General features: G+C 67.8%; 47 protein-coding genes and 2 pseudogenes (1 of these 49 running past the window's edge). 23 read left to right on the top strand and 26 right to left on the bottom strand.

Annotation, left to right across the window (positions count from 1 at the left end):
- A protein-coding gene (locus ABZ194_RS01700; RefSeq protein ID WP_355590758.1) for a hypothetical protein crosses the window boundary here: on the top strand, positions 1-248 show its final stretch. Its footprint begins 352 nt before the window's first position; 248 of the gene's 600 nt are visible here — the last part of the coding sequence; its start codon lies beyond the left edge, outside the window; it ends in the stop codon at positions 246-248.
- Here ABZ194_RS01700 and ABZ194_RS01695 read toward each other — a convergent pair.
- The 5 genes from ABZ194_RS01695 to ABZ194_RS01675 all read right to left on the bottom strand — a co-directional run bounded on the left by ABZ194_RS01695 (position 226) and on the right by ABZ194_RS01675 (position 6,077).
- Positions 226-1,590, bottom strand: a complete 1,365-nt coding sequence (locus ABZ194_RS01695; protein ID WP_355590755.1) for a polysaccharide biosynthesis tyrosine autokinase — start codon at positions 1,588-1,590, stop codon at positions 226-228. The two genes, ABZ194_RS01700 and ABZ194_RS01695, sit on opposite strands and share 23 nt — an antisense overlap.
- A gap of 10 nt (positions 1,591-1,600) precedes the next feature.
- On the bottom strand, positions 1,601-2,683 hold the full coding sequence (locus ABZ194_RS01690) for an MraY family glycosyltransferase (protein WP_355590752.1): 1,083 nt from the start codon (positions 2,681-2,683) through the stop codon (positions 1,601-1,603).
- The gene (locus tag ABZ194_RS01685) at positions 2,680-3,633 is read right to left on the bottom strand and encodes an NAD-dependent epimerase/dehydratase family protein (RefSeq protein WP_355590749.1); all 954 of its coding nucleotides are present in this window, start codon (positions 3,631-3,633) and stop codon (positions 2,680-2,682) included. Before ABZ194_RS01685 ends, ABZ194_RS01690 begins: the two co-directional genes overlap by 4 nt.
- A gap of 150 nt (positions 3,634-3,783) precedes the next feature.
- Positions 3,784-4,785 carry a GDP-mannose 4,6-dehydratase gene (locus ABZ194_RS01680; protein WP_355590746.1) on the bottom strand — a complete coding sequence of 334 codons (1,002 nt, stop codon included), beginning with the start codon at positions 4,783-4,785 and terminating at the stop codon, positions 3,784-3,786.
- Between the two features lie 137 nt (positions 4,786-4,922).
- Positions 4,923-6,077 carry a glycosyltransferase gene (locus ABZ194_RS01675; RefSeq protein ID WP_355590743.1) on the bottom strand — a complete coding sequence of 385 codons (1,155 nt, stop codon included), beginning with the start codon at positions 6,075-6,077 and terminating at the stop codon, positions 4,923-4,925.
- A gap of 713 nt (positions 6,078-6,790) precedes the next feature.
- On the opposite strand from ABZ194_RS01675, the gene ABZ194_RS01670 reads away from it, so the two are divergent.
- The gene (locus ABZ194_RS01670; protein ID WP_355590740.1) at positions 6,791-8,083 is read left to right on the top strand and encodes a hypothetical protein; all 1,293 of its coding nucleotides are present in this window, start codon (positions 6,791-6,793) and stop codon (positions 8,081-8,083) included.
- A gap of 227 nt (positions 8,084-8,310) precedes the next feature.
- On the opposite strand, the gene ABZ194_RS01665 is transcribed toward ABZ194_RS01670, so the two are convergent.
- From ABZ194_RS01665 to ABZ194_RS01655, 3 genes are read right to left on the bottom strand one after another with little or no spacing between them, the layout of a single operon-like run.
- On the bottom strand, positions 8,311-9,621 hold the full coding sequence (locus ABZ194_RS01665; protein WP_355590737.1) for a hypothetical protein: 1,311 nt from the start codon (positions 9,619-9,621) through the stop codon (positions 8,311-8,313).
- Positions 9,622-9,633: 12 nt separating this feature from the next.
- Positions 9,634-10,722 carry a glycosyltransferase gene (locus tag ABZ194_RS01660; protein ID WP_355590734.1) on the bottom strand — a complete coding sequence of 363 codons (1,089 nt, stop codon included), beginning with the start codon at positions 10,720-10,722 and terminating at the stop codon, positions 9,634-9,636.
- Positions 10,719-11,837 (bottom strand): glycosyltransferase family 4 protein, encoded by a 1,119-nt coding sequence (locus ABZ194_RS01655; protein ID WP_355590731.1) that lies wholly within the window; start codon positions 11,835-11,837, stop codon positions 10,719-10,721. Before ABZ194_RS01655 ends, ABZ194_RS01660 begins: the two co-directional genes overlap by 4 nt.
- Positions 11,838-12,640: 803 nt before the next feature.
- On the opposite strand from ABZ194_RS01655, the gene ABZ194_RS01650 reads away from it, so the two are divergent.
- Positions 12,641-14,827 carry a hypothetical protein gene (locus ABZ194_RS01650; RefSeq protein ID WP_355590728.1) on the top strand — a complete coding sequence of 729 codons (2,187 nt, stop codon included), beginning with the start codon at positions 12,641-12,643 and terminating at the stop codon, positions 14,825-14,827.
- Positions 14,828-14,982: 155 nt separating this feature from the next.
- Here the strand turns inward: ABZ194_RS01650 and ABZ194_RS01645 are convergent, their stop codons facing one another.
- Positions 14,983-18,087 (bottom strand): DUF4082 domain-containing protein, encoded by a 3,105-nt coding sequence (locus ABZ194_RS01645; protein ID WP_355590725.1) that lies wholly within the window; start codon positions 18,085-18,087, stop codon positions 14,983-14,985.
- Positions 18,088-19,114: 1,027 nt separating this feature from the next.
- On the opposite strand from ABZ194_RS01645, the gene rffA reads away from it, so the two are divergent.
- Both rffA and ABZ194_RS01635 read left to right on the top strand, forming a co-directional pair.
- Positions 19,115-20,269, top strand: a complete 1,155-nt coding sequence (gene rffA / locus ABZ194_RS01640) for a dTDP-4-amino-4,6-dideoxygalactose transaminase (protein WP_355590722.1) — start codon at positions 19,115-19,117, stop codon at positions 20,267-20,269.
- Positions 20,269-20,967 (top strand): annotated as a pseudogene (locus tag ABZ194_RS01635) (GNAT family N-acetyltransferase); the annotation flags it as partial. The gene rffA and the pseudogene ABZ194_RS01635, both read left to right, overlap by 1 nt.
- Positions 20,968-21,030: 63 nt before the next feature.
- Here the strand turns inward: ABZ194_RS01635 and ABZ194_RS01630 are convergent.
- Positions 21,031-22,026, bottom strand: coding sequence for a glycosyltransferase family 2 protein (locus ABZ194_RS01630; RefSeq protein ID WP_355590719.1), 996 nt, complete (start codon positions 22,024-22,026; stop codon positions 21,031-21,033).
- A gap of 91 nt (positions 22,027-22,117) precedes the next feature.
- Here ABZ194_RS01630 and ABZ194_RS01625 point away from each other — a divergent pair, with 91 nt between their 5' ends.
- A complete protein-coding gene (locus ABZ194_RS01625; protein WP_355590716.1) occupies positions 22,118-22,582 on the top strand; it encodes a GtrA family protein in 465 nt (154 codons plus the stop codon).
- 133 nt (positions 22,583-22,715) lie between these two features.
- Positions 22,716-23,783 (top strand): glucose-1-phosphate thymidylyltransferase, encoded by a 1,068-nt coding sequence (locus tag ABZ194_RS01620; protein WP_355590713.1) that lies wholly within the window; start codon positions 22,716-22,718, stop codon positions 23,781-23,783.
- Positions 23,784-23,886: 103 nt separating this feature from the next.
- Here the strand turns inward: ABZ194_RS01620 and ABZ194_RS01615 are convergent, their stop codons facing one another.
- Positions 23,887-24,873, bottom strand: coding sequence for an ice-binding family protein (locus tag ABZ194_RS01615; protein ID WP_355590710.1), 987 nt, complete (start codon positions 24,871-24,873; stop codon positions 23,887-23,889).
- A gap of 268 nt (positions 24,874-25,141) precedes the next feature.
- The gene (locus tag ABZ194_RS01610) at positions 25,142-27,316 is read right to left on the bottom strand and encodes a DUF4082 domain-containing protein (protein ID WP_355590707.1); all 2,175 of its coding nucleotides are present in this window, start codon (positions 27,314-27,316) and stop codon (positions 25,142-25,144) included.
- A gap of 628 nt (positions 27,317-27,944) precedes the next feature.
- Here ABZ194_RS01610 and ABZ194_RS01605 point away from each other — a divergent pair.
- On the top strand, positions 27,945-29,204 hold the full coding sequence (locus tag ABZ194_RS01605; RefSeq protein ID WP_355590703.1) for a nucleotide sugar dehydrogenase: 1,260 nt from the start codon (positions 27,945-27,947) through the stop codon (positions 29,202-29,204).
- 76 nt (positions 29,205-29,280) lie between these two features.
- Here the strand turns inward: ABZ194_RS01605 and ABZ194_RS01600 are convergent, their stop codons facing one another.
- The gene (locus ABZ194_RS01600) at positions 29,281-29,511 is read right to left on the bottom strand and encodes a DUF397 domain-containing protein (RefSeq protein WP_355590700.1); all 231 of its coding nucleotides are present in this window, start codon (positions 29,509-29,511) and stop codon (positions 29,281-29,283) included.
- Between the two features lie 22 nt (positions 29,512-29,533).
- Positions 29,534-30,400, bottom strand: a complete 867-nt coding sequence (locus tag ABZ194_RS01595; protein WP_355590697.1) for a helix-turn-helix transcriptional regulator — start codon at positions 30,398-30,400, stop codon at positions 29,534-29,536.
- A gap of 207 nt (positions 30,401-30,607) precedes the next feature.
- On the opposite strand from ABZ194_RS01595, the gene ABZ194_RS01590 reads away from it, so the two are divergent.
- From ABZ194_RS01590 to ABZ194_RS01580, 3 genes are all read left to right on the top strand, one after another.
- On the top strand, positions 30,608-30,961 hold the full coding sequence (locus tag ABZ194_RS01590; RefSeq protein WP_355590694.1) for an ATP-binding protein: 354 nt from the start codon (positions 30,608-30,610) through the stop codon (positions 30,959-30,961).
- Positions 30,962-31,097: 136 nt separating this feature from the next.
- On the top strand, positions 31,098-32,921 hold the full coding sequence (locus ABZ194_RS01585; protein WP_355590691.1) for a M14 family zinc carboxypeptidase: 1,824 nt from the start codon (positions 31,098-31,100) through the stop codon (positions 32,919-32,921).
- Between the two features lie 233 nt (positions 32,922-33,154).
- Positions 33,155-33,667, top strand: a complete 513-nt coding sequence (locus ABZ194_RS01580; protein WP_355590688.1) for a hypothetical protein — start codon at positions 33,155-33,157, stop codon at positions 33,665-33,667.
- Between the two features lie 308 nt (positions 33,668-33,975).
- On the opposite strand, the gene ABZ194_RS01575 is transcribed toward ABZ194_RS01580, so the two are convergent.
- The 5 genes and pseudogenes from ABZ194_RS01575 to ABZ194_RS01555 all read right to left on the bottom strand — a co-directional run bounded on the left by ABZ194_RS01575 (position 33,976) and on the right by ABZ194_RS01555 (position 38,279).
- Positions 33,976-34,494, bottom strand: coding sequence for an aldehyde dehydrogenase family protein (locus tag ABZ194_RS01575; protein WP_355590685.1), 519 nt, complete (start codon positions 34,492-34,494; stop codon positions 33,976-33,978).
- Between the two features lie 76 nt (positions 34,495-34,570).
- Positions 34,571-34,972 (bottom strand): annotated as a pseudogene (locus ABZ194_RS01570) (aldehyde dehydrogenase family protein); the annotation flags it as partial.
- A gap of 243 nt (positions 34,973-35,215) precedes the next feature.
- A complete protein-coding gene (locus ABZ194_RS01565) occupies positions 35,216-36,025 on the bottom strand; it encodes a carbohydrate ABC transporter permease (RefSeq protein WP_355590682.1) in 810 nt (269 codons plus the stop codon).
- A complete protein-coding gene (locus ABZ194_RS01560) occupies positions 36,022-36,873 on the bottom strand; it encodes a sugar ABC transporter permease (RefSeq protein WP_355590678.1) in 852 nt (283 codons plus the stop codon). The genes ABZ194_RS01565 and ABZ194_RS01560 overlap by 4 nt, the downstream gene beginning before the upstream one ends.
- Positions 36,874-36,965: 92 nt before the next feature.
- The gene (locus ABZ194_RS01555) at positions 36,966-38,279 is read right to left on the bottom strand and encodes a sugar ABC transporter substrate-binding protein (protein ID WP_355590675.1); all 1,314 of its coding nucleotides are present in this window, start codon (positions 38,277-38,279) and stop codon (positions 36,966-36,968) included.
- Between the two features lie 134 nt (positions 38,280-38,413).
- Here ABZ194_RS01555 and ABZ194_RS01550 point away from each other — a divergent pair, with 134 nt between their 5' ends.
- From ABZ194_RS01550 to ABZ194_RS01520, 7 genes are all read left to right on the top strand, one after another.
- Positions 38,414-39,829: an SWIM zinc finger family protein gene (locus tag ABZ194_RS01550; protein WP_355590672.1), complete on the top strand. Its 1,416-nt coding sequence runs from the start codon at positions 38,414-38,416 to the stop codon at positions 39,827-39,829.
- Positions 39,826-41,247, top strand: coding sequence for a DUF5691 domain-containing protein (locus ABZ194_RS01545; RefSeq protein WP_355590669.1), 1,422 nt, complete (start codon positions 39,826-39,828; stop codon positions 41,245-41,247). Before ABZ194_RS01550 ends, ABZ194_RS01545 begins: the two co-directional genes overlap by 4 nt.
- On the top strand, positions 41,244-42,311 hold the full coding sequence (locus ABZ194_RS01540) for an AAA family ATPase (protein ID WP_355590666.1): 1,068 nt from the start codon (positions 41,244-41,246) through the stop codon (positions 42,309-42,311). The genes ABZ194_RS01545 and ABZ194_RS01540 overlap by 4 nt, the downstream gene beginning before the upstream one ends.
- A gap of 144 nt (positions 42,312-42,455) precedes the next feature.
- Entirely contained in the window at positions 42,456-44,957 is a 2,502-nt protein-coding gene (locus tag ABZ194_RS01535; protein WP_355590663.1) for a DUF5682 family protein, read from the top strand.
- The gene (locus ABZ194_RS01530) at positions 44,954-46,105 is read left to right on the top strand and encodes a VWA domain-containing protein (RefSeq protein ID WP_355590660.1); all 1,152 of its coding nucleotides are present in this window, start codon (positions 44,954-44,956) and stop codon (positions 46,103-46,105) included. Before ABZ194_RS01535 ends, ABZ194_RS01530 begins: the two co-directional genes overlap by 4 nt.
- A gap of 184 nt (positions 46,106-46,289) precedes the next feature.
- The gene (locus tag ABZ194_RS01525) at positions 46,290-47,591 is read left to right on the top strand and encodes an MFS transporter (RefSeq protein ID WP_355590657.1); all 1,302 of its coding nucleotides are present in this window, start codon (positions 46,290-46,292) and stop codon (positions 47,589-47,591) included.
- A 108-nt stretch (positions 47,592-47,699) separates the two neighbouring features.
- Positions 47,700-48,704, top strand: coding sequence for an enolase C-terminal domain-like protein (locus ABZ194_RS01520; RefSeq protein WP_355590654.1), 1,005 nt, complete (start codon positions 47,700-47,702; stop codon positions 48,702-48,704).
- 60 nt (positions 48,705-48,764) lie between these two features.
- Here ABZ194_RS01520 and ABZ194_RS01515 read toward each other — a convergent pair whose 3' ends face one another.
- The 3 genes from ABZ194_RS01515 to ABZ194_RS01505 all read right to left on the bottom strand — a co-directional run bounded on the left by ABZ194_RS01515 (position 48,765) and on the right by ABZ194_RS01505 (position 50,032).
- Positions 48,765-48,956: a phospholipase D-like domain-containing protein gene (locus ABZ194_RS01515; protein ID WP_355591459.1), complete on the bottom strand. Its 192-nt coding sequence runs from the start codon at positions 48,954-48,956 to the stop codon at positions 48,765-48,767.
- A gap of 289 nt (positions 48,957-49,245) precedes the next feature.
- Complete coding sequence (locus tag ABZ194_RS01510) at positions 49,246-49,539, bottom strand: hypothetical protein (RefSeq protein ID WP_355590651.1); 294 nt, start codon at positions 49,537-49,539, stop codon at positions 49,246-49,248.
- 94 nt (positions 49,540-49,633) lie between these two features.
- Positions 49,634-50,032, bottom strand: a complete 399-nt coding sequence (locus tag ABZ194_RS01505) for a helix-turn-helix domain-containing protein (RefSeq protein WP_355590648.1) — start codon at positions 50,030-50,032, stop codon at positions 49,634-49,636.
- A gap of 168 nt (positions 50,033-50,200) precedes the next feature.
- Here ABZ194_RS01505 and ABZ194_RS01500 point away from each other — a divergent pair, with 168 nt between their 5' ends.
- The gene (locus ABZ194_RS01500) at positions 50,201-50,509 is read left to right on the top strand and encodes a hypothetical protein (RefSeq protein ID WP_355590645.1); all 309 of its coding nucleotides are present in this window, start codon (positions 50,201-50,203) and stop codon (positions 50,507-50,509) included.
- Positions 50,510-50,537: 28 nt separating this feature from the next.
- Positions 50,538-52,547 carry a hypothetical protein gene (locus tag ABZ194_RS01495; protein WP_355590642.1) on the top strand — a complete coding sequence of 670 codons (2,010 nt, stop codon included), beginning with the start codon at positions 50,538-50,540 and terminating at the stop codon, positions 52,545-52,547.
- Between the two features lie 12 nt (positions 52,548-52,559).
- Here the strand turns inward: ABZ194_RS01495 and ABZ194_RS01490 are convergent, their stop codons facing one another.
- The 3 genes from ABZ194_RS01490 to ABZ194_RS01480 form a co-directional block, all read right to left on the bottom strand.
- Positions 52,560-53,039: a hypothetical protein gene (locus ABZ194_RS01490; protein WP_355590639.1), complete on the bottom strand. Its 480-nt coding sequence runs from the start codon at positions 53,037-53,039 to the stop codon at positions 52,560-52,562.
- Positions 53,040-53,128: 89 nt separating this feature from the next.
- Complete coding sequence (locus ABZ194_RS01485; protein ID WP_355590636.1) at positions 53,129-53,590, bottom strand: ATP-binding protein; 462 nt, start codon at positions 53,588-53,590, stop codon at positions 53,129-53,131.
- On the bottom strand, positions 53,587-53,871 hold the full coding sequence (locus tag ABZ194_RS01480) for a hypothetical protein (RefSeq protein WP_355590633.1): 285 nt from the start codon (positions 53,869-53,871) through the stop codon (positions 53,587-53,589). The genes ABZ194_RS01485 and ABZ194_RS01480 overlap by 4 nt, the downstream gene beginning before the upstream one ends.
- Positions 53,872-54,162: 291 nt before the next feature.
- Here ABZ194_RS01480 and ABZ194_RS01475 point away from each other — a divergent pair, with 291 nt between their 5' ends.
- Complete coding sequence (locus ABZ194_RS01475; protein ID WP_355590630.1) at positions 54,163-54,990, top strand: helix-turn-helix transcriptional regulator; 828 nt, start codon at positions 54,163-54,165, stop codon at positions 54,988-54,990.
- A complete protein-coding gene (locus tag ABZ194_RS01470) occupies positions 54,981-55,181 on the top strand; it encodes a DUF397 domain-containing protein (RefSeq protein WP_355590627.1) in 201 nt (66 codons plus the stop codon). The genes ABZ194_RS01475 and ABZ194_RS01470 overlap by 10 nt, the downstream gene beginning before the upstream one ends.
- A gap of 248 nt (positions 55,182-55,429) precedes the next feature.
- Here the strand turns inward: ABZ194_RS01470 and ABZ194_RS01465 are convergent, their stop codons facing one another.
- Entirely contained in the window at positions 55,430-57,013 is a 1,584-nt protein-coding gene (locus ABZ194_RS01465; RefSeq protein WP_355590624.1) for an LCP family protein, read from the bottom strand.
- A 433-nt stretch (positions 57,014-57,446) separates the two neighbouring features.
- Here ABZ194_RS01465 and ABZ194_RS01460 point away from each other — a divergent pair.
- On the top strand, positions 57,447-57,671 hold a 225-nt coding region (locus tag ABZ194_RS01460), incomplete at its 3' end, for a hypothetical protein (RefSeq protein WP_355590621.1).

Below are 57,671 nucleotides of genomic sequence, written 5' to 3'. Positions count from 1 at the left end.
TCGCCGAGTTCGGCGCGCTGGCCCGCGCGGTACCGGCCGAGAGGATCGCCGGCCACCGGGATCCGGTACGGCGGGCCCGCGCCCTGGTGGCCGAGGCGCGGGCGCTGCGCGGGCTGGTCCGGGTGGATCGGCCCGACATCCCGGACCCCTACCGGCGTTCCCGCTGGGCCTACCGGGCGGCGGGACGGGGGATCGCCAGGTCGCTCGCCGTCCCGCTCCGGTTGCTCACGCAGTCGTCAACGTCTTGACCTGGGGCTCGTAGCCGTAGCCGTAGCCGTAGCCGCGGTACTGGTCGCTCCTGGCCGGGGTGAAGTTCAGCACGCTGCCCACCACACGGGCGTTGATCGACGACAGCATCTCCACGGCACGGGTGACGTGCTCCTGCCGGGTCCTGCCGTACCGCGCGACCAGCAGCGTGCCGTCACAGACCGCCGCGAGCGTCGCGGCGTCGGTGACGGGCAGCAGCGGCGGCGCGTCGACGATCACCATGTCGTACGCCTCGGTGAGCCGGGCGAGCAGCTGCCGCATCCCCTGCGAGCCGAGCAGTTCGCTCGGGTTCGGCGGGATACGGCCACTGGGCAGGATCGACAGGTTCGGTTCGCTCCACGTCTGGATGACGTCCGGCAGTTGCGCCTTGTCGATCAGTACGTCGGTCAGGCCGACCGCCCCCTCGATCCCGAGATAGCGCGGGATGCTCGGCCGGCGGAGGTCTCCGTCCACCAGGATCACCCGCCACCCGGCCTGCGCGAGCGTGATCGCCAGATTGGCCGAGGTGGACGACTTGCCCTCGCCCGGCAGGCAGCTGGTGACCACCAGCGACTTCGGCTGCCGATCGACCCCGATGAACTGCAGGTTGGTGCGGAGCGAGCGGAACGCCTCCGACCTGGAGGAGCGGCCCTGGTCCCGGACGATGAGGGGGTGGTGCCGCGCGTCCCGCTCGTAACCGATCACGCCGAGGATCGAGCTCTTCGACACGCGCTGCAGCGTCTCACTCGTCTTGATGGTCGTGTCCAGGCGGTCGCGGAGGACGGTTGAGCCGACGGCGACGAACAGTGCGATGGTGACGGCGAGCACGAGATTGACCAGCGGTCTCGGACTGATCGGTGTCGTGGGAACATCCGCCTGATCCACCATCGTGACCTTGACGGTGGGACGGCTGTTCGGAGTGGGCCGCTCGATCTCGTCGATCAGCCGGGAAAACGCCTCTCCCAGGGCATTGACCATTCGCGCGGCGCGTGCCGGGTCGGTGTCGGCGACCGTGGCGCGGAGGAGCACGGTGGAGGGGATGGCTTCCACCGTGATGTTCGCCTGGAGGCGCTGGACGTCTTCACCTGTGGTGATCTGACTGACCACTCGACGACTGGACAGCAGGTTGGCATAGGACTGCACCCTCTGCTGTGACAGCATCCCTGCCTGGTACGCGGTGGAAAGGCTGCCTTCCTTGTCGTGACCGGAGACCAGCATGGAGATCGTGGCGACGTACTTGGGCGACGTGTTCGCGGTTATCACGAGTGCCGCGGTTACGGCGAGGACCAGCGACAGGAGGATGAACAGCCAGTTTCTGCGCATGAGCCGTGTGTAGTAGAGCAAGTCCACCGGGTTAGTGCCTTCCTTCGGATGAGGCCATGGCCACGCTTTTCGCGCGGCGTACGCGGTGTGCGCGGTGTGCGCGAGGTGAGGGATACCGGCTGGGAGCCTTCAGCAGGAGTGTCACAAGCGCGATACCGGTACAGAGAAGTCCCGCGAGCGAGACGAGCCTGGGTACCCAGCCGAGCAGGACGTGCATTCCGAGCAGGCTCGTCGCCGTGGTGGCGCCGCACATGAGGAGTGCGATCTGGCGGGGGGTGAAGCCGGCCGCGACACACCGATGCGCCAGGTGATCGGGGCTCGCGATCAGCCAGGGGCGGCCGGCTCGCTGGCGGGCGATGATCGCCAGACAGGTGTCGAGCGTCGGGATGAAGGTGAACAGCAGGAGCCCCGGAAGGGCCGTGGCCGGTCCTGTCTTGCCGAATACCGTCACCGCGCACGCCGACAGGGTGAATCCGATGAACAGCGAGCCCGCGTCGCCCATGAAGATTCGGGCGGGGCTCCAGTTGTGTGCGACGAAGCCAAGGCATCCGAGGGCGATGGAGAGCAGGAGCAGGGCGATGGTGGGCTGCCCTGTGACGAGTGCGGCGACGGACAGTATGCCCGCGCTCGCGGTGCCGATGGATCCGAGGACGCCGTCGGTGTTGTCGATCATGTTGAACGAGTTGGTGACGAACACGATCCAGACCAGTGCGGCCGCCGCGTCGATCCAGTTCCCGAAGAACTCGATGCGCACTCCGGTGGCCACGACCATGGCCGCGGCGACGCTTTCGAGCATGAGCCGCCAGACGGGCCTCAGCGGCCGGCAGTCGTCGATCGCTCCGAGCAGGGCGACGAGTACGGCGCTCGCCATGATCGTGACGATCTGGAGGTCCCAGTCCCGGACCAGCATTCCGATCGGGAGAAGCGTTCCCACGACGATGGCGATGCCCCCGAGATAGGGTGTCGGGCGACGATGTGGCCTGCTCGCCCCAGGCCGGTCGACGATCCCGAGCCATACGGCGAACCGTCGTGTGAGCTCGGTGAGCATGGCCACGAGAACGAATGCCGCCGCGCCGGTGGACACGGCGATCGCGAGCAATTCCCCGGAGATCACTGCGATCGCCCGCTGCCTGCGACCATCGGCTGTTCGAACCAGCTCACCGTGCGCTGGAGCCCGACGTCCAGCGAAACCGGGGCGATGTCGGGGAAAAGCCGGCGCAGCCTCTCGCAGGATGCTCGCGAGTCACGGATATCGCCTTTGCGGGGCGGTGCGTGGCGAACTTCAAGAGGCCGGTCCATCACTTGGCCGAGCTCTCGGGCCAACTCCAGCAGCGACACCTGGACGCCGTGGGCGACGTTGACGGGGGTGTCGCTCGTCACTTCGCGCATGACGGCATCGATCAGCACCGAGACCACCGTCTCGGCGAATGTGAAATCCCTGGTCTGCAGGCCGTCGCCGTAGATGCGCAGAGGGTCGCCTCTGAGGGCGGCGTCGATGAAGGCGGGGATGACCGCGGCGTAGGCGTGGTCGGCGGGCTGGAACGGCCCGTATACGTTGAAGAAGCGCAGGGCCAGAGTGCGCATGTTGAAACTGGCCGCGTAGGACAGGGTGTACGCCTCGGCGGCGAGCTTACCGGCGCCGTATGGACTCACCGGCCGGGTGGGGAGTCCCTCGTGTTTCGGGTTCTCGGCGCTGTCCCCGTAGACGGAACAGGATGAGGCGGTGACGGCGTACGCGCCGACGGCGCGGCACGCCTCCAACACCCGCAGGGTGCCGGAGGCGTTCACGTCGTGGGATCCCTCGGGGTCGTCCACCGACATGGCCACGGACGGGCGGGCGGCCAGGTGCACGGCCGCGTCGGCGCCCCTCATGACCTCGCCCAGCAGAGAGCGATCCAGAATGCTGCCCTGGACGAAGTCGACCCTGGTGTCCCGCAGGTTCGCCAGGGAACCGGAGCTCAGATCGTCCAGAACGAGAATGTGGGAGACCTCAGGGAGTCGGGAGAGCTCTTTGCATAGGTTCGCGCCGATAAACCCCGCCCCGCCGGTCACAACGATCTTCACAGTTGGTCATCCCTTGGTAGTTTGGCAATTACGTACATGATCAGCACGCGCCATGGACATCGCCGTCGAGCCGGGTGGGCCGGCCGGGGGGCGCAGCTCGGTGCGCATACCCCTGGGCGCCCCCAGGCGTGAGATGCCCGGCGGCCTCCATCACGTGTGCACCGGGTTCTCCGCCGGCGCCATCTCTCGCCGGGCATGGGCGATGGTCTCCATGAGGATGTCGTCAAGCGTTCGTCTGGGTTCCCACCCGGTGAGCATGCGGAGCTTCGTGGTGTCGGGAACCCTGCGCGCCATGTCCTCGAAGCCCGCCACATAAGCCTCGCTATACGGAATGAGGTTGATTCCAGCGGTGGATCCGGTGAGTTCGACGATCGATTTGGCGAGCTCCAGGATGCTCACCTCATCGGCGGAGCCGATGTTGAAGGTATGGCCGATCGCCGTTTCGTGGTCGAGAAGCCGGAGCAACGCGTCGACGACGTCCGCGACGTGGGCGAAGCACCGGGTCTGGGTGCCGTCGCCGAATACCGTCAGGGGGGCATCACAGAGGGCTTGCTGCACAAGGCGCGGAATGACCATGCCGTAGGCCGGGCTCTGCCGTGGGCCGACGGTGTTGAACAGTCTGACGATGATCGTGGGCAGACCGCGTTCCTTGTGGTAGGCGTTGGCGAGGATCTCGTCGACGGCTTTCGCGGTGCTGTAGGCCCATCTCACCACGGCGGGGCTGCCGAGGACGCGGTCGGCATCCTCTCCCAGCGGGCCTGAGGAGTTCTTGCCGTAGATCTCGCTCGTGCTGGTGATCAGGATCTTCTTCCGGTACCGATGCGCTGCCTCGATGACGATCTCCGAGCCGCGGATGTTGGTCGTCAGACAACGCAGCGGCTGCTCGACGATCAGCTTGACGCCGACCGCGGCCGCGAGATGGACGACCACGTCGCACTGGTGGACCAACTCGTCGACCATCAGCTCGTCCAGGACCGACCCGTGTATGAAACGGAGGTCGGGGTGGGGGCGGAGGTTGGCAAGCCGCCCGGTCGACAGGTTGTCCAGAATCACAACGGAGTCACCGCGGGCTAGCAGCGCGTCGGTCAGGTACGACCCGATGAATCCGCTGCCACCCGTTATCAGGTAGTTGGTCTTAGATGTTCCGCTCACGTGCTTTCCCTGTTGGATGTGTAGGGTTGATCGATCAGCTGTGGGCTCGTGCCGTGGTCGTTGGGATCATGGCCTTCTCGAATGACGCCACCGTCATGTGAGAGAGGTTCGTACCGGCCGGCAGGGTTTCCACCTCCTCATTTCCCCTTCAATCGCTCCGCGGTGCGGCGATCCCAGTGCTCCTCGCATAGCGATCGATAAAGAGCTTCGGTGTCCGCGACGAAGCGTTCCGCCCCAAATGAGGAGAGCGTCCACTTGCGAGCTGACTCGCCCATCTCACCGGCGAGCACCGGGTTGGACAGCAGCCGCACCGTCTGCTCCGCCAGTTCGCCGATGTCACACGCGGCCAGCAGACCGGTGTCCCCGTGTCTGACAACCTCCGCGACGCTTCCCACCCGTGTGGAGACGGCCGGTCTTCCGGCCATTCCCGCTTCGATGAGCGTGAGGGGTGTGCCTTCGTTGTCGGAGGTCAGCAGGACCACGTCGGCAGCGGAATAGACCGTCTCCACGTCCTTTCTCCAGCCGAGCAGGTGAAAGGCGTGCTGGAAAGGCTCGATACTCCGTCTGACCTCCTCGTGAAGTTCGCCGCCCCCGCAGATGACGAAGCGGCAGTCGGGAACCCGTTGGAGCACCGCGTCAGCCGTGGCGACGAATCGATCCAGCCGTTTCACGTGAGTGAGGCGGCCCACGAACGCGACGACGGGCGCGTCCGGCGGAAGCCCCAGGCAGGATCGGGCGGCCTCACGATCGGGAACGGGGGCGAGCTGAATGCCGGGTGGGATCACAACGTACTGTTCGGGACGGCCGATCCCTGCTTTCAGTAGATCGTCGCGGACCTGGAAACCCACTGTTTCGAGCCGGTCGGACATGGAGGCGAGAAATCTTTCCGCCTGAACGTAAAAGTATCGCTTGGGTCCGGAGAAATATCCATACAAAAGGTGGCCGTGAAATGTATGTACCTGGGCTGAACCTACACCGGACAAGCGGGCGGCCAATCGGCCCAGGGCACCGGCCTTCGCCGTCCGGGTATGGACGATATGCGGGCGGAAGGCGCGCATGGATGTGATCAGGTGGGTGAGCGCGCGGTAATCGTCGGTGGGCCTGATCGACCTGCCCAGACCTGGGACCCGATGAACCGGTACGGTGGCGCTTCGCAGCCGCAGAAGGTCGCTTTCGTCCACATCGACGTAGCCGGTGTAAACACGATGGTCGAACTCCTCCGGGTTTCGTAGCTGGTGTAACTCGATGACGTGTCTGGCCGCGCCACCGCTCATCCTGGCGATGATCTCCATGACACGAATCCGACTGTCTCGCATCACGTGCTCCTCAACGATGGGTCTGAGACATGTCGGAGAAGCTAGCTCGGAAATCAACCTGTTCGGCGTTGCCATAGGGGTGGTGGTGAAATGTTTCCCTACCTCCTACCTGTACGTGATCTAGGCGCGATAGGTCGGAGGGCTGGATCGGCGAGATGTCGAGGATTGTTCTACAGGACGATTTGGGATCGGTAAGTGCTTCCGTCGTCGGCTCTGGCGATGCCGGCGCGGCCTACCCGACTGTCGATGGTGAGCGGGGACCGGGCGGCGATGCCGTTCTACGTCTTTTGTTCGTGATAGGCGTGTGTTGTCGCCTGCGTCCGGCACGTCACCGTGTGTGCTCCGGCGCCATGCGGTGCCGAAACGGGCGGGAGCCATTGGTTTTTCGAGAACGTTTACCCCTGTGTCGTGCTTGTTTATGGGTCTTGGTTGCCTGTCAGGTGTATTTTTTCTGAGGCGAAGGCGGGAGCTTTCGATCGTCATGGTGCCGATTTCGCCGCATATCCACTCGCTGGAGCAGTATGAAGGGAGGTTTGTGACAGAACCAAATAAAGAAGGTGAAAAGTTAAGTCGGTAAGGGATGGAAACCCTTGAAGCCGACATTGTGGCGCCATATCAGCGGTGTCGCCGAGCGGGTGCCTGGGCCGCTGAGCCTCCGGAGCATGAATAGAAGCCCTCCACGGCCCGGCATGTCTGCAGAAGGCGGCTTTGAGGCGGACTGGAGATGGTTTTGCGTGGAATATATTATTGTTGCTGCCGCCGCAGTCATGCTCGTCTTTATTGTTCATGTGAGTTTCAACGCGGACGTGGCGCGGCGAGTGCTGCCCGTGCTGCTCCTGGCTTTCATCACCCGGCTGGCCGTCCACGTCATGCTTATGCGAAACGGAGGAACCTGGTACGGCGGTGACAATCTCACCTACGAATCCATATCAATGGAGATAGTCGAAGAATGGAAACGGGAGGGGGTTCACTTCGTCGCTCTTGGGCAGGCCGGATCTCTGAAATCCGTGGCCGTGCCATGTAATCTGTTCGCGATCGTTATCTACCTGTGCGGCGGGAAGGCCGCATTGGCCTGCACGGCCGTTGTCGCGCTCCTGGCCTGTGGGTTGTGCGTTCTGATGTACAGATTCGCTCGGCTTCTTGATGTCGACGAGCGTTCGGCGTTTCGTCTGCTTATCATATCGGCATTCACTCCGGCGTTCCTGGTGCACACCTCGGACACGTTCAAGGACGGTTTCAACGCATTCCTTGTCATAGCCTGTCTTGGCCTTGCGTGTTCAAATATGAAACGCTTTGACATGCGTAAACTGTTTGTCCTCGGACCTCTTCTCTGGGCGCTGTGGCATGTCCGTCCGTACATGGTTTTTATGTGCGCTCCGTCGCTTATTCTCAGCGTTTTGGGTTCCAGGCGATCCCCATCCCTTCGTGTCATGGCAACCCTTTCCATGGTGCTGGTTCCTGTTCTCATCCTTCTCGGAGTGGCAGCCGAAGAGGGCCCCTTCGGGGCGATGAGGGAACAGTTGGAGTACGGACAGTCGGATGATCTCCGTCGTGCCGTCGCCAGCGAGGACTCTGGGGTGGTATTCGAAGACGGCGGCAGCCCGTGGGGCGCGCTCGGACCCAAACTCCTCTACACGCTCCTGTCCCCCTTCCCCTGGGCGGAGGGGACAATGATGTTGCAGTTCGGAAAGATCGAAGTGGTTATCTGGTACTACCTTCTTTACAGTGCCGTGCGTGGGGCTCGCAGGCTATGGCGTTATGACCGCAGCATGTTCTGGATTCTCCTTCTCTTCATCGTTCCCAGCATGGTCGCCTATGCCACCACCATGGCGAACATCGGCCTGATCTTTCGCCAGCGTATGCCGATCGTCATGGTTACGAGTCTGCTTTCCGCGGTGGCCTGGACCAGGGTGCCGCCGAAGAAAGAACAGGCCCCGGACTCGCTGTCGAACGAGCGGGCCGGCGACTACGTAAAGACCTGACCGCGCGGTCCCGGGCGGACGCGACGGCACTGCAAGATGATTCTCGACAGCCGCATTCCAGGGTGAGGCACACCATGGCGGGAAGGTGCGGGAACAGGTTCTCCGGTCTGCCGAGGACAGGACGGGTTCTGCGGGCGGCGAGCGGATTCACCGGAGAACCCGATCGCAACGGCGGAGGTGGTGGATCCGGTTCGCATGCCCTGGCCGGAACGTCGGCCCCCTGACATCTATCTGTCGCCGTGAACGATTCGCCGTAGCAATGTGATCCACACGATCACACCGAGAACGGCGATGGCCAGTGCTCCACTCGCGAAGGAGAGCGAGATCTCGAAGGCGTTCGAGGCGGTCCAGGCGGCGGCGAACAGCGCACCCAGCAGGAGAATCCCTTCCGCTGAGAGGTAGGCGAGTCGCCAGGTCGGCCTGCCGACGGCGAGGGGAAGCACGTTCGCCCAGCACACGAGTCCCTTTACGCATTCGGCGGCCAGGATCACCATGGCCACCGTCCCGATCTCGGCATACTGGTGCCCGTACATCATGCTCAGGATGTCGTTGGCGATTGGGAGCGTCACCGTCAGGCAAGCCGCCCCGACGACCGCGAGCAGCAGGGTCGCCCGGATGAGGTCTCTCTTGATGAGCATCCTGCCGTCTTCCGCCACAGCTGCCTGTGCCAGCCGGGGATAGAGCATCGCGGCAACCGGGATGACCAGGTTCGCATAGAGACGACCAGGGGCCGTTGCGATCTTCAGGATGGTCACCAGGCTTGGACCTCCGAGAAAGGCCGCGACCGTCAGGATTCCCGAGTCGGAGATCCCCGCGACTGAAGTCCCGACGGACGCTTTCAGGGAGAAGGCGACCAGGCCCGAAGGGAGCCGGATTCGTGTCGCGGCCGGCCCGAACTCCGCGAACACCGCCGGCTTCGCCCGCATGTACAGCACCATGGTCATCACCAGCGTGCCCAGTGCCTGGCCGGCCAGGTAGGCCAGGGGACCGCCGGCGAACAGTCCGCCCAATGCCAGCCCGAACGACACGATCGCGCAGCTCACGCGGAGCAGGCCGAGACTGTGAAGCCGGTCCGTCAGCGCGAAGGCCGCGCTCGTCGTCCCGTGCGAGGCCATGACCCCGCGGGTGACGATCGCCAGGGAGAGCATGAGCGCGAATTCGTCCGTGGCGAAACCGAGCAGGCGTACGGTCGTTGTCATCAGGAGACCGATGCAGGTCGCGGCCACGCCAATCGCCACGTCCCAGTGGAGCAGGCGGATGAACAGCGCGGATCCCTGGCCGCTCCGCCGGTGTTCGATCGGAACGAATCGCTGGACCGCATCCTCCGCACGCGGGTCACACAGCAGGAACCAGATGCTCGCAAGGGACTGAGCGAAGATGATCTGTCCGGACTTTTCGGCTCCCGCCGACCGGACCAGAGCGATGAGGGTGAGCGAGGGGAGGATCGCCTCGGCCAAGCTCGCGGTGGTCAGCGATGCGAATGTGCGTAGATGGCGCCCGCTGGGTGGGCGCATCCGTGGAAGCACACGTTCGAGCACGCTTGTCATGATTTATGGGCAGACTTCGTCGTACAGTCGGTCGAACCATTCCGCTGCCACGCTGATGTCGACGCGGTCGGCGCTGTCCCGTGCGCCCTCGCGAAGGCGTGCTTGAACCCCGCTCTGCATCGCCCGCAACATGCCCTCGGCGAGCGAGCCGGGATCCCCGGGTGTGGTGAGTATGCCGTTCCGCTCGGATTCCACCAGGTCGGGCACTCCGCCGACTGCGGTGGACACGACCGGAACGCCTGCGGCGAGGGCCTCCATGACGACAACGGGGAGACCTTCGTAGGAGGAGCTGAGCACGAGTAGATCGGAAGAGGCGATCAGACGAGCGGCGTCGGGCACATGGCCGAGCAGGCGTACGTTGTCCAGCCGCAGAGCGGCGACGCGGCGAGCCACTCGCTCTTGGAGAGGACCGGACCCCGCCAGCAGGAACACCGTACGGGGGGCCAGCCGGGAAACCCGTGCTGCGGCCTCGGTGAGCAGATCGTGGTTCTTCTCCGGGCGAAAGTTACCGACGTGCACGATGAGGAAGGCATCGTGGGGAACGTTCCACTGCTGCCTCGTCTGTTGCGACTCCGCGGCCCAGCGTCGCTGCCGCGTGACGCTGACACCGTGAATCCGGGTGACCAGGCTGCGGGCGCCCCAACTCGTGACAGCCTGGGCCACCTGCGGGGAGACGGCCACGGTCCGGGTGTCCAGCCATCCCGTCGCACGGTCAAGCAACATCGTCGGCAGGCGGTAGCGCACGCTGTGGACCGTTGAGACCAGGACGGGGCGAGGTCTCCACAGACGGGACATCGGCCTCAGCAGGGATGCGGGAATGGGCGAATGGATGTTGAGCACGTCGGGTCTCAGCAGCCTGACTCTGTGCACAAGGTGTGCGGATCGGAGGTGGCGGGGGGACGAGGTAAGGTCGACGACGTCTATACCGGCCGAGCGCAGCCGTTCGGAGAGCTCCGGGGAGGACGCCTGCTGGCATATGACAGTGTGGCGCTTGCCGGTAGGGGGAGTGGCGAGCAGCCGTTCGACGAGTAGGACCTCCGCACCTCCCACATCCAGAGATTTGATCACCTCGCAGATGTGCGGGCCTCTCATGACATCTCCGCGAGGAGACGAGATGCCCTACCGATCATGAATGTCTCGTACCACTCCTCGATGCGGGCGGCCACCAGTGGCCAGTCGAGGCTTGACACGGCCTCCTGGCCGCGTTCGATCATGTGAAGGCGGGACCTTTCATCTTCGAGCACCGATCGCAGATGCGCTACCAACTCCTCCGATGACCCGCTGCGAAAGACACGACAGGCGCCGCGGTCCTCGATGATCGGGTCAAGTGAGGCGTCGGAGGAGACCACGACGGGGGTCCCCAGTGCGAGGGCCTCCAGAGCGGCGGTGGGAATGCCCTCCCCAATGGTGGGAAACCGTGCGGAGGCGAGCACGAAAATCTGGGCCCGGCTCACCAGAGAGTAGACATGGTCGCTGGAGATTTGCCCGGTGAACTGGATTCCGGAGCCGGGGCCGGCGAGCTGCTGGAGATGAGCGCGCTCGGCGCCTTCACCTACGATGACAAGGCGTGCGTCGGGGCGGACGATGCGCAGCTCACGGAAGGCCCTGATCGTCAGAGCGTGGTTCTTCACCTTCTCCAGTGAGCCGACGCTGACGATCAACCCTGGTTCGACGGAACCTTGGTTGCGGAAACCGGCCAGATGGGTGAGGTCCAAGCCGCTGGACATCGTGCGGATCCGCTGGGCCGGTATCCCAACACGGAGCAGGTCGTCCGTTGGCCGGGTGCCGATCGCGATGAAGCCGTTCACATGGCGGAAGGCCCACGGCATGATCAGCCGATGGCGTGACGTGAGCGCCCCGTGGACGGTGACGACAACAGGGATCCCGAGCCGCCGCGCGGCGGGACCGAGAGCGAGCGCCTCTCGGTGATCGCCGTGCACGTTGATAACATCGATACGGCCCGCGTGAGTAAGCGCGCGCGCACACTCCATGGCGAAGGCGGTCACATCGGACTTTCTGGAGATCGCCTGACTTGCTCGGGTCGGCGTCAGCGACAGTGTTTCCGCGCCGTCCGGTATCCGGCCTTGGCGATGGGAGATCAAGACCCGGTGGCCGCGGAGAAGCTGCTCATGGGTGAGGCGCTCGACATAGCGCTCCTTCCCACCCCGTTCAGGAGGTAGCCGGTATCCAATGTGGAGAATCCTCATGTCATCCTCTTTCGGAATAAATCTCTGGTTGCACCGCGCCTGATCGAGGTGGCGAAGCCTCCATCGCCATTGTGGCCACAGGGCTGGGAAAGGGCTCGGCGAACCCCGCCGGCACGAGGGCCGAGGTGTTCACTCGATCGTCCCAGCCGAGGTCACGTATGTCCCCCAAGAATGGAGGTGGCAGTGGCACCGGCCTGTGAATCGTACTGGTGAACGATCGGTCGAGCCGTCATTTACCTGAGTCCGGGAGTTTCGGGCATTGGAGTAGGTAAAAGGGGAGAGGTTGAATTGACCCGGTTCGTTATCGTTCCTCCTGGCGACGAAAAGGATCGGCAGGGAAGTTTTCGGAGGCTTACCCAAGACGGTGATTCCTCTAATGCTGCGTTTCTTAAACAGGTAGACAAAACGACTTCCCCGAAGGCGGCGCTGTGAACATGGGTGCCACCTATGGTCTTTTTGGGGTACTGTCGCGGTGAATGCCGTCGTCGGTCGCCTATTCGATCGCGAGACAAGTCGAAATCGCGACAAGATCCCGCGAGTCGCGATGTCATTATCGGCCATAATATTGGCAAGGAAACAATCAACAGGCTGCGTTCAAGCCGGCCTGAGGCCCGCACGTTATCAAGCTTATGCGCATGGACATAAGCTCGCCCGCGCAGGGTTCTGCGCCGATCCCACTCGAACCTGTGGGAACCGTTCCACCAGGCGGGTCCCCGCACGGAGGGACGCGGCGTCAAGGATTGCGGTGTCTGTCACTGTCAAGGTGGTTGCCGGCCTCGTTCGTGGTTTCGTTCACCGTGGCAGTGCTGAGCTTCTTCGGGGTTTCCGGCTCGGACATAAGCTTTTTCGGCGTTTATATCGTGCTGTGCCTGGCACTTCCTGGTCTGCTGCTCATCCGGGCGCTGTACGGCGGTAGCCGTACGCTGGCAGAGGAGATCGCTCTCGGTGCGGCGCTCGGCTATGCCCTGGAGGTGTTCACCTACATCGCCGCCCGCGCCATCGGGTTGCCGCTGCTGGTGCTGGCATGGCCGGTCGGCACGTATGTGCTCTTCCTCACCGTCCCACGACTACGGAGGCATTGGAGAGGCGGATCCCACAGGACGGATAAGGCGCCTGCCTGGTGGTCGTGGTCTCTTGCGCTGATCGTGATGTATCTGGTCGCCCTGGGGGCGGTTACTTTCTTCCGGAGTAACGCCCTCGTCTGGCCGTCACTCGGGACGGCCAATATCGACATGCCGTATCACCTGGCTCTGATCGGTGAGTTGAAAAATCATATGCCGCCCAGGCTGCCCATGGTCGCCGGCGAATCCCTCTTCTATCACTGGTTCATTTACGCTCATTTCGCGGCGGCGAGCTGGGTGACCGGAGTGGAACCGCTGGTGTTGCTCTTCCGTCTGGCGACTCTGCCTATGCTGGCCGCGCTTGTTGTTCTTCTGGGAATGATCGGCCGACGTATCACCGGTTCATGGGCCGGGGCACTGACGGCCATTGCGGGCACGGTCTTCATGACCGCTCCGAACCTCTACCTGGGGGTGAACATCGGGATGTTCACGTGGAGAGGTTTTCAGTCCTGGACCGGGCCCAGCCTGACTTTCGGAGCCATGCTCTTCGCCCCGGCCGTTCTTCTCTTCGTCGATCTTCTTGAGCGGCGGCGTGACGCCGGGAGATGGCTGCTGCTGGGAGTATTCCTCGTGGCGGTCATGGGGGCCAAGGCCACCTGTCTACTCCTGTTCGGTGGGGGGCTCGTGGCCGTTGTCACGGTCGAGGCGGTCACGCGGCGTCGACCACCATGGCCTGCGCTCGTCGCACTCGGGATGACGACGGCGTGCTTCTTCTACGCCCAGCTGGTGCTGTTCGGCAGCGCACGGCAGGCGATGGTAATCGATCCTCTGTCCCTGATGCGCCGAACCTGGGAAGGACTGACCGGCTCTGCCGTTACGGTCGAGCCGCCGTTGGCCTCACTGCTTGGCATCACGGTGTTGTACGTGATCTGTCTGGCCGTCACATGGGGCGGAGGTCTGGGGCTGCTGTGCAAGCCGCGGCTGCTCATACGACCCCCGGTCGTTCTCCTGCTCGGTATGGGCGCGGCGTGTTTCGCCGCGGTGCTTCTGCTGGACCATCCTCACCTGGCTCAGCTCTATTTCTTCGCGGTGGCCTACCCCTATCTGATGATTGTCGCGGCCTATGGAATCGTCGTCATCGTGCGGCGGGCACAGATATCGCCGAGGGCGATGGCGGGCGCGGTCGGCGCAGGGATGACGGCCGCCTATCTGATCCGCATGTTCTGCGGTGTCAGGGCTCCGCTGAGTCCCGGCCAGCAGGACTCAATCCTGTACTGTCCCTATGCCGTCCTCGTGGTCGCCGTTCTCGTGGTGACCGTCACCTTGCTTGTGACCAGGCGCGGCAGCCTTCGAGCTTGGGCTTTTGTGATCGTCATGTTCACCGCCGCCGGGCCGCCCGCCGCCTGGTGTACGCGCATCCTGTCGGCCACGGACGACGCACCGAAAATCGCCGTTGGCAGAGAGGACCAGCCGGTGGCGGCCCAGGCGATCCCGCGGGGGATCGTTGAGGCCGCACGGTGGTTGCGCGCTCACTCGAATCCGAAGGACCTGGTCGCTACGAACGGACATTGCCGCTGGGGGTATGAGAGCCCGTGCGACAGCCGTCAGTTCTGGGTGGCCGCGCTGTCCGAACGACGCGTGCTGGTTGAAGGGTGGACGTATACGTCCACAAACATGAGCCATTGGCGTCCGGGGCAGTTGCCGGAGCGCTTGCCGTTCTGGGACGAGGAAAGAATTCGACTGAATGACGCGGCCTTCCACGCGCCCTTGTCATCCGTGATCCGCGCTTTAAGGGAGCGCTACGGAGTGCGCTGGCTCTTCGCCGACGAAAGCCGCGCAACATTCGATTCGAAGATCGGGGATTACGCTGAGCTTCAATTCCGCTCAGGTGATTACGCGATCTACCGCGTGCCGGACAGTCCGGTGTGATGTAGGCCCGCATGGTTCTCCAGGCGGGACGCGCTGGACGATCCGGTACGGAGACTGCGCCGCCCACCGGATACCCGGCGCTTCCCGAGGGCCCGGCTTCCGTACGGGAGCCGGGCTCCCTCCGCGCCCGGAGGCTGATCCCCCGGGCGCGGTCCTCAGAGGTAGTCAAGCGCCACGTCGACCCAGTAGTTGGTGGACTGGAAGGTGCCGGTGGGGAAGGTGTCCGACGCGCCGTAGGCGTAGACGCCGTTGCCCCCGCTCGTCCCGTCGGCGAGTGCGGTGAGCGGTCCCCTCACGTGCGATGAGACGAAGTACGGTCTTGACAGAGAGTAGAAGCCCGAGGTGGTGTGGTAGGAGACGACGTAGACGGTGCCGGCGGTGATCTGGACGGGGGTGGAGAAGTTCACCTGCTGCCAGCCGGATGGGGTCTCGTCGACGAACGTCGCCGTGGCGAGGAGTTGCCCGTCGGCGGTCCAGAGGCTTCCGGCGTGGGTGCCGGTGTTCAGCGCGCCCTTGTAGAACCGGACGCCCCTGACGACGCCGGTCGTGCTTGAGGTGAACTTCACCCCTAGCGTGATCGCCTGGGAGTCGTTGTTGGAGTCGATCTCCGGTGAGCTCAGGGAGGTCCACAGGGTGTTCGACGGCGCGAACACCACGTCGACCCAGTAGTTGGTGGACTGGAAGGTGCCGGTGGGGAAGGTGTCCGACGCGCCGTAGGCGTAGACGCCGTTGCCCCCGCTCGTCCCGTCGGCGAGTGCGGTGAGCGGCCCGTTCGTCAGCGGTGCGGTGAAGTACGGTCTCGACACCGAGTAGAAGCCCGAGGTGGTGTGGTAGGAGACGACGTAGACGGTGCCGGCGGTGACGGGCACGGAGGTGGAGAAGTCCACCTGCTGCCAGCCGGAGACGGTCTCGCCGGTGAAGGTCGCCGTGGCGAGGAGTTGCCCGTCGGCGGTCCAGAGGCTTCCGGCGTGGGTGCCGGTGTTCAGCGCGCCCTTGTAGAACCGGACGCCTCTGATCGTGCCGGTCGTGCTCGCCGTGAACTTCGTCCCCAGGGTGACCGCCTGGGCATCGTCGTGGGACTCCTCGTCCGGGACCGCGGTGTTGTCCCAGAGGCTGTTCTCCAGAACGAACACCAGATCGACCCAGTAGTTGGTGGACTGGAAGGTGCCGGTGGGGAAGGTGTTCGACGCGCCGTAGGCGTAGACGCCGTTGCCCCCGCTCGCCGCGTCGGCGAGTGCGGTGAGCGGCCCGTTCGTCAGCGGTGCGGTGAAGTACGGTCTCGACACCGAGTAGAAGCCCGAGGTGGTGTGGTAGGAGGCGATGTAGACGGTGCCGGCGGTGATCTGGACGGGGGTTGGGAAGTTCACCTGCTGCCAGCCGGAGGCGGTCTCGTTGGCGAACGTCGCCGTGGCGAGGAGTTGCCCGTCGGCGGTCCAGAGGTCGCCGACGTGGGTGCCCGTGTTGAGCTCCCCCTTGTAGAACCTGATCCCCGTGACGAAACCCGAGTTCGCGGCCTGGAACTTCACCCCGCCCTCGACCGGGGCGGAATCGTTGTGTGAGGCCTCGGCGGGTAGGGCGGTCGGCGACCAGAGGGTGCAGGGGCATCCCACGGTGACGTTCACGGTCGTGGTCGCCGGGGCCGTCTGAAGGTTGCCGATGTCGTCGACCGCCCTGACCGTGATCGTCACCGGTCCGGTGGTGGTCGGTGTCCAGACGAACTGCCAGGTGGCGCGGCCGGTCGCCGAGGACCAGGTGGTGCCGCCGTCGAGTGACACCTCGACGCTTCCCACGACGCCGCCCCCGGTGTCGGCCGCCGTTCCCTGGATCGCCACCTCCGCTCCGGTCGGCACGGACGCCCCGTTCACCGGGGCGGTGATGGCCGACGTGGGGGGAGTGGTGTCCGTCGACGCGGTCGCCGGCACCAGGCCCTCCTGAAGGGTGACCGGCTGGGTGTTCATGTCGGCGAAGAGGTTGACCGTCGCCTGCTGCATCCGGACGTCCGTCGGCGAGCCGGACCGATCGTGGTTGGCGTCGAGCCCCCACGCCCACTGGGTGGTGCCCGCGCCGAAGACGAGAGCTCCACTCGCCTCCTTGTACAGCGTCAGGTTGTGAACCGCGACCGCGTTGCCGTAGGTGCTGCCGAAGTCCAGCAGATAGGACGAAACGCTCAGCGGTGTTTTGGAGAACCTCACCAGCCCCGACGGCGTGACGGCGTTGTCGGGGGCCTCGTCCCATTCGTAGCCGAGCGTTCCCGCGGGGAAGGTGGCCGTCTGACCGGCGGGCAGGGTCGCGATGGAGGTGTTGCGCCACAGCCGCATGTCGCCGTACTCGGCGGGGACGGTTATCGCGTCGTTGACGACGCCGTTGACGCTGAACAACGTCCCCATCAGGCCGTTCTCCGGTCTGCCGCCGTCCGACGGCGGGGAGAAACGCGGGTCGCGCCATGTCCCGGTCCACTGGGTGTTCGGGTCGATCTTGGCGTTGGCCAGCGTCTCCTTGTAGCAGACGAGCGTCCGGTACGGTGTGCCGGTTCCGTCGATGCTGTTCTCCCACCGGGTCTTCCAGAAGCTCTGGTTTCCGGAGAAGAAGGCGAGGTTGACGCCGCCGTTCCCGGCGTTCGTCACGTTGGTCCGCATCTCGTCCGACCAGTACTCGTCATGACCGGAGGAGATGAAGATCTTGTGTTCGAGCAGTTCCGCCGCCCGCGTCACGGTGTCGACGTTGGTGGTGTAGCTCACGTCGTATCCGTTGGCCTCGATCCACCTGACCATCGGGTACTCGGAGTCGAAGAACCAGCTCTCCACCGAGCCGTTACAGCAAGTGCTGCCGCGGGTGGTGAACGGGCGGTTGTAACTGACCTTGTAGGCCCGCCCCGGCGGAGCGCTGCTCAGATACAGGCTGGTCCCGCCGTAGGTGTTGTAGGCCTGCCAGGTGGCGTCGGAGGTCTGGAGGAGGATGTCCGCGCCGCGCTCGTCGTCCCGGACCACGAATATCATCTGGCTGGCGCCGCTGGTCCCGTCCTGCCGGATGAGGTTCGCGATGTAGACCCCCGAGACGGCGTCGGCGGGCACCGCCCAGGAGGCGGAGACCGCCCAGTTGCCGCAGTCGACCATCTGGGAGGCCGCGTCGTTCACGCAGGCCGGCTGCGTCTGGGGCAGGGAGGCCGAGGGGTTGACGGTCGTTATCTTCCGCGCCCCCATTCCAGCGTAATATCCGATGCGGTAGATGTCGATCCGGTAGCTGGTCGCCGCGGTGTTCACCTTGAACTGTATGGTTTCGCCGTGGTTGACGCTTATTTTGGTGGCATATCCCTGAATGTTGCTGCTGCCCGCTCCCGGGATGTTCCATTCGCTGGAGGGATTACCGGGGAGGCTGTTCTCCAGGCAGATCACGGAAGTCGGCGGGCAGGCGGCGCGGAATGCCCGGTTACCGGGGGCCGTGGCCTTTCTCGCTCTGCCTTGGCTATTTTCAGTGGGTTTTTCCCCGACGGGCCGTTCTGCTCCGGGTTTTTCCCCATCCGGTTGTTCCTCACCCGGTGAGCCGGTCTCCACGGAGGTGGTGTTCTCCCCGCCGGACGCCGGGTGGCCGGATGCCGGACCGGCGGGAGGTGGGGCGGTGGGAGGTGGGGCGGGCGGCGCCGTCTCCTGGGCGGCGTCCGCCGCCGGGGCCGGGCCGGTCTCCGCGGGACGGGCGTCTCGCGGGGACCGTACTTCCTCCGGGAGGGGGGTATCCGCTGTCACCTGCGGGGCGCCCTCCTGCGCGGGCGGGGCTTCCGGGCCATCGGTGCTCCCCGCCCGCGCATCGCTCTGGCCGATGCGCGGGACGGGGGCCAGCCCCCAGGCGGCCCCCGGGGTGACGGCCGTGACGGCCGTGCAGACCCCAAGGGCGAGTACCGCGATCGGGAACATCCGCCGTCGCATGAGACCTCTCCTCGTTGTGCGTCGCGTGCAGCCTCTGATCGCGACCTCGCGGCGGAGCCCCCGGCGGCCGGGGAGAGGCAGGGGCGGGCGAAAGGCGGCGATGTCCGAGTTCCGGGCAATATTATCGAGGGAGAAGGGGGTTTCCTCGCGGGACGAGCGCCGGTTCCGATCTTATGTCAGAAGATCATTTGTGGCGGGGGCAATGCCCTTCCGTAGCTTTTACGGGAACGGCGGGCTGCCATTTCTGACAATCCCCTTTTTTGTGGAGTGCTGGATGGATCGGCATTATGTAAGGCTTACGTAATGGTTCGCCAGGAAATGAGAGTGTAATGCGTGTCGGCCGATCAGGCCGGTGTTCACTGCGACCGTGAGCGAAACCGATCTGAAGAGCATCCCATTCAATCGAACGCATATCTCGGACAACGAGCTCGACTACCTGGCGCAGGCCGTACGCCAGGGGTTCACCTGTGGGGACGGGCCGTTCACCCGGCGGGCCGCCGGGCTGCTGAGGGAGATGACCGGCGCCGGTGAGGCGCTGCTGACCACCTCCTGCACCCACGCGCTGGAGATGTCGGCGATCCTGCTCGGCCTGCGGCCCGGCGACGAGGTGATCATGCCGTCGTTCACCTTCGTGTCGGCCGCCAACGCCTACGTCCTGCGCGGGGCGGTGCCCGTGTTCGTCGACTGCAGGCCGGACACCCTGAACCTGGACGAGCAACTGGTCGAGGCCGCGATCACCGACCGCACCCGGGCCGTCGTGGTCATGCACTACGCGGGGGTCGCGTGCGCCATGGACGCCCTCGGCGAGCTCTGCCGGCGGTACGGCCTGGCCCTCATCGAGGACAACGCCCACGGCCTGGGCGGCTCCTACCGGGAACGGCCCCTCGGATCGTTCGGCCGGATGGCCGTCCAGAGCTTCCACGCGACCAAGAACGCGCAGTGCGGCGAGGGCGGCGCGCTCCTGCTGAACGACGCCGACCTGGTGGCCCGCGCCGAGATCGTCAGGGAGAAGGGCACCGACCGCAGCCGGTTCTTCCGCGGCCAGGTCGACAGGTACCGGTGGGTCGACGTGGGGTCGAGCTACCTGCCGTCCGACGTCCTCGCCGCTCAGCTGACCGCGCAGCTGGAGTCGTTCGGCGGGATCCAGCTCCGGCGGCACGCCGTGTGGCGCGACTACCACGAGGGGCTGGCGGACTGGGCCGCGGAGAACGGGGTGGCCCAGCCGATGGTCCCGGACGGCTGCGCCCATCCGGCACACCTGTACTACCTGCTCCTTCCCGACCTGGAGACCCGGCAGGCGTTCATCGGCCACCTCGCGGGGCGAGGGGTGCAGGCGACGTTCCACTACCAGCCGCTGCACACCGCGCCCGCCGGTCTGCGCCACGGGCGGGTCGCCCCCGGCGGGTGCCCGGTGACCGAGGAGGTCACCGACCGCCTGGTACGGCTGCCGCTCTTCGCCGACCTGGGCGAGTCCGGGACGGCCCAGGTGATCGACGCCGTCCTGACCTGCCGGATGCGCTGATGGGCTGGGACGACGTGATGGAGGAGCGGGCCGTACAGGCCGTGGAGTCCCCCCTGGAGTCCGCCCGGTTCGGCCGCTCCGTGGAGCGGCTCACCGTCTCCGCGGCGGCGGTGACCCCGTTCGGCGTGGTCCGCGAGGCCGTGCTGGGGTCGGCCGCCGACGTCATCGTGCTGCGATATCCGGCCGAGTACGTCGGCTGGTTCGCGGAACTGACCGGGCTCGGCCGGGCCGCCGTGTTCGCCGACTCCCTGGTGTACTGGCGGCTGCGCGCCGGCCGGGGGCGGGCGCCCGGACCGTCGCCGGATCCGTGGACGGCGGAGCCGGTCGGTCCCGAGGTGGCGCGCCGGCCGGTGTCCGTCATCTTCGCCGGGTACGGCAACCACTACCTGGCCAACCCCCTGTTCGACGCCGCCGGCGCGCTGGCGGGCTACCGGGAGTGGGCGCTGAGGTCCGCCGCCGAGGGCGGCTGCCTGGCCCTGCGGGATCACGGCTCCGGGGACGTCCTCGGGCTGGCCACGCTGGAGGAGACCGCCGGCCGTACGGAGATCCTGCTGGCCGGGGTGGTCCCCGAGGCGCGCGGGCGCGGCGTCTACGCTCACCTGCTGAAGGCCGTCGAGGACCGCGCGTCGGCGCGGGGCGCCGCCGAGGTCGTCATCTCCACCCAGGGCCACAACACGCGGGTGCAGCGGGCCTGGGCGAGGTACGGGTTCGAACCCGTGCGGACCCTGCTCACCGTTCACCTGGTCTCGCCCGGCCTGCTCTCACCGTTCGTCCGGTCCGGAGCCGATCCCCGCGTGCACGGGCAGGCCGAGCCCGTCGGACTGCCGGGGCACGTCGAGGCCGCCGGCCCCTCCGGCGCGCTCGCACACCACGTAGGCCGGCCGTCCCATTCCGCTGCCGTGTATCCGGCCGACGTACTCCCCGAGGACGCCGATGGACATCAGCTGGGCTGAGGAGAAGATCGCGATCATCGAGGCGACGGTGGTGAACCCGGCCACCGTCGTGTCACCGGTGGCGAAGCGCCACAGTACGGCGCAGCCCAGCGCCAGGCCGACGAGCCCGGCGAGGAACCCGAGATAGCTCGCCGCGCGCAGCGGAGCCGTGCTGTAGCCGAGGAGCATGTTCGCCGCGTGCCGGATCAGCAGGCGCGGCGTGTAGTTGGACCGTCCGTGGTCGCGTTCGCTCATGTGCACCCTGACCGAGCCCACCCTCGTGGTGACCCAGGACAGGGCCACGTCGATCGACACGTGCGGTCCGGACAGCTCCTCGAACCCGTCCCGCAGGCGTGTCCGGAAGGCGCGGAAGGCGCTGATCGTCCGGGCGGTGCGGATGCCCAGCGCGCCGGCCATGCCCGCCTTCACCGACCGGGACGCGAGGCTGCGGACGAATCCGTGCTCCTCCCGGTGCGGCACGCCGTACACCAGGTCGAGATGGTCGCCCTCAAGCGCGGCCAGCAGGAGGGGGATCTGCTCCGGCAGGTGCTGCAGGTCGTCGTCCATCGTGACGACGACCTCGAACTGGGCCTCCCTGACCCCGGCGACCAGCGCGTTGTGCTGGCCGTAGTTGCGGGACAGGTGCACCGCGCGGACGCCGTCGATCCGGTGGGCCAGTTCGGCGGCCGTCCTCCAGGTGTCGTCCGGGCTTCCGTCGACGACGAGGATCACCTCGTGGCGGACGGACATGTCACAGAGAACCTGGGTGAGCCTGGCCACCAGCGCCGGAAGAGTCCGCGCGGAGCGGTAACACGGAATAACCACCGACACTGACATTGATCCCCCGACTGTTATCCGGAGCCGACTAGGATTTCGTCGATTCCGCTGCCCGACCGTGATCCGGAGTGACCGCCACATGGTTGACGTCGAAAGTCGAACCGCCCGTGACAGAGATTCACATTTGGGACGGAGAGCTGTGATCTCGGCTCTTGGTGGCCACCGCATCACATATCTGCTGGCCGGCGCCATGACGGCCGCGCTCTATTACGCTCTCCTGGGTCTAGGATTGCTGACGACCAAAGGTGGGGTCGCCTATCTTTTCCTGGTCGTGGTCAGCCATTTTATCACCGTGGTGATTGTCTACCCCTGGTACAGGTTGGTGGTCTTCCGTGTTTCCGGGGAGCCGTGGCTGGCCGGTTACCTGCGGTTCTACCTGGTCGGGGCGGCCTTCCTGGCCGCATCACTCATCGGGCTGCCGATTCTGGTGGAATTCTGTGGAATTCCCATCATGGTGGCACAGGCGATGATAATAGTCATGAGTCCTCCGCTAAGTTACGCGATACATCGAACATGGACCTTCCGCGACCGCGGAAAGGTGTGAACCCGGCAACGTCTCCCACGCCCTTCGGCAAAGGCACACGACGGCGGAGAAGCGTCGATTCAAGCCCGCCGTAAAATCCGACGGCATGTGGTCACCGCGGCCATGCGTTTCCTCGCGAAAGGAACCACAGAGCGTGAAGGCACTCGTTCTAGCGGGTGGCAAAGGGACGAGGCTGCGCCCGCTGACCCACACCTCGGCGAAACAGCTGGTACCCGTCGCCAACAAACCGGTGCTCTACTACGGGCTTGAGGCGATCCGGGAGGCGGGCATCACCGACGTGGGCATCGTGGTCGGCGACACCGCGGCCGAGGTCCGGGCCGCCGTCGGGGACGGCTCGATGTTCGGCCTCGACGTCACCTACATTCCCCAGGAGGCCCCTCTCGGCCTGGCCCACTGCGTTCTGATCGCCAGGGAGTTCCTCGGCGACGAGCCCTTCGTGCTGTACCTGGGTGACAACTTCCTGGTGGGCGGCATCGCCGGCCTGGTGGACACCTTCCGCCGGGCGGACTACGACGCCCAGATCCTGCTCACCAGGGTCGCCGAGCCGCAGTTCTACGGGGTCGCCGAACTCGGGCCCTCGGGCGAGATCCTGAGACTGGAGGAGAAGCCGGAGCACCCGCGGAGCGACCTCGCGATCGTCGGGGTCTACATCTTCTCCCCGGCCGTCCACGAGGCGGTCCGGGCGATCACGCCCTCCGCGCGCGGCGAGCTGGAGATCACCGACGCCGTCACGTGGCTCATCGACCACGGCTCCCGGGTCCACTCACACCTCGTCGACGGCTACTGGAAGGACACCGGGCGGCTGCAGGACATGCTGGAGTGCAACCGCATCGTTCTCGAACGGATCGAGCCCGGCGTCAGGGGCACGGTGGACCGGCTCAGTGAGATCACCGGCAGGGTCGTCGTCGAGCGGGGCGCGGTGGTGGAGAACTCGATCCTGCGCGGGCCGATCGTGATCGGGGCGGACACCAAGATCACTTCTTCCTACATCGGGCCCTTCACCTCGATCGGGGCGAGTTGCCTGGTGGAGAACGCCGAGATCGACTACTCGATCGTGCTCGACGGCTCCTCGGTCCACGGGGTGTCGCGCATCGCGCACTCCCTGATCGGGCGCAACGTCGAGGTGAGCCGCGCGACGGGCATGCCGAACACCCACGAGCTGATGGTGGGCGACCACAGCAGAATTCAGGTACCCGCGTGAAGGTCTCCGTCACCGGTGACGGGCGGTTCCGGGGCCGGTGACGCGGCCCGAAGGGAGGGACGCGCTGAGATCTCCGGAGGGGACCGTCCGGAGATCTCAGGGTTCAGCTGTTGACGGTCTGGATCAGTACGGGTGACACGCTCGGGGCGAAGTTGATCCACGCCTCGTTGACGGCGGTCTTGCCGCCCAGATAGATGGCGGTGATCTGGTGTGCTCCCACCGCCAGGCTCGATGTCGTGAACACCGCGGGGACACCGCTGCCGTGCCGGGCCACGCCGATGATGGTGGAGCCGTCTCTGAAGATCACTCTACCGGTGGGGACGATTGAACCGGTGATCGCCTGCACCGTGGCGGTGAAGGTGACCGCCTGCCCCGCCGTGGAGGGGTTGAGAGACGAGGTGAGGGTCGTGGTGGTCGACGGCCTGTCCGGCAGGGCGAGGTGGGTGGCGGGCCGGCGCGGGGTGCCCTGGATGATGACCGTCTCGTTGATGGCGAGGGCATGGCTGTGGAGGACCGCCCCCGCACCCACCATGATCGACTTTAGTGCCAGGATGTTTCCCCGGAAGACGGAGTAGGTGCCCAGCGTCGCGGAGTCGACCTCCCAGAACACGTTGTTCTCCTGGGCGCCGCCCACGAGGCTGATGTTGCTGACCCCCGCCGTGGTGAGGGTGTCGGCCCTGAAGATGAAGACCGCGCCCGGGGTGCCCTGGGCATCGAGGGTGAGTGTCCCGTTTATTGTGAAACCTCCCCCCGCTGACTCGTAGAGCCCGGGGGCCATCGCCGTCCCGCCCAACTCGGACTGCACGGTGGCGTCGGGTGCCCGGCCGGCGATGTCGGCGTAGGCGGCCACCACGTCCGCCATGGCCGAGGCCGCCTCGCTGTCCCCCCTGTGCACCCTGCCGAAAACGAAGCCGGGCGGGAAGCCGGTCACGGAGGTGCCGGGACTCACCCCGAGCCGCCCGACCACCCGGGTGAGGCCCGTGTTGATGACCGCGGTCCCGGCCATGACCGCGTAACTCCGGGCGTTGCCGAGATTCACGGGCGGCTGTTGCGCACGCGCGCTCACCGGTGTCCCGGTGAGCGCGCCCATCGCCAGGACGATGGCGAGGGCCGCCGGCAGGGAGCCCCTGATATTCCGTCGAAAAGCGCGATGCTTACTGATAATCATTATGAGATGGCCCTTTTCATAGGCGATTCGCAGCCAATGCCGGCCGTCGGCACGGTCTCAATACTCGGCTCCGAATATTCGACCGTATCGGTGGCCGGCGCCGTTTCCGTGAACTGACATGCGGCCGGCAGGGGACATCTCAGATAGGGGTTTCGCCATCCGATGGAGAGGCGGTCGCCGGGAACGCCGGCTAGCCGTAGAACATCACGTCCACCCAGTAGTTCGTTGATTGGTAGGTGTTGGTGGGGTATGCGTCGGTGGGGTTGTAGGCGTATACGCCGTTGCCGCCGTCTGTGCCGTCGGCGAGCGCGGTGAGGGGGCCGTTGGTGTGGGCCGAGGTGAAGTAGGCGTGCGTTGTCGAGTAGTGGCCGGAGGGGGTGTGGTAGGAGGCGGTGTAGGTGGTGTTGGCGGTGATGGCGACGGGGGTGTTGAAGGTGGCCTGTTGCCAGCCGGATGCGGTCTCGCCGGTGAAGGTGGTGGTGGCGAGGAGTTGGCCGGTGCTGTCCCAGAGGCTTCCGGTGTGGGTGCCGGTGTTGTCGGCGCCTTTGTAGAAGCGGACTCCGGTCACGGTTCCGGCGGTCGACGCCCTGAACTTCACGCCGAGCGTGGCCGCCCGGGAGTCGTCGCCGGACGGGGTGTCCGGGGTCGCCGTCTCGTTCCAGAGGCTGTCCGACGGTGCGAACACCGGATCGACCCAGTAGTTCGTTGATTGGTAGGTGTTGGTGGGGTATGCGTCGGTGGGGTTGTAGGCGTATACGCCGTTGCCGCCGTCTGTGCCGTCGGCGAGCGCGGTGAGGGGGCCGTTGGTGTAGGACGAGGTGAAGTACGGGCGTGTTGTCGAGTAGTAGCCGGAGGGGGTGTGGTAGGAGGCGGTGTAGGTGGTGTTGGCGGTGACGGCGACGGGGGTGTTGAAGGTGGCCTGTTGCCAGCCGGATGCGGTCTCGCCGGTGAAGGTGGTGGTGGCGAGGAGTTGGCCGGTGCTGTCCCAGAGGCTTCCGGTGTGGGTGCCGGTGTTGTCGGCGCCTTTGTAGAAGCGGACTCCGGTCACGGTTCCGGCGGTCGACGCCCTGAACTTCACGCCGAGCGTGACCGCCCGGGAGTCGTCGTGAATCTGGGTGTCCGGGGTCGCCGCGGCGTTCCACAGACTGTCCGACACGGTCTGGTTCAGCACGGCGGAGGTGCTCGGCCCGAAGTGGATCACCTGCTCGCCGTTGAAGGTGTCTCCGCCCAGGTAGACGGCGGTGATCGCGTGCTGCCCCCGGGAGAGGGCCGCGGTGGTGAACACGGCGTCGCCGGACGGGTCGAGGAAGTCCGAGCCGAGAGCGGTCGTCCCCTCCTTGAAGACCACCTCTCCGGCGGGGACGACCGAGCCGGAGTTGGCCTGCACCGTGGCGGTGAGGGTGACCGGCGCGCCACTCCAGGAGGGGTTGGCCGAGGACGCCAGGGTGGTCGTGGTCGGCGGGTCGTTCGGCACCGTGACGCGGGTGGCCGGCAGGCTGGCCGTGCCCACGGTGGTCACCGTGGAGCCGAGGGAGAAGACCCGGCCGAAGACGGCCGCGCCGCTGCCCACCGTGACCCCGCTCTGAGCGAGGATGTTCCCGCGGAAGGTGCAGAACGTGCCGAGCGTCGCGGAGTTGCCGACCTGCCAGAAGAGGTTGTTCGCCTGGGCGCCGCGGAGAAGGTTGATGTTGCTGACGTTCGACGCGGTGAGGGTGGTGGCCTGGAAGACGAAGACGGCGTCCGGGTCGCCCTGGGCGTCGAGGGTGAGCGTGCCGGTTATCGTGAAGGTCCCGCCGGTCGAGTTGTACACGCCGGGGTTCCGGGTGGTGCCGCCCAGCTGGGCGGGGAGGGTGGCGTCGGGGGCCCGCCCCGCGATGTCGTTGTAGGCGGAGACCAGGTCGGCCTTGGCCTGGGCCGCGGCGGAGTCGCCCGCGTGCACGGCTCCCGACACGGTGCCGGGCGGGAAGCCGGTCACCGACGACCCCGGGCTCACCCCGAGGTTCCCGGTGATCGCGGTCAGGTTCGTGTTGCTGACCGCGTTTCCGGCGAGGACCCCGTAGGGTGCGGCGTTGCCGATGCTCACCGGTGTCGCGTCCGCCCTGTCCGGTGTCGCGGTGACGACGCCCATCGCCAGCACGGCGGCGAAGGACACCCTCAGCCAGCGGCGTCCGGTGCCGCGCCGCGGTGAGCGGTGGCGGCCGGTCCCCCGCGTGGTCGCGGTGGTTTCGCGGGTGGGTTCCGTACGGCGGGCGACCGCCTCCGCCGGATCCCCGGGGGGTCGCCGGGTGCCGGCCGTCTCTCCTGATTCTGCCTGCGCAGCCGTACCGGCTGCCCGGTCGGGTGCGTCGTCATGGAAGTTGGACATGCGACACAACTCCTTACCTCACTGATCCTGTGCCGTGTCAGGGGTCCGGTCCGGCGGGTGGCCCACGGCCCACCAGGGGTCAACCTCGCGGTCCTCGTTCCAGCTCTGCCGGGTTCTTCGCATTGCGTATGAAACCTAGAGAATGTCGATGACGAGAAATGTCGTCATATGAGGGAGGGCGTCACGGCGCGGGTGGTGGCCGCGCCTTGAACGGGAGGGCGCTGAGCGCTAATGTTCGATCAAGAATCTCCTTTCCTGTGATATTGGAATGGATTTTACTCGTGAATACGCCCGGTCATTACTTACCTTGGAGCGTCAAAAGGCTCCCCGCGTTCTCCGTTCGACGCCCTTCTCCGGAAGAAGGGCTGATCTTTGGTTCGCGCGCCGTTTCTGATCGCCGATTGATCGGTGGAAATTTGTATTTATGGCGATATGTATTGGTGTTTCGATGATTGTGTGTTGTTTGGCCGGGTGGTCATGGTGTTGCCGGCCGTATCGGTCCGCTTCTCCGGGTTGAGCTCACCTGATCTGGAGCGACACGCCGGGACCGGCGCCGAATCGCCGCCGTGGGAAGCCCGGACTCCTACAGTCGGGTCGTATCTCATCTCGAAGCGACGGGGGTCCCGGCATGGGAGAGAAGCTGGTCGTCGTCGGCCAGGGGTACGTAGGACTGCCGCTGGCGATGCGGGCGGTCGAGGCGGGGTTCGACGTCGTGGGGATCGACGTCGACGAGTGGCGGGTCAAACGGCTCAACGCCGCCGAGTCGTACGTCGAGGACGTCGGCGACGACGTGCTGGCCGCCGCCCACCGTTCCGGCCGCTATCTGGCCGGCACCCGCTACGCCGACGCGGAGGCGTTCGACATCTGCGTGATCACGGTGCCGACACCGCTGCGCGAGGGGGCGCCCGACCTCCGGCACATCGGTTCGGCCGGCCAGTCCGTCGCCCCGCTGCTGCGGCCGGGCGCCACGGTGATCCTGGAGTCCACCACCTATCCCGGAACCACCGAGGAGTATCTCCGTCCCCTGCTTGAGGAAGGGTCCGGGCTGCGCGCGCCCGAGGACTTCCTGCTGGGCTACAGCCCGGAACGGATCGACCCGGGGAACGCGCGGTGGCGCCTGGAGAACACCCCCAAGGTCGTCTCCGGCCTCGACGCCGCCTCCCTGAAGAGGGTCCAGGCGTTCTACGAGCGGATCGTCCATCAGGTCGTGCCTGTCTCCTCGCTGCGGGTGGCCGAGCTGTGCAAGCTCCTGGAGAACACCTTCAGGCACGTCAACATCGCCCTGGTGAACGAGCTGTCCATCTTCGCGCAGCAACTGGGGATCGACGTCTGGGAGGCCATCGACGCCGCCTCCACCAAACCGTTCGGCTACATGCGCTTCACCCCGGGGCCGGGTGTCGGAGGCCACTGCCTCCCGATCGACCCGTCCTACCTGTCGTGGAAGGTCAAGCGCAGTCTCGGGCACAACTTCCGGTTCGTGGAGCTGGCCAACGACATCAACGACCACATGCCGGAGCACGTCGTCCACCGGCTGATCCTCGCGCTGAACCAGCGCTGCAAGCCGATCAAGGGCAGCCGGGTGCTGCTGCTCGGGCTCGCCTACAAGAAGAACGCGGGAGACTGCCGCGAGTCCCCGGCGATCGAGGTGGCCAGGATCCTGTGCAAGCTGGGGGCCGACGTGCTGGCCGCCGACCCCCACGTGGACGACTTCATGCTGCCACCGGGGATCGAGATGGTCGAGCCCACGACCGTGGAGCTGACCCAGGCGGACGTGGTCGTCATCCTCACCGACCACGACTGCTTCGACTACGAGCTCGTCCAGCGGACGGCCGCGTTCGTCTTCGACACACGCGACCGGTGCCGGGGCGCCGGCGTCGAGCGGCTCTGAGCCGCCGGACGCCGGTACGGCCGTGCCGCACACGTCCGGGGGGAACCTCAGGTGCCCGGTTCCCCCCGGACGCGTCTCAGCCGAACTCGCCGTCCTTCACGCCGCCGACGAAGGCGTCCCACTCGCCCCGGGTGAAGGCCAGTGCGGGACCGTCGGGGTTCTTGGAGTCGCGGACGAGGTAGAGCTCGCCGGCACCGGCCTTGTGGGCGGCCAGAGCCGGGTCGCCTGGGACGACCGCCACCTCCACGCAGTCGCCTCCGTTGGTGCTGCGGCTGCTCTTGCGCCACACGACGCTGGACAGATCCATCGTGATCCTCGCATCTCTCTTCCTAATGGCTGGAACATCTCCGCGCCGTCCGGGCGATGAAGGCGGCCGACGCCTCCGCGCCGAGAGCCAGTGCCGTCAGGCTCCCGAACATCAGCGTGTACCGGCGCACCTCCTCCGGATCCTTGGGCATGAGCCCGCTCGTGGCCTGTTCGAGGTAGACCAGGTCGGGATCCTCGGGGTCGGGGAAGCTGAGCAGGCAGAACTTGCCGTCCATCGCCGCGTGCGCCCCCGCGGAGAACGGGACGACCCGGATCTCCACGTTGGGCAGCCCGCCGAGATCGACGAGGTGTTCCAGCTGCTCGCGCATCACCCCGGGGCCGCCGATCCGGCGCCGGAGCACCGCCTCGTCGAGGAGCGCGACGAGCTGGATCGGGTCACCGGGGCCGTACAGCAACCGCTGACGTGAGACGCGCACGGAGACCTTCTCGTCGACCTCGGCCGGGGTCTGGGTGACGGCGGCCGCCTCGATGACGGCCCGCGCGTACGGTTCGGTCTGCATGAGGCCGGGCACGACCAGCGGCTCGTAGGAACGCACCACGGCGGCTTCGGCCTCCAGCCCGATGTAGGAGTCGAAGCCGGGTTTCAGCGCCTGCCGGTACCGGTGCCACCAGCCACGCCTGCGGGCCTCCCCGGCCATCTGGATCAGGGAGTCGCGGGCCTCCCCGGTCACGCCGTACACCTCGGTGAGGACCGACACGTCGGAGGGTCTTGGGCGGGTCAGACCCGTCTCGTATCTCCAGATGGTGGTGTCGGTGGAGCCGATCCGCTCGGCCACCTCCACCCGCGACAGTCCGCTGCTCCTCCTCAGGCGGCTCAGCTCCGCCATCAGGCGGCGTTGGCGGGCCGTGGGGCTGCGCCGTGAAGCCATGCGGCACCTCCGCTCTCCGTCAGATGGCAACAAAACTGAGGAATCTCAATATGAGCTGTTGAAGTCCCTGATAGAACAGTTCACCGTGAGTGAGTGTGCCATCTCAGAGCGCGACGCGCATGGAAATATGTGTGTCGGGGAGCGAGGTCGATCATGGCGATCGCGCGGCGGAGCCTTCCGCCTGGATCGACGACGACCCTGCGGGGGGTGCCGCAGTCGGTTTCGGCGGCGCGGTGCCGGGTCAGGAGGTTTCTCGGTGCGGGGCATCCCGCGTCCGACGAGGTCGTCCTCCTGGTGAGCGAGGTGGTGACCAACTCGGTGGTTCACTCGACCTCCTGTGGTGGCGGGGAGGTCGCGATGACGGTGGCGGCGGGCCCGGGGACCGTGGTGGTGGAGGTGTCCGACGCGGGTTCCGGGGCGTCGGCGCCGCACGTGCGCAACGACCCGGAGGCGGAGAGCGGGCGGGGGATGTTCCTGGTGGACCTGCTCGCGTCGCGGTGGGGGATCAGGGACGACGGCCGTGGCGGGCGCAGGACGGTGTGGTTCGAGATCGATTTCTGACGCCGTGTCGAAGAACGCGCTGTGTTGAAAAACACAGTGATCTTCTGATTTTGGGCCTTTGCCAATCGACAGACTTGCCTGACTCTCGGTGAAGGCGCGCGAAAACCCCCCTAGCGCGCGCCTGAGGAGGACATAGGTGAGACGTCGCCTGACCGTGTTACTCGCGGTCCTGACGCTGTTGTGCGTTGGCGTCACCGGAGCGGGAGCCTCGGCCGAACCGCCGCCCGGCGGCCAGTACAGGGTGCGGGGCCCGAACACCTCCGCGCAGCGGACCGCCGTCGCGGCCACCGGTGCCGCGATCGACCTGGTGGAGCCCGGCGGGGTCGTGGTCACCGCCGACAAGGCCGAGGTCGCCGCGATCAAGAGGCTCGGCTACACCGTCACGGAGATCCCCAGGCCGTCGTCCCTGGCCGCGCGGGCCTTCGACTTCCCGCCGGCCGACTCCGGCTACCACAACTACGGCGAGATGGTCGCCGAGATCAACAAGATCGTCGCCGACCACCCGGAGATCGCGAAGAGGAGCAGTTACGGCACCTCCTACGAGGGCCGTGACCTGATCGCCATCAAGATCAGCGACAACGCCGGGACGGACGAGAACGAGCCCGAGGTGCTGTTCACCCACCACCAGCACGCCCGGGAGCACCTGACCGTCGAGATGGCGCTCTACATCCTCAACACGCTCACCGACGGCTACGGCACCGACGGCAGGATCACCAACCTGGTGAACTCGCGTGAGATCTGGGTCATGCCGGACCTCAACCCCGACGGCGGCGAGTACGACATCGCCGGCGGCTCCTACCGCTACTGGCGCAAGAACCGCCGGCCCAACCCCGGCTCGACCGCGGTGGGCGTTGACATGAACCGCAACTGGGCCCACCAGTGGGGCTGTTGCGGCGGTTCCTCGGGATCCCCCTCCAGCGACACCTACCGCGGCGAGGCCCCCGAGTCGGCCCCCGAGGTCAAGGCGGTCGCCGACTGGGTGCGCGGCCGGGTGGTCGGCGGTGTGCAGCAGATCAGGTCGCACATCGACTGGCACACCTACAGCGAGCTGATCCTGTGGCCCTTCGGCTACACCGTGAGCGACACCGCCCCCGGGCTGACCCAGGACGACCGCGACGCCTTCGCGGCCCTGGGCCGGAACATGGCCTCCACCAACGGCTACACCCCCCAGCAGGCCAGCGACCTCTACATCACCGACGGTTCGATCGAGGACTGGATGTGGGCCTCTTCCAAGATCTTCAGCTACACCGTCGAGATGTATCCGACCGGCGTGTCCCCGGGCTTCTATCCACCCGACGAGCAGATCGTCCCGCAGACGACCCGCAATCGGGAGGCCATGCTGCGTTTCCTGGAGTACTCCGACTGCGTCTACCGGATCATCGGCAAGGAGTCCCAGCACTGCGGCGCCGGCAACCCGCCGGTGCCGGTCTACTCCGACACCTTCGAGACGGCGACCGGCTGGACCGTCAACCCGGGCGGCACCGACACCGCCACCTCGGGCACCTGGGAGCGCGGTGACCCCGAGGCCACCGCCTCCGGCGGGGCCAAGCAGCTCGGCACCACGGTCAGCGGCGTCAACGACCTGGTCACCGGCCGGTCGGCCGGCACCTCCGCCGGAGATCACGACGTCGACGGCGGTATCACCGGCATCCGGTCACCGGCCATCACGCTGCCGCCGGGCGGCTCCCTCAAGCTGGGTTTCTCCTGGTATCTCGCCCACACGGCCAACGCCTCAAGCGCCGACTTCCTGCGGGTGAGGGTGGTCGGCTCCACCACGACCCAGGTGTTCCAGCAGCGCGGTGCGGCCGGCAACCGTAACGGCTCCTGGGCTGCGGCAGGCGTCGACATCTCCGCCTTCGCCGGGCAGACGGTCCGGATCCTCGTCGAGGCGGCCGACGCCGCGGGCGCCTCGCTGGTCGAGGCCGGAATCGACGACGTCAAGATCACACAACAGCCCTGACCGCCGCCGGACTTCCGGCCGGCCCGGCCGGAAGTCCGGCTCTGATCGCCGCGGGCGGGACATGCTCGTCCTTCCCGGGCGTCTTGCCGGAGAACTTAGCGTTTGTCTCAGATTTAATGAGAAATCATATCAAAACCTGATGATTAGGATTTTGTATGGTTAGGACGCTTGTTGCGGTGAGAGAGCGCGCCCACACTCGGTCAAATATCGGAGTCACAGTGGGGGTGATCCTCGTGAACGAGGAGTTCAGCACTCGCGAGACCTGGCCGATGGAGTGCCTGCACTGCTGGCACATCTGGCTGGAGGAATACGTCGTCCGGCACCTGACCAACAAATACGGTCGCGACGTCGTGGTCTGGCTCCGAGCCGGCACCATGGTCCAGCCGCCCTGGTCGGGAATGACCTGCCCGGACTGCGGGCACAGCCGGGTGACGGTCTTCCCGCCGGGGAGCCGCTCGTACCAGATCGCCGCGGCGGGCCTCGCCGTGAGACCCGGCACCATGACCACCGGGAGGACGACACGGCCGCCCGTGGGCCGTACGAGGCTCGGGGCGGCCGTCGCCAAGGACGCCGGGACGCCCGTCACCGGCAACGCGGAGAAGAAGACGGAGACGACGGAGAAGACGGAGACGGGGCCCGTGCCCGGAGGTCAGCGGCAGCCCGTCCTGCTCTACGCTCTGCTCGGGAGCGCGTTCCTGCTCCTCACCGGCTTCACGATCGTCGAGTACGTCGTCATGCACCACTGAGTCATGCACCACCGAGGAGACCGAGTCCGTGAGGGGCCGCGCCGCAGCACGCGGCCCCTCACGTGTCCCCGGCAGGTCTGATCGACCTTCCAGGCGGGTGGCGGTCACGCGCGGGCCGTACCAGGGCGTTCCCGGTACGGCGCGCGGACCGGTGGGCGGGGTGACGAGGGCGGGGCTCCGGATGCCCGCCGGGGGCCGGCGCGCGGCCGGTCCGCCCCGAGGGGCACACCGGCCGTCGTGGTACCCGTCCGTCCTCACCAGGAGGCATCCCGCGATCATGATGGGGAGAACCTCCCGGCACGGCAAAGTCAGAGCCTGAAGTCCAGATCCGGGATGATTTCGGCGACGTCCATCTGGGCCTTCTGCAGCCTGCCGGAGTAGTCCCAGTTCATCGCCTTGGCCAGTTCGACGGCCTCGTCCAGCGTCGCGAAACCGGTCACGCCCACGATCGGGCCGAAGGTCTCCTCCCAAAACAGCCGGTCGTCGGCGCGCACGCCGTCCACGACCACCGGGTGGTAGTAGAGCCCGCCGTCCCCGGTGAAGTCCCCGCGCGGGTTCTCCGGCGTGATCCGGCCGGTCGGGCCGGAGACGACCGTGTGGTGCGGCTGGATCCAGCCCGGATACTCCTCGTACCGGGAGGCGAACCTCCGATCGAGCAGCGGCCCGCACAGCACGTCCCCCGCCGGGTCGCCGATCGCCGCGTCCGCCACGGCGCGCGCGTAGCGGGCGAGGAACTCGCCGTGGACGCTCTCGTGCACGATCGCCGTGCCGAGCGAGGTGCAGCGCTGTCCCGCGGTGCCGAACCCGGCGAACAGCGCGCCCTCCACCGCCGGGTCCAGGGAGGGCGTGCGCGGAGGCCGCGGCGTACTCGGCGGGCTTCCACACGACCGTGTTGCCGGACAGCGGGGCCGGGACGAGATACCAGGAGGGCGCCGCGACCGGGAAGTTACCCGCCGTGATCACCGCGGCCACCCCGACCGGGACCCGGAAGGTGAACAGGTTCTTGTCCGGCATCTCCGAGGGCACCGTCCGCCCGTGGAGCCGCCTCCCCTCGCCGAGGAAGAAGTCGCACGTGTCGACGATCTCGCGGACCTCCCCCAGGGCCTCGGCGTACGGCTTGCCGATCTCCCGGGTGACCAGGCGGGCCAGCGGCTCGGCGTTGGCCTCGACCAGCCGGCCCATCGAGGCGATCACCCGGCCCCGGACGGGGGCCGGCACCCGGGCCCACTCCGCCTGTGCCGCGGCGGCCGTACGGCACGCCGAGGCGAACGTCTCCGCGTCCGCCGGCCGAACCCGGGCGACCACCTCGTCCGGCCGGGCCGGATTGACCGAGTCGTAGGCCGCGCCGGGGAGAGCGTGCTTTCCGCCGATGACGGAGACGATCTCGCCGGTCACCGCCGACCTCCTCGTTTCGGTTGTGGTCGCATCCTTGCCCCCGGCGGGGAAGGGCGTCACGCCGTCGCGTTCAGATCATACGGAGGGGGTGAAGCGGGAGCCCGGGTGGGCACCACCCTTTGAGTGGATATTTGAGCTGATATCGGGTGACCGTCACCCCTTGAGCGCACCGCCGAGGAGACCGGAGACGAACTGCCGCTGGAACAGCAGGAAGATCAGCGTCAGCGGAAGGGTGGCCAGGAACGCTCCCAGCATCAGCCCCGCGTAGTCCACGTGGGACAGGCCGATCAGATGGTTCAGCGCCACCGGGATGGTAAACCTCTCCTCGGTGTTGAGCATCAGCAACGGCCAGATGAACGCGTTCCACTGTCCCATGAAGGTGAAGATGACCAGCGCGCCGAGCTGGGGCCTTACACACGGCAGGACGATCCGATAGAAGATCCGCAGATCTCCCGCGCCGTCCAGGCGGCCGCTCTCCAGCAGCTCGTCGGGGAAGTCGACGAACGCCTGGCGCATCAGGAAGATGCCGAACGAGTTGGCCAGGAACGGTATGATGATCGCCTGATAGGTGTCCACCCAGCCGATGCTCGCCATCATCTGGAACAGCGGGACCAGCAGCACCTGGAACGGGATCATCATGGTGGCCAGGACCACCCCGAGCAGCATCCCCCGGCCCTTGAACCGGTACTTCGCCAGGCCGTACCCGCACATCGCCGACACCAGCGCGCTGAGCACCGTGTAGACGACCGCGGTCCAGACGCTGGTGACCATGACCCGGGAGAAGTGGATCGTCTCCTCCAGGCCCGCCAGGTTGGCCATCAGCTCGGCGCCCGGCAGGAACGGCGGGGGAGCGGCGAACAGCTCGCCGCTGTCGTGGGTGGACGCCACGACCATCCAGTAGAACGGCACCACGCTGACCACCGCGCCCGCCGTGGCCGCCAGCCACAACAGGGTCCGCTTCACGACCGCTCCCTTCCGAAGTAGCGGAACTGCAGATAGGACAGGCCGCCGATCAGCGCCACCACGACCCAGGCGATGGCCGCCGCGTAGCCGAAGTCGAACTGGCGGAAACCCACCTGGTACAGGTAGAGGATCGGGGTGAGCGTGGAGTCCGCGGGACCGCCGCCGGTCAGCACCAGCGGCTCGTCGAAGAGCTGCAGGGTGCCGATCGTCGAGGTGATCGAGCAGAACAGCACCACCGGCCGGAGCTGGGGCAGCACGACCCGCCGGAACGTTACCAGCGGCCCCGCGCCGTCGATCGCCGCGGCCTCGTACTGCTCGCGGCCGACGGCCTGCAGCCCGGCCAGCAGGATGATCGCGTTGTAGCCCGTCCACCGCCAGGTGATCGAGGCGATCAGCGCGACCCTGGCCCAGAACGGGTCGTTGAGCCAGTCCACCTCCACGCCCAGGATCTGGTTGACCGCGCCGCCCTCGGTCTTGAGCAGCACCCGGAAGACCACGGCGTAGGCGACCAGGGTCGTCACAGCGGGCAGGAAGTAGGCGGCGCGAAGGGTGGCCCGGAAACGCAGCCACGACTGGTTGAGCACGTAGGCCAGCACCACGGCCAGGCCGATCATGATGGGGACCTGGACGACGAGGATCAGCGCGACGTTGCTGAGCGACTGCAGGAACGACGGGTCGTCCAGCATGCGCGCGTACTGGCCGACGCCGGTCCACTCGGCGACCCCGGCCTCCGTGGTCTGAAGGCTCTGCAGGAACGACGCGGCCAGTGGGTAGGCGAAGAAGAGCACGAACAGCGCCGCGGCCGGCCCCACGAAGATCCACGGCATCGTACGGCCCCGCCCGCGCACCCCGGGCCTCCCGGAGGGAGACGCCGGGGGCGGGGCGGCGCGGCGCGGCGAACGGGTCGCCGACGACGTCACGGGAGAGGTCATCGGCGACGTCACTGGGCCAGGGGGCGCTTGGTCGCGGTCGCGATCCGCTTGGCGGCACCGTCGAGCTCGGCCTTGGGGTCCGCGCCGTTCAGCAGCGAGGCGGAGACCGCCTTCTTCAGGAACTCCTGAGCCTGGGTGTCGTCCCCGGTCAGCTCCACCGGGGGGATGTCCTTCACCTGGTCGGCGAAGAGGCGGTTGATCTGCTGCCCGCCGAAGTACGGCTGCGGCTCGTCGAACAGCGGGTCGGCCAGCGCGGGCAGGTAGGCGGGGAACAGCGCCTCGGTCCGCATCATGGAGACCTGGTTCTCCTTGTTGGCGAGCAGCCACTCGACGAACGCCCAGGAGAGGTCCTGGTTCTTCGTCTGCGAGGTGATCGACAGCGCCGAGCCCCCGTTCACCGAGGTACGGCTGCCGTTCGCGTCGAAGGCGGGCAGCGGGATGACCCCGAACTTGCCCGACAGCTCGGCCATCTCCCCGGTCAGCGTCCCACTCCACCAGGCGGCGGTCGGCTGGGTGGCGGCCTTGCCCTGCTTGGTGGCGGTGACCCGGCCGTCCCAGCCCTTCTCGTTCTGGATCAGGTCCTTGTCCTTGAGGGTCTTGAGCAGGGTGAGCGCCCGGACGGCCTCGGGGCTGTTCACCGCGACCTTTCCGTCCTTGAAGTAGCCCTGGCCGAGCTGCTGGAGCAGCATGGTGAACCCGTCGGGCCTGGTGAGGTCGGAGACGAAGAGCCGCTTCCCGGTGGCCTGCTTGATCTTCTCGCCGGCCTTGACCGCGTCGTCCCAGGTGACGATGGACTCGGGATCGATCCCCGCCTGCTTGAAGTAGTCACGGCGGTAGAACAGTCCCACCGGGGCCGAGTCCCAGGGCAGGGCGAACAGGCCCTTGGCGGAGGAGGACGCGGCCCACTTGGCCGGGTCGAAGTCCGCCTTGTACTTGCTCGCGACGCTGGTCAGGTCCACCAGGCCGCCGGGGAAGTTCTCGGTGTACCCTGGGATCTGGGTGTCCTCCAGGGTGATCACATCTGGCAGGCCCGATCCGGACTTGAGGCCGACGGTGATCTTGTCGTACGCGTTGTCGTAGCCGATGTCCACCACCTCGACCTTCACCCCGGGGTTGGCCTTCTCAAAAGCGGGGGCCATGCGCTGCAGCGCCTTCGCCGCCACGTCCCACGACCAGACCTTGATCTCTCCGGAGAGCTTGGCGCTGGGGCTCTGCGCGATTTTCGGCCCGTCCTTGACAGGGCCGCCTCCGGTGGCGCAGCCGCTCATCGTGAGCCCGCTGACGAGCGCGACCCCGGTGATGACGTGGATTTTCTTCACCATGCTGCTCCTTGGGCGGACAGTGGTATGTCATGTGGTGAATACTGAGTTTTGAATACAGTAGACGGAATGTCCGATATGCGCCAGACCGATTCGCGGCGGCTTTTCTGTCGGAGGGCTTGGCTAGCGTTCCGACCGTGATCGAACGGTGGAACCGGGATCAGGTGCTCGCGCTCGCACCCGACGCCCCGTCCAGGAAAGCGGCTCAGGGGGTCTCCTCACCCGGCAAATGGTCCGGCGCCGGAGTCACCGCCGACGCGCTGTGGGGTGAGTGCGCGGGCAGTGGTGCCACACCCTACCGCGCGTGCGTGGATCTGTCCGGTCCCGCTTACCGGTGCGGCTGCCCCAGCCGGAAGTTCCCGTGCAAGCACGTTCTCGGCCTGCTGCTCCTGTGGTCGGCGGACGGCGTCCCGGCCGTCGCCGAGCCCGCGGCCTGGGTGACCGAGTGGCTCGACCGGCGCCGCGCCCGCGGCGCCGCCCCCGTTCCGGGCCCTGCCCCCGCCCACGCGGCCACTCCCGTTCATGGCCCTGCCTCCGCCCGCGCCGCCGTCCCCGTTCCCGGCGCCGCCCAGGCGGCGGAGCCGGGAACGGGACCGGACCCCCGCCGGGCCGCGCAGCGTGAGCGGCGGGTTGCGGCGGGCCTGGCGGAGCTGGAGAGCCGGCTGGCCGACCAGGTCAGGCAGGGCCTCGCCGGGGCCCGGCACGACCACTGGGACGACCTCGCCAAACGTCTGATCGACGCTCAGGCCCCGGCCGTGGCCGGCGCCGTCTCCCGGCTCGGCGCCGTCCTGGCCGCCGACGACTGGCCCGGCAGGCTGCTCGGCGAATACGCCCTGCTGTACCTGCTCGCCGTGGCGTACCGGCGGCTGCCCGGGGCCGAGCGGTCCGGCGCGGATCCGGAGGCCGGCCTGCTCCACACGGTCCGCGAGCGGGCCGGGTTCCCGGTCGCCAGGGAGGAGGTGCTCGCCGCCCCCGCCGTCCGCGACGTCTGGGACGTGCTGGGAGGCCGGGACGAGGAGCACGACCGGCTGACCGCGCGGCGGGTCTGGCTCCTGGGCAGGACCACCGGCAGGGTGGCGCTCCTGCTCTCCTACGCCCACGCCGGTCAGGCGCTCGACGCCCCGCCCGTCACCGGTACCGCCCTCGACGCCGACCTGGCGTTCTATCCCGGGTCGGCCCCGTTGCGCGCGCTGGTCGCCGTCCAGCACGGAGCGGCTCCCGCGGCCCCGCCGTCCGGGGTCACCCCCGAGCGGGCGCTCGCGGAGGTGGCGGCGGCCCTGGCGAAAGACCCCTGGCTGGACTCCTGGCCCGTCGTGCTCGACCCGGTGACCCCGATGCCCCCGGCGACCTCGGCGGGCACCCCGGCGCGGAACGGCCGCTGGCTGCTCGCCGGCCCCTCCGGAGGTCTCCCGCTGCACCCGTCCGCGGGCACACCGTGGCGGCTCGTCGCCACCTCCGGCGGGCACCCGCTGACCGTGGCCGCCGAGTGGACCCCCAGGGGCCTGCGCCCCCTCACGACCTGGGACGCCGAAGGCAGGGTGATCGTGCTGTGAACGCTCCGTCCGAATGGGACGACCTGGTCTCCGCCGCGCTCGTCGGCACCGGCCGCCGCCCTCTCCCCGGAGCCGCGGCGAGCGAGGTCGAACTGCTCGAACGCGCCGCCGTACGGACCGTCCGGGCGCGGGCCGGTCAGACGCTCCGCCGGGGCGGACCGCTCGCCGTCGCCCCCGCCGAGACGCAGCCCGTGGTCTCCCGGGCCGCGGGCGACCGGCTCGCCCGGATCCTGGGGGGCGAGCGGCCGAGACTGCTGACCGAGTGGCTGGAGACCGCAGCCGCGCGAGGCCGCCGTGTCCCGCCCCACCTGCTGCCCGAACTTCTCGGCCAGGGCGCCGCGGACCGATCGATCCGCCCGCACCTCGGCGTCCTCGCCGGCGACCGGGGCCGCTGGCTGGCCGGGCTCAACCCGGCCTGGGGCTTCCTGCTCCAGGAGATCACCGCGCCCCGCGCGGCCGGCCCCGACGCGGTCCGGGAGATCAGCCGGGAGACCTGGGAGCTGGGCACCCCCGGCGATCGCCGTGCCCACCTCGGCGCGCTGCGGGCGGTGGACCCGGCCGCGGCCAGGCTGCTGCTGGAGACCACCTGGGGGACGGAGACCCCCGACGACCGGGCGGCCTTCCTGGGGGTTCTCGCCGACCGGCTCTCACCCGCCGACGAGCCGTTCCTGGAGACCGCGCTCGACGACCGCCGCCGAGAGGTCCGGCACCAGGCCGCCGACCTGCTCACCCGGCTACCCGGCTCACGACTGGGCCGGCGGATGGCCGAGCGGGCCACCCGCTACCTCGCCGTCGAGGACGGGAGGATCCAGGTCACCCCGCCCACCGCCTGCGACGCCGCGATGGAGCGCGACGGCATCCGGGCCAGGCCGCCCAGGGGGACCGGCGAGCGGGGCTGGTGGCTTCAGCAGGCCGTGGCCCGCATCCCGCTCGAAGTCTGGACCCGGCTGCTCGGCCGCCCGCCCGGCGAGCTCGTCCGCCTGAGGGCCGCCGACTGGGGCCGCGAGGTCACCGCCGGGTGGGTCAGGGCCGCCGTGCTCCAGGGCGACCCCGAGTGGGCCCGGGAGCTGTTCGCCTGGGATCCGCTGGCCGACCTGCTGGCGGTGCTGCCCCGCGCCGAGCGGGAGGGGGTCACGGTCGACTTCGTCCGCGGGCGGGGGCTGGACGGCCAGCTGATCATGGTCCTCGGCGGTGCCTCGGCCCCCTGGGGGCCGGACCTGGCGCAGGCGGTGCTGGAGAAGATCCTTGAGGTCGCCGGCACCCAGCCCTGGAACCTCGGCGAGCTGACCAGGCTCGCCGGTGAACGCATCGACCCCACCCTGTACGGCCTGGCGGAAGATCTCTCCCCCGAACCGCCCATCCAGGAGGTCGCCGCCCTCCTGCGTTTCCGCGACGACATGGTGAAGGAGCTTCAGTGACAACGGTTCTGCGGGCCCACGCCGAAGACCAGTACGCCGAGGAGCTGGCGATCCTGGCCAAGGACGACGACCGGGTCCGTCCACCGGGCTGGAAACTGTCCCCCTGGGCGGTGACCGGCTACATTCTGGGCGACGGCGACCGGATCACCCCCAAGTACATCGGCCCCAGGCGCATCGTGGAGGTCGCCGTGGCGACCCTCGCCACCGACCGCGCCCTGCTGCTGCTCGGTGTGCCCGGCACCGCCAAGACCTGGCTGTCCGAGCACCTGGCCGCCGCGATCAGCGGCGACTCCACCCTGCTGGTGCAGGGTACGGCGGGCACCCCGGAGGAGGCCGTCCGCTACGGCTGGAACTACGCGCGGCTGCTGGCCGAGGGGCCGTCCAGGGAGGCGCTCACCCCCAGCCCGGTGATGCGCGCGATGGCGGAGGGGCGCCTGGCCCGGGTCGAGGAGCTGACCCGCATGCCCTCCGACGTCCAGGACGCGCTGATCACCGTGCTGTCGGAGAAGACGCTGCCGATCCCCGAGCTCAACCAGGAGATCCAGGCCGTCCGGGGGTTCAACGTCATCGCCACCGCCAATGACCGCGACCGGGGCGTCAACGACCTGTCCAGCGCGCTGCGCCGCAGGTTCAACACCGTCGTGCTTCCGGTCCCCGCCACCGCGGAGGAGGAGGTGGACATCGTCTCCCGCCGCGTCGGCCAGCTCGGCCGCTCGCTGGAGCTGCCCCCGGCCGTCACCGGCCTGGAGGAGATCCGCCGGGTCGTCACGGTCTTCCGGGAGCTGCGCGCCGGAGTCACCGAGGACGGCCGCACCAAGATCAAGTCTCCCAGCGGCACCCTCAGCACGGCCGAGGCCATCTCGGTCCTCACCAACGGCATCGCCCTGGCCGCCCATTTCGGCGACGGTGTGCTCCGCCCCTGCGACGTGGCCGCCGGAATCGTCGGCGCCGTGATCCAGGACCCGGTCTCCGACCGGGTCGTCTGGCGCGAATACCTGGAGACCGTCGTCCGCGAGCGCCAGAACTGGCGCGACTTCTACCGGGCCTGCCGTGACGCGGACTGAGGCCGCCGGCGCTGCCGAAGTGACAGCCGGGTCTGCCGTGGTGAGGGCCGGAGGCGCTGTGACGCGGACCGAGGCCGGTGGGCCGGGTGCGGTGTGGCGCGGACCGGCCGGGTGGAGGGGCGCCACGGGGTCTGGAGGTCGCCGATGAACGTCTCCGTGCTGGGGGTTCGGCACCATGGGCCCGGGTCGGCCCGGTCCCTGAAGGACGAGCTGGAGCGCCTCGCACCCGACATCGTGCTCATCGAGGGGCCGCCGGAGGCCGACGCGCTGGTCGAGCCGGCCGGAGATCCGGGCCTCGAACCGCCGGTGGCGCTCCTGGCCCATGTGCCCGGCGAACCGTCCAAGGCGGCGTTCTGGCCGTTCGCGGTGTTCTCGCCCGAGTGGCAGGCGATCCGTCACGCCGTGCGGACGGGTGTCCCGGTCCGCTTCTGTGACCTGCCCGCCGCGCACAGCCTCGCCACCCGGCCGGACGCCCCGGATGCCCCGGACACCTCGGATACCCCAGGGGATACCCCAGGTGACCAGGACGCCGGAACGCCCGCCGTACACGCCGATCCGATTGGGGTTCTGGCCCGCGCCGCCGGATACGACGATCCGGAACGCTGGTGGGAGGACGTGGTCGAGCACCGGGGGGACACGCCGTTCCGGGTCATCGCCGAGGCGATGGCGGCGGTCCGTGAGGGCCACCGCGCCGACGGGCACGAGGCCCGGCGTGAGGCGTACATGCGGCGCACGATCCGCAGGGCGGTCAGGGACGGGTTCGAGCGGATCGCCGTCGTCTGCGGCGCCTGGCACGTGCCCGCGCTGGCCGGATCGCAGGACGGGGGATCCGCCTGGGGCGCCGGGCTGCCCACCGTCAGAGCCGACGACGCGCTGCTGCGGGGGCTGCCCAAGGTCAAGGTGGAGACCACATGGGTGCCGTGGACGTACGGGCGGCTGGCCGCCTGGAGTGGCTACGGCGCGGGGGTGACCTCGCCCGGCTGGTACCACCACCTGTTCGCCTCCCCCGACCGGCCGGTGGAGCGATGGCTGACCGCCGCCGCAGGCGTGCTACGCGAAGAGGACCTGCCGGTGTCCTCCGCGCACGTCATCGAGGCGGTACGCCTCGCGCGAAGTCTGGCCGCGCTCCGGGGGCGCCCGCTGGCCGGGCTCGCGGAGGTCACCGAGGCGGTCAGGGCCGTGCTCTGCGAGGGCGACGACCTGCCGGTGGAGCTGATCCAGCGGCACATGGTCGTGGGGGAGCGGCTCGGCCACGTCCCCGACTCGACCCCGATGATCCCCCTCCAGCGCCACCTCCGCCAGGAACAGCGGCGGCTCAAGCTCAAACCCGAGGCGCTCGGCCGCGAACACGACCTCGATCTGCGCAAGCCCCTCGACCTGGAGCGCAGCAGGCTGCTGCACCGGCTGCGCCTGCTCGGCATCGACTGGGGCACCCCGCGGGAGAGCCGGGGCAAGGGTACCTTCCGCGAGTCCTGGACGCTCGCCTGGCGGCCCGAGTTCGACATCGACCTGATCGAGGCCGGCGCCTGGGGCACCACCGTCCCCGCCGCGGCCACCGCCCGCGTCCGCGACCTGGCGGCCGGCGGACGGGCACCCGGCCCGGCCACGGCACAGGGGGCCGCGTCCCCCGGCCCGGGGTCGCGTGGTCCGGGGGCGTCGGGTGGCCGGGGTACGTCCGGAGGCGGGGCGGGGAGGGCGGCAGCCCCGGGAGCCTCGCTGGCGGGTCTCACCGGCCTGGTGGAACGGTGCCTGCTCGCGGACCTTCCGGACGCGCTGCCGTACGTGCTCGACGCGCTGTCGGAACGGGCCGCGCTGGACGGCGACGTCACCCACCTGATGGCCGCGCTTCCCGCGATGGTCCGCGCCCAGCGCTACGGCGACGTGCGCGGCACCCCCGCGATCGGGCTGGCCGCCATCGTCGACGCCCTGCTCAGCAGGGTCTGCGTCGGGCTGGGTAGCGTGGTCGCCGGGCTGGACGACGACGCCGCCCGCGACCTGCTCGGGCACATCGACGCGGTACACGCCGCCGTGGCCCTGCTCCCCGACGCCTTCGGTCCCCCCGGCACCTTCGGTGGCGGTCCCCCCGGCGTCTCCGGCGATCCGGGTGATTCCCGTACGTCCGGTCGTTCCGGGACGTCCCGTATGGTCGGAGCCTCCGCTGAGGAAACGCCTCGGGAGCGATGGCTGGCCGCGCTGCGGGGGGTGTCCAGCCGCTCCGACCTGCACGGGGTGATCGAGGGACGGTTCACCAGGATCCTGCTGGACGCCGGGGATCTTGACCCGGATCAGGCGGGCACGCTGATGTCCAGGGCCATGTCGGCGGGGCATCCACCGGCCCGTGCGGCCGCCTGGGTCGAGGGCTTCCTGGCCGGAGGCGGCCTGCTGCTCGTCCACGACGCCCGGCTGCTCGCGCTGGTCGACGGGTGGCTCACCGGGCTCGCCCCGGAGACGTTCGTCGACGTGCTGCCCCTGCTCCGCCGTACCTTCGGCGCCTTCGCCGCGCCCGAACGGCGCTCGATCGGCTCGCGGATCCGGTCGCTGGACGCCGGAGAGGGGGCCGCGGTCCTGGAGGACGTGGACGACGAGCGCGCGGCGGCGGCCGTGCGGACCGTACTGGCGATTCTGGGAAGGACGGAGATCACGTGACGGACGAGAGGCTGCGCCGCTGGCGGCTGGTGCTCGGCGGGGACGCCGACGGCACGGGGTGCGCGCTCGACGGGACCGACACCCGGATGGACGGAGCCCTGGCCGCCCTCTACAACGCGGGCGGCGAGGGTGGGCGTAGCGGGGGACTCGGCGCCTCCGCCCCCAGGGTGGCGCGCTGGCTGGGCGACATCCGCTCCTACTTTCCCTCGACCGTCGTCCAGGTCATGCAGAAGGACGCCGTCGAGCGGCTGAACCTGACCCGGCTGCTGCTGGAGCCGGAGATGCTGGAGGCGGTCGAACCGGACGTCCATCTGGCCGGCACGCTGCTGTCGCTCAACCGGGTGATGCCGGACAGGGCGCGTGAGTCCGCCCGGGCACTGGTCCGCAAGGTCGTCTCCGACCTCGAACGCCGGCTCGCGCGGAAGACGAAGGCGGCCGTGACCGGCGCGCTGGACCGGTCGGCGAGGACCCACCGGCCCAAACGGGCCGCCGACATCGACTGGGACCGTACGATCCGGGCCAACCTGAGGAACTATCTTCCCGAGCGGAACACCGTGGTGCCCTCCAGGCTCGTCGGGTACGGCAGGCGGCAGCGGGCGGTCCAGCGGGAGGTCGTGCTCTGTATCGACCAGAGCGGGTCGATGGCCGCCTCCGTCGTCTATTCGAGTGTCTTCGGCGCGGTACTCGCCTCGATGCGCTCGCTCAAGACGTCGCTGGTGGTCTTCGACACCTCGGTCGTCGATCTCACCGACCGGCTCCACGACCCGGTCGAGCTGCTCTTCGGCACGCAGCTCGGCGGTGGCACCGACATCAACCGGGCCATCGCCTACGGCCAGGGCCTCATCACCCGGCCCGCCGACTCGATCCTCATCCTGATCAGCGACCTCTACGAGGGCGGTGTCAGGGAGGAGATGCTCCGCAGGGTCGCCCAGATGACGGCGGCCGGAGTGCAGGTGATCGTGCTGCTCGCGCTCTCGGACGAGGGGGCGCCCTTCTACGACCACGACAACGCCGCCGCGCTCGCGGCCCTGGGCGTTCCCGCCTTCGCCTGCACCCCCGACGCCTTTCCCGGTCTCATGGCCGCGGCCATCGAACGCCGGGACGTCGGCCGGTGGGCCGAGCGGGAGCTGGGCCGGACGACCACCTGATCCCGGTTCGTCGGCTGGTTCGCGGGCCGGTCTGAGAGCAGCGGCCTCCCAGGACCGACTGCTGATCCACCGGGTCGATGTCCGGTGGGGGCGTTAGCCGTATTGTCCGACTATGACGGTTACGGCGACTAACGCGCCATCTACGGGGATATTCGGGCATCCATACCGTGCGCTGACGGTCGGCATGGTGGCACTGATCGTCCTGGTGGCGTTCGAGTCACTCGCGGTGGCGACGGCCATGCCGGTCGTGGGACACGATCTCAAAGGGCTTTCGCTGTACGCCCTGGCCTTCAGCGGGACGCTGGCCGCCAGCATGATCGCGACCGTGCTCGGCGGGCGGTGGGCGGACCTGCGCGGGCCGGTCGCCCCGCTCTGGACGGGCGTCGCCACCTTCTCCGGCGGCCTGGTGGTCGCCGGGCTGGCGCACACCATGGACGTGTTCGTCCTCGGGCGTTTCGTCCAGGGCTTCGGCGGCGGGATCTTCCAGGTCTCGATGTACGTGCTGGTGTCACGGGTCTATCCGGCGGCCATGCATCCCAGGGTCTTCGCCGTCTTCGCCGCGTGCTGGGTGGTGCCCTCCATGGTCGGACCGGCGGTCGCGGGTACGGTGGTGGAACATCTGGGCTGGCGCTGGGTCTTCCTCGGGGTGCCGCTGCTCGTCCTCCCCGCGGCGATACTGCTCTGGCGCGGTCTCGCCCCAGCCGCCTCTGCCCCAGCCTCCGGCTCGGCCGGAAACCTCCCGGAGACCGGCAGGCGCGTCCCCATCCTCAGAAAACTGGGTTGGACGGTGCTGACGGCCGTGGGTGCCGTGCTCATGCAGTACGGCGGAGCGGCGCGCGGCTCCGGAACGGTCCTGCTGGCCGCCGGTCTGGCCGTCCTGATCCTGTCGCTGCCCAGGCTGCTGCCGCCCGGTACCCTCCGCGCCGCCCGCGGCCTGCCGGCGGTGATCGCGCTGCGCGGCATCGTCACGGGCACCGTCCTCGGCAGCGAGGTGTTCCTGCCGCTCATGCTCACTGCGGAGCGCGGCCTGTCACCCACCCAGGCCGGGATGGTGCTCACCTCGGGCGCGCTGGCCTGGTCCGCCGCCGCGTGGATCATGGGGCACAAACGGTACGACCGTGTCCTGATCCTGCGGATCGGCCCCGCCCTGATCGCCGTCGGCATCCTGCTGATGGCCCTGACCGTCTTCCAGTGCGTCCCCATCCTGGTGGCCGTCCTCGGTGAGATCATCGCCGGGTTCGGCATCGGGCTGGTCTACCCGACACTGTCGGTCCTCGTCCTGGAGATGTCGAACCCCGGCGAGGAGGGGGAGAACAGCGCCTCGCTGGGGATCGGGGAGCTGGTCTTCACCGTGGTCACGGTCGCCGTCGTCGGTGCGATCGTCGCGGTCTTCGGGGCGGCCGGCCCCGTCTACCTGGCCTGCTTCGGCCTGACGGCGCTCATGGCGGGCACCGGCGTGCTGGTCGGGGGACGCTTCAGGACCTGAAGACCATGACACCATGGGAGGAACGCCGAACCGCTCCGTGGTGACGGACGAGCCCCGCCCCGGGCGGGATTCGCCCTCTCCCGGACAGTGAGAGATCGAGGGGGGTCCATGCCGCGCGTGTGTGAGCTTGAGGTGTTCCGGCTGGTCCTGCCCTACGGCAGACGGCCCGAGAGCATCCTCGTCCGGCTCACCGACTACGGGGGCATGACCGGATGGGGGGAGGTCGTCGATCCCGACCCCAAGACCTGGGCACTCCTGCAGGAGGGGTTCGGACAGGCGCTGGTCGGCCTTGACTGGGAACACCCCGACGAGCTGGGCGACCTCCCCGGGGGCTCCGCCGCCGACATGGCCTGCTGGGACCTGTGGGCCAGGATGCGCGGGGTCCCGCTCGCCCACGCGCTGGGCGGCAGCCGTACCTCGCTGACGGCCACCGTCAGGATCGGCGCCGAGCGTAACCTGGAGAGCCTGGTCGCGCGGGTGAACCGCCATGTCTGCGCCGGATACGCCCACGTCACACTGGACGTCCACCCCGGCTGGGACATCGAGCCGCTCCGCGCCGTCCGCCGGGCGTACCCCGCGCTCGGCATCGGCGTGGACGCCCGCGCCGCCTACACCGACATCGACGCCCTGGAGGCGCTGGACGCCTACACGCTCTCGTCCATCGAGCGCCCGTTCGCCGGCCTCACCGGCCACGCCGACCTGCAACAGCGCGTCGCGGCCCCGGTGCTGCTTGAGGCGTCCTCGATGGCCGAACTCGACGAGGCGATCAGCGCGGACGCGGGCCGGGCGCTGCTGCTGCGCCCCGCGGAGGTGGGCTCCTTACGCGAGGTACGGCGGATGCACGACCGGGCCGTGGCCGCGGGCTGGGAGATCGCCTGCGCCGGAGGCCGGGGTACCGGCCTGGCCAGGGCCGCGACGGTCGCCGCCGCCAGCCTGCCCGGCTGCGCGCTCCCCTGTGACGTGGCCGAGCCCCCGCGCAGCGCCCAGATCGTCACCCCGCCGGTCGGCGCCTCCGGCGGAGTCGTGGCTGTGCCCCTCACCCAGCCCGGCCTCGGCCACACCGTCGACGTGACCCGCGTCCGCCGCCTCGCCAAGGACTCCTATGCGATCTGACGACCGTCACCGGTGACGTTTCCCGGCGGCGCGGAGCGGGGACCGGGCCGTCCCCGGCCGTTACCCGGCGGGCCGCAGCGGGCCGTCCTGCGGCCGTATGAGCGCGCGAAAATGCCCGACGAGTCTGCGCACCACGTCGGGATCGCGGAGAACCACACCGACTTCGAGGTTGTGGGCGAGCGCCCGATCGGTGAGGTTCGCGCTGCCGAGCAGCGCGACGTCCTCGTCCGCGGCGACGACCTTCGCGTGCAGCGCGGGAACCGAGCCGCCGGCCCTCGGCCGGTCCGTCCAGGCTCAGTCGGGTCCGGCTCGACCACCCCGCTCTCCGGGGCGAGCCTGCCCAGGGTGTAACGGCCGGTCGGGTGTTCCCCGAACTCACCGTCGCCGTGGAGGGGTCGCGGCGATCGTGAACGACCATCTCCTCCAGCTCGCGCCGGGTCCGGGCCGCATCGGGACGTTCGAGCACCGTCTCATCCCTCATGGCGATCACTGCAGGGGGAGCCCCCGACATTCCCGAGCGCGATCACACGAGAACCGGCGGCTACCGCTCCTGCTGGCGTCGCTCAATCCGGCGGCGTAACTCACGCTCCCGGTTCACCCGCCGCTGCTCCTGCCAGAGCGCCTCTTGTTCGGCGTCTTCCTCGTCCCAGCGTGCCTTGGTCTCCTGGACGGCGTGGAAGATGAGGCCGGCCATGGAGGTGACGGCTATGACGACGAACATGAACATGCCCGCGGGACCGGTGATGCACAGCGCGACAATGACCGCGACGCCTCCCAGGATCACAATGGAGATGGCGGTCTCTATGGCGTCGATGTTTCTATCGAAAAACGACACTTTTTACCTCTCTGCGACGTCGATCTCCCCGCTCATTCCAGGGTGTATCGCGATATTTCGGGTGTAATAATCGGTGGTGGCGTGCCACTTCCGGTCATCGTCGGCGTGTGTACTCCATGAGATCCTCGGCGGCGACGCGGCGGTGTCTTCCCACCAGCCGGTAGGGGATCGCGCCGGATTCCAGCAGCCCGATCATGTAGGGGCGGGACACGTTTAACATGTCCGCCGCCTGCTGAGTGGTCAGTTCGGTGTGCGAGGGGACGACCGACACGCCCCGTCCCTCCGCGATCTGTGTCAGGGCGCAGGCGAGCAGGTTCACGGCCTCGCGCGGGAGAATCAGGGCCTCCTCGTCGCCGGACTCCACGGTGAGCGGGACGGCCTCCTCGCCGGGGTGCCGCCTGAGGCGATTCTCGATCCACCTGGCGGCGCGGGCCGCGATCTGGGCGTCTATCGCTCCCGGGTCGATCGAGAGCTTGACGTGAATGCCGGGCACGTCTATCTTCCCCTCGTAATCGCATTAGCTGAAGCGGGCGAAGTAAACGAAACGACGGCGGTAGGAGTGCGGCACTGGCGGGGGCCGGGTCTTGTCGTCATGAATGTCCACTGTTTAGTGTGATATCTGGCTTTTTCGTCCATAATGGGTCTGGGGAGACGGGGCGGCATGGCCGAGCGGATGGTGCCCAGCCCTCGGCACGAGCGGTTGAGGCAACTGCTGCTGGAGGCCGAAACCAGGGCGCACGAGGTACGGCAGGCCTACCAGCACGCCCTGGCGGCGATGCGGTCGGGAAAGGTCTGGACGGGGCCGACGGCCGTCACATGGACCACCGAGCTGGGAGAGCGGCACCAGCGCCTGGGACAGCTCGCCCGGCGGGTGGTGGAGGCGATCGAGGAGGAGCTGCGCCGGCATCCTCCGCTGGTGACCGAGACCGAGGCGAACGCCATGCGCCGGGAGATGGCCGGGCGCACGTGATCGCCGTGACCATTGAGGGGAAGACTCCGTGGCGCCCACCGAAGAGTTCTGCGGGATCGACCCCGACGAGATGGGACAGCTGGCCACCGCTCTGCGCGGCGCGGCCGACCGGCTGACCGCGTTCAGCGGAGAGTTCGAGATCACGCTCCGCCGGCACGGCATCAACACCCCCGCGCTGCGCGAGATCGCCCACATCGCAGACTGGGGCGGCACCCAGGTCTCCATGCTCCACAACCGGATCGACCTGGTCAGAAATCTGGGTAGCGGCGCTCCCGAGCTGGGCGGCGCCGCCGTGGCACCGGCCAAGTGCACCGCGGAGCCGGACGGTGGAGTCGGTGGCCAGGGGCTCATCCGCCTGCCCGACGAGCTGGAGGGCTTCGAGTTCGCCCGGGGGCTGGCCAGGATGTACGGCCAGGACATCCTGGTGCAACGCGACAGCGAGCTTCAGGCCGCGCTCATCCACGAGCACGCCGACGAGATCACCCGGCTGGCCGACAACCCCCAGGCCGCCGCGGCCTTCTTCGCCCTGCTGCCGTCGAAGGTCCGCGACGCCCTGCCCAGGGTCATCGCGGCCACCGGAAGCAAGACCGCCAAGCAGGACCTGGCCGCCTTCAGCAAAGCCCTGGGCGCGGCCTTGCGCGCCCCCGCCCTCGTCCCGGCGTTCGCCAAGGTCAGGGCCGACCTGGTGAAACCGGTCGGCGGCAAGGTCGCCGCGTGGAACCGCCTCGCGCTGCTCAAGGGCGCGAACGCCCCCTCCAAGGTGCGCGTCGCGGCGGCCCGCGCGCTGGCCCTGGACGACTTCATGAAGAACCCCCACCAGGACTGGCGCGGCGCCGCCTTCACCGAGATGAAGGCGTACGGCCTGTCCTCCGACGTGGTCGCCCTGGCTCTGGAGGTGCTCGCCGGGGACGGTGTGGCGGTACGAGACGCTTTCGCCACAATGGGCGGGGGTGACATCAAGCTCAGCCGGACCGAGAAGATGAAACGCTTCCTCGACTACGCCAAGACCGTGGGGACCGGGGACGACGTGGCCGACGCCTTCGGCCGGGCCATGGAGGCGGGCGCCGGGGCAGTGGAGGAGAAGCCGGGACAGCATAGCCCAGCCGCCGCCGCCTTCGCCCTGGACGTGATCAAGGTCATGAGTCTCTTGGGGGACAATCCGCCGGTACTCGCCCGAGACTCCCTGGCCTCCATCGCCACGTCCTACATCCACGAACTCGCCTCGGGCGCCCGCTTCGACAGGGCTGTTTACCGAACCTCTGGATTCACAATGCCTGAGAACTGGGCACCCCTTCCCGGTGTGACCCCGGCGTTCTACCTCAGCCCGGGGGACACCTATCGCTTCATGAAAACTTTCGTCGGAGTCGAGGAGCTCACCGGTCGCTTCGACAAGGTCGCGGCTCAATTTCGCTACGACGCGCTGACGGCGGCAGCCAAATTGGACGCGCTTGGTAAGACCCGATATTTCGAGAACATGGCCAGAATGTTCGGCAACCTTGCCGGCCTGGAGTTCAAGGCGACCCTGGACGTGCGGGGTGAGAGGGACGCCACAGACGAACTGGTCCGTGGCTTCGTCAAGGACACGGCCTCACTTGTGATCGACCAGATTCCCGTCAAGGCCGCCCTCGTGGGGACATGGGAGCTCACCAAGGCTTACGGTGTAAGCAAAATTCTTGACGGCTGGGCTGAAAGTTTTGAGACACGAGTACAAAAGGCTACCGGGGTGCGGTCGGACTTCGTTCTTCGACAGAAGTACGACATGGCATGTCTCCTTTATGAGGCCGGTTATCCGACGAGTGACCCACCCACCGAGCTCATCAGTAAGAACACCGGAAACCTCAAGACCTATGACGAGCTCCTCGCCGAGGCGAAGAAGGAGACCGGTGAAGGCAAAAAATGGGAGGATGTACTCCGGAAAAAACTGGCACCTTACGAACGTTGGACAGACGGTAATGATGCATTTGATAAAAAAATCGAATACTCTTCCGATGCCCAGACTAGCGAAAAAGCAAAGGAGCAAATAACCCTTTGGGGTTGAATTATCCTTATCTCACTGCGGCAAACAGGCGGTCATCGCATGTAAGCGCCAGGTGGGAGCTTCGGGGGCCACGTACACGGTTACCTTGATGGCTGGGTCCTCCTTCGTGCCGTAGATGAACCGTCCATCCTCGGCATCTGATTGACTGAAATCAAACTCCAATTTGTATCCGAGGGCACGGACGAGTTTGTTTTCCATCACTGTCTCGGTCCGCTCCAAGTGATCGTACAGCGGCTCATTAACACGTTCGTCGTTAGCTGTGGCCCGCATTACCCGCCTGAACTTGTCCTTGGCGCAGGGAATGTTTTTGTCTGGGCGCTGTAGGATGCGGAGCTTCATGAGGGGGTTCTTGAAAAGGTCGTCGGTTTCCAGGCGTTGGGTGTCTTTCTGGAGTTCTGCTGCGGCTTCCTTCAAGGACGGCTCGGAAGTGGTGCATCCCGATGCCGCTATTGCCAGCATTAAGCCGATGGCCAGTAGCCGTGTGACGCGCATGCCTTACCTCCGCGGGGTGGGTGACGCTGAGACGTATCGATCTTCACTCAATCGGGCCGCCGCCGCCACGTTCTTTCCGTGTTCGCCTGTCAGCACTTGGCCACCTGGAACCAGACCGATCCGGTGGTCTCGTCACGGTGTGACCCCCACGCGGTCGCGAGCAGGTTCACCAGCCACAGGCCTCGGCCGCCGTCGTCGTCGGATTCGGGCATGCGCACGGTTGGTGTGGTGGTGGCGGACCCGCCGTCGGTCACTTCCACGTGGATGTCGCCGGGGGAGTGGGTCACTCGTACCATGACCTGTCCGTCCGGCGTACGCCCCGAGTCCGAGTGGGTGAGTGCGTTGGTGACCAGCTCGCTCAGCAGGAGCAGCACGTCGTCGAGAGCTGGAGCCGCGATTCGCCCGGTGAGCACTTTATGTGCCCATTTTCGGGCGATAGGGATGGATATCTCCTTTCCTGGGAATTCTCGCTTCCAGGTGCCGTACGGCGCATTTGTGTAGGTCTCCCGTGGCGGGTCGTCGTAGTGGTGGATCGCCCCTTGGCCTCTCACGCGCTTACCTCCGCCATGATGATGTCGGCGGCGTTGTCGGCGTGGGCCACCACCCACGTGTTCCACAGCCATAAGCGTGCCCACCACGGGCGCCAGGTGAAGACCCAGCCGGAACGCCATATGACGGTGATGCGGACCAGGGAGCCGGACACCGACCGGACTTCCAGGACCGGCTGCCCGGTCACGGGGAGGACCAGTGAGGTGCAGACGCCGAGGGCGTGCAGCGCCCAGCTCAGCCGGACCAGATGCTCGAACCTTTCGTACTGCTCGCCCGCCGTCATAGGCCGCCTCCAAAGTGCTTTCCAACGCAAGTAGCCGGGGTGCGAAATAGCGCCGCCGTATCCACGGGCGACGTGATTCATTCCTGGTTTGAAAGGTGATGACTTACTTTCTCTTTTGCGCTTCCCGGACGAGAAGATCTGCGTTTAGGATGCCCTTCTGACATCTGGCCGGTGACCGGTTCGGCAGTCCAGAGCAGGGGAGATGATGACACTCGTTGGTCTGCCCCGGACTGAATTCGGTATCCCCGGCGGGATGTTAAGTCCGTTTTTTATAATTCGGGAGGAAATGCGATGGAAGTGGTGCCGGCTCTCGACCCTGGGTCCCCGCGCGTGCGATTCGGCGTCGAGCTGCGCCGCCTGCGAGAGGCCGCGCAGCTCTCGCAGACCGCCGTGGCCTCCCGCCTCGGCTGCACCCAGACCCAGGTGAGCCGCCTGGAGAAGGCCACCCGGACCCCGTCGAAGTCCGACGCCGAGAGGCTGGACCGGCTCTTCGGAGCGGCCGACGGCGTCTCCTTCGTCCGGTTCTACCAGCGCATCATCGCCCAGCCCGGTGGTCCGGTCTGGTTCCGGAGCTGGGCCGAGGAGATCGAGCCCACCGCCCGCATCCTCCGCTCCTGGGACCCGCTTCTGCTGCCAGGTCTTCTCCAGACCGAGGCTTATGCGCGTTGCCTCTTCAGCCAAGCGCCCCAGATCACTCCTGATGAGGTGGAGGAGCGTGTTCAGGCTCGCCTGCGGAGGCAGCGGATTCTCGGCCAGGACATTCCTCCGCTCGTTCTTGTGCTTGTCGACCTGGGCGTCCTGCGCCGTAAAGTTGGTGGAGCCGAGGTGATGTGTGAGCAGCTCAGTCATCTGTTAGAAGCCGCTCGGAGGCCGACCGTTTCCATCCAGATCGTTAGCCCGGAATGCCTCACGGGTCTGATGGGTGCTTTCACTATCGCTGAACTTCCAGACGGGAAGCCGGGCGCCATTCACGCGGAATCCTCTGCTGATGGACAAGTCACGACGGATCTTGATTCCGTGACCGCGATGTGGAAGCGCTATGAGGCGATACGGCTCTGGGCCTATCCTGAGCACATATCCCTCAAGATGATCGAGAAGGCGAGGCGGGAATGGACCTGAGTGCTGCGGAGTGGCGGAAGTCGTCGTGTTCCGGAGACAGCGGCGGCCAGTGTGTGGAGGTCGCTGCCAACCTGCCCGGAGTGGTCGCTGTTCGTGACAGTAAGGACCCTGGCGGCCCCAAGCTGCTCTTCACCCCCGGTGCGTGGCGATCCTTCGTCGGCGGGGTCAAGACCGGCGAGTTCGACCGCTGACCTGGTTCGGGCGGTCGGGAGAAACTGATCGCCCGAACCAGGAGTCCATTCAAGCCATCATCTTTGGTTTTCTTACCTCACGGCGGAGGCCGGCGGTTACGTTCTCCTGCGATCCGTCGATGTTTCAGAGCGTATCGATAAGAAATCGAACCGGCGAGATGCGGCGGCGTGACCGAGCCCCTTCCCCGGACGTCTTCCCTGGGCTGCCTTCTCCGGGCGGTGCCGGGGCTGTCCGTCTCGGTCGGGGGTCAGGCGCAGCCCTCGGTGATGCCCTTCGGCACGGCCGGACCTCTCCGCCTGGCATTAGACCCGCCCTTCGGCCTGGTGGCCGCCGTGTCGGCCGTGTCGGCGGTCGGCGTGTCGGTGGGAGCGGCCGTGGGTGAGGTAGCGGGCGTGCCAGTGGGCGAGGTGGTGGCCCACGAGGGTGCGAGGGTGGCGGGTGAGGCGGTGGGCGCGGCCATGGGGGCGGGGGTCATGTCGAAACGCTCCGGGGAGGCCGCCGAGGCGCGGACGGCCCGGGCGGTGACGGCGCGGATCTTCCGCCAGTCGGGGTAGCCGGTGCTGATCAGCGGCGGGACGAACTGGACAGTGGTCACCCTGGCGTTTTTGACCTTCAGGGCCAGCGGGACCAGGTGCTCCAGCATCGGGCGCGGGATGTCGGTTCTCAGCAGGTCCCTGGTGGCCAGCGCGATCCGGTTGAACCGGGAGAGCACGGTCGCCGGATCGGCCTGCCGGAGCAGGGCGCCCAGCACGCAACGCTGGCGTCCCATCCGGCTGTAGTCGTCGCTGTAGGTGCGCGAGCGGGCGAACCACATGGCGTCGGCCCCGTCCAGCCTGCGGGTTCCCGCCTTGACCAGGCCCTCGTTGTATCTGCCGAAGACCACGTCCTGCGGTACGGTCAGCCGCACGCCGCCGATGGCGTCGATCAGCCGGGCGAAACCCCACATGTTCACCAGGGCGTACCAGTCGATCTTCAGGCCGAGGGTGTGCCCCACCGTCTCCATGAGCGTCCTGGTGCCCTGCCCCCTGCGACCGCCGAAGATCTCGGGGTGGGCGTCGGCGTACTCCCAGACCGCGAACAGCAGGTCCTCCCGCGAGCCGTCGGGATTGGCGGGCAGGCGGAAGCCATCGGGGAACCGCCTGGCCATCGGGGACCCCGGTACGAAGCGGACGTTCTCCAGGTTGCGCGGCAGGCTCAGCAGCACGGTGTTGCCGGTCTTGACGTCGATGCTGGCCACGTTGATGCTGTCGGTCCGCACGCCCACCCGATGGGCGCCGGCGTCACCGCCGAGCAGCAGGATGTTCACCCGGTCGCGCCCGGCCCACGGGTCCTCCTCCCGCTGGGCCGAGGCCTCCGAGATCCCCGAGGTCTGGGAGGGCGCGGGGGTGGGCGCCGCGTTGAAGACCTGGTCCAGCGCCGACTGCGAAACCATGGCGTACTGCCCGGCCAGACCGAACGGCAGCAGCGCCGCCACCGCGAGCACCCCCGCGACGCCGCCCGCGATCGCCCGCCGGACCCTCGGGAGCCTGCCGGGGTTCAGCACGGCGAACGAGTGCAGGACCAGGGCGAACCAGGCGACGCCGAGGGTGAGGGAGATCACCGTGACGCCGGTCAGCCAGGACGAGGTGACCAGCCGCCCGGCCAGCTCGCCGAGGTCGGCGGTGAGCACGGTCCAGAGCAGGCCCAGCAGTAGCGCCGTGTGAGTGGAGAGCAGCGCCAGGCCGGTCTTGCGCCATCCGGCGCGCAGGTGGGCGGCCCCCGGCGCGACGACGGACAGGGCCGTCCATCCGATGACCGCGAATGCCCCCTGCGGCTTCGATCTGTTCCGCACCTGCTCCCCGATCTCCCTCGCGCCTGAGCGCCGCAGGGAGATGGTAGGGCGGAGCGAAGGGCTCGCGGGCGGCCACTGAGCGAACAGCGCAGGGAAGGAATCCCACTTTATCCGTATATGTATATCGGAATAAGGTGCGGTTTGGTGTCCTTCGCCGAGATCACGTACAGCATGCCAGACCGCGCGGCCTCGGCGTGGCGGTCACCGCCCCGCGAACCTCCGTTTCGGGATCGGACAGGTCCCGCCGGATACGCAGCGCCCTTCCTCGGCATCGGCGACCTCCCGTACTTCCAGACGGGACGCTACGCCATCATCATCCTCATTTAGGAACTTTTCGGACACTTTCTACTCGGCCACGCTCACATCTCCATCACCACTGACGTCTACGCCCACGCCCGCTTTTGCCTTCAACGCGAGGCCATCGACCGCATGAATGACGCTCGCGGCGATCACCCAGAACCGTAGCCGTCAGAAAACGATCACGGTTCGCGTAGCCATCAAACAGCGCCAATACCATGAATCCACAGAGTCCTTGATTCCGCAATCAATGCCCCCATCCTCAATACTGATCAAGAAGTGCGGGCGTGACATAGGTTTGACCACTTATCAGGCACTGTTTTCCCAGGTGACATCCTTGAAGGATGAGGTATTCAGACAG

The organism is Streptosporangium sp. NPDC006007 (assembly GCF_040614315.1).
Lineage (GTDB): Bacteria > Actinomycetota > Actinomycetes > Streptosporangiales > Streptosporangiaceae > Streptosporangium.
This window is presented reverse-complemented; position numbering and strand designations above follow the sequence as displayed.

Excerpts from the sequence above, each read along its gene's own strand:
- ABZ194_RS01675 (WP_355590743.1), bottom strand. The coding sequence starts at position 6,077 with ATGGAGATCATCGCCAGGATGAGCGGTGGCGCGGCCAGACACGTCATC.
- ABZ194_RS01670 (WP_355590740.1), top strand. The coding sequence starts at position 6,791 with ATGTCTGCAGAAGGCGGCTTTGAGGCGGACTGGAGATGGTTTTGCGTG.
- ABZ194_RS01660 (WP_355590734.1), bottom strand. The coding sequence starts at position 10,722 with ATGAGAGGCCCGCACATCTGCGAGGTGATCAAATCTCTGGATGTGGGA.
- ABZ194_RS01655 (WP_355590731.1), bottom strand. The coding sequence starts at position 11,837 with ATGAGGATTCTCCACATTGGATACCGGCTACCTCCTGAACGGGGTGGG.
- ABZ194_RS01625 (WP_355590716.1), top strand. The coding sequence starts at position 22,118 with ATGGTTGACGTCGAAAGTCGAACCGCCCGTGACAGAGATTCACATTTG.
- ABZ194_RS01615 (WP_355590710.1), bottom strand. The coding sequence starts at position 24,873 with ATGGGCGCGCTCACCGGGACACCGGTGAGCGCGCGTGCGCAACAGCCG.
- ABZ194_RS01610 (WP_355590707.1), bottom strand. The coding sequence starts at position 27,316 with ATGTCCAACTTCCATGACGACGCACCCGACCGGGCAGCCGGTACGGCT.
- ABZ194_RS01605 (WP_355590703.1), top strand. The coding sequence starts at position 27,945 with ATGGGAGAGAAGCTGGTCGTCGTCGGCCAGGGGTACGTAGGACTGCCG.
- ABZ194_RS01600 (WP_355590700.1), bottom strand. The coding sequence starts at position 29,511 with ATGGATCTGTCCAGCGTCGTGTGGCGCAAGAGCAGCCGCAGCACCAAC.
- ABZ194_RS01595 (WP_355590697.1), bottom strand. The coding sequence starts at position 30,400 with ATGGCTTCACGGCGCAGCCCCACGGCCCGCCAACGCCGCCTGATGGCG.
- ABZ194_RS01555 (WP_355590675.1), bottom strand. The coding sequence starts at position 38,279 with ATGGTGAAGAAAATCCACGTCATCACCGGGGTCGCGCTCGTCAGCGGG.
- ABZ194_RS01535 (WP_355590663.1), top strand. The coding sequence starts at position 42,456 with ATGAACGTCTCCGTGCTGGGGGTTCGGCACCATGGGCCCGGGTCGGCC.
- ABZ194_RS01525 (WP_355590657.1), top strand. The coding sequence starts at position 46,290 with ATGGTGGCACTGATCGTCCTGGTGGCGTTCGAGTCACTCGCGGTGGCG.
- ABZ194_RS01520 (WP_355590654.1), top strand. The coding sequence starts at position 47,700 with ATGCCGCGCGTGTGTGAGCTTGAGGTGTTCCGGCTGGTCCTGCCCTAC.
- ABZ194_RS01500 (WP_355590645.1), top strand. The coding sequence starts at position 50,201 with ATGGCCGAGCGGATGGTGCCCAGCCCTCGGCACGAGCGGTTGAGGCAA.
- ABZ194_RS01490 (WP_355590639.1), bottom strand. The coding sequence starts at position 53,039 with ATGCGCGTCACACGGCTACTGGCCATCGGCTTAATGCTGGCAATAGCG.
- ABZ194_RS01480 (WP_355590633.1), bottom strand. The coding sequence starts at position 53,871 with ATGACGGCGGGCGAGCAGTACGAAAGGTTCGAGCATCTGGTCCGGCTG.
- ABZ194_RS01475 (WP_355590630.1), top strand. The coding sequence starts at position 54,163 with ATGGAAGTGGTGCCGGCTCTCGACCCTGGGTCCCCGCGCGTGCGATTC.
- ABZ194_RS01470 (WP_355590627.1), top strand. The coding sequence starts at position 54,981 with ATGGACCTGAGTGCTGCGGAGTGGCGGAAGTCGTCGTGTTCCGGAGAC.